Source organism: Glaciecola siphonariae (assembly GCF_042652645.1).
Lineage (GTDB): Bacteria > Pseudomonadota > Gammaproteobacteria > Enterobacterales > Alteromonadaceae > Glaciecola > Glaciecola siphonariae.
On sequence record NZ_JBHSGU010000005.1, the window covers coordinates 230072 to 287742 of the forward strand.

A 57671-nucleotide genomic window follows, 5' to 3' on the forward strand; every position below is an offset into this window, starting at 1 on the left:
CGGCGTCTTTACTTGGCCTGAAACCCCTCATGCACAGTGCACTACTCGACCTTGAAAAAATGCCCATAATAAACGCGGTAAGCGGTGTAAGCGGTGCCGGGCGCAAAGCATCAATGACATCAAGCTTTTATGAGGTGAGCTTGCAAGCTTATGGCGTGCTCGGTCATCGCCATACGCCTGAAATTGAGGAGTTTGCCAACAGTGATGTCATTTTCACCCCTCATTTAGGTGCCTTCAAGCGCGGCATTTTAGCAACCATTACGGCCTTTACGTCAGAGCATGTCACCGAGCAGGATATAGACCAAGCCTTTGTCGATGCATACGCCAATAAGCCTTTAGTTCGTCTTTGTTCACAGTGGCCAAAGGTTGATCAGGTTGCGCATACACCGTTTTGCGATATTCATTGGGCCTTTGATAAAGACAAACGCTGCGTTGTGGTAACAAGTGCCATCGATAATTTATTGAAAGGCGCTGCCAGCCAGGCTGTTCAGTGTGCAAATATTATGTGCAAACTAGATGAAACAACAGGTTTAATACACGCATGAAAAACAAACAGCCAACTCTCGTTATAAAGGTAGGAGGTCGTTTTTTTGATGAACTGCTTGAGCAGAGCGAACACAAACATCCACTTTTGCACGCTATAAAGCAATTACAAACGAGCGGCGCCCGTGTCGTACTAGTGCATGGCGGCGGCGACCAAGTGCAGGCCCAGCTTAAAGCCCTAAACTTACAAAGTGACAAAATAAACGGACTACGCGTGACCCCTTTACACCACATGCCGGTAGTGGCGGGTGTTTTGTCTGGATATTTAAACAAAACCCTTGTTGCTCAAGCGGGCGGACTTGGCTTGTCGGGTGTTGGCTTAAGCTTAGCTGACGGCGATATGACCCGATGCACACCAATAAGCGAAGCCCTAGGTGCAGTTGGCGAACCTCATCCGAATAGCGCTGTGCTGCTCAATGCGCTTTTAGCCCAGGGGATGCTACCGATTGTCGCGTCTATCGGTGCAGACGATAGCGGCCAGCTTTATAATGTTAACGCCGACCATGGTGCAATATGCGTAGCACAGCTGCTTGATGCGCAATTGTATTTATTGTCTGACGTAAGCGGCGTTCTCGATGCGTCGCGCCAGAAATTACCGCATTTAAGTGCGCAAACAGCCCAGCAACTCATTGTGGATGGTGTCATTACCGATGGCATGATGGTTAAAGTGCGCGCCGCCCAAGAAGCAGCCGACGCGCTGCAACAAGCGGTTACCATCGGCAGTTGGAACGATGTCGCAGCCTTGAGCACTGGCAATAATAGCTTTGGCACACAAATACTTCCCGCAACCACCACATGAATAGAACAGGATTGACTATGCATCAAGATTTATTGAGCTTTGCTGACTGGTCCACCGAAGATGCCGGTAAATTGCTCGCATTCGCTTTGGACTTAAAACAGCAGCCACAAAAATACGGCAAATTGCTAGACGGAAAATCGGTGGTTGCCATATTTGAGAAGCCCTCCTTACGCACTCGCGTAAGCTTTGACATTGGCATCCACAAATTAGGTGGACACATGGTGTACGTGGACAGTCAGGGCTCAGAGCTTAAAAAGCGAGAAGACCCGGTCGATGTGGGCGCAAACCTTACTCAATGGGCCGACGCCATTGTGGCCCGCGTATACGCACATGAGACCTTAGAGGGTTTAGCAAGCGGTGCCGATATCCCAGTCGTGAACGCGTTATGCGACCGCTACCACCCCTGCCAAGCTCTAGCCGATTACATAAGTATGCATGAACATCTCGGCAGCGTGGCGGGTAAAACGCTCGCGTACGTGGGTGACGGTAACAATGTTACCCATTCGTTGCTCACCCTAGGTGTATTGCTTGGCTGTCATCAGTATGTGATTACGCCCGAGGGCCATGAAATCGACCCGAGTATTCGCGAGGCTGTCAGCAAGCTTGCTTTGGCAAATGACGTAGGCGTGAGTTTTGCGCACTCTACCGATGCCTTAAAACGCTGTGATGTGATATACACCGACACGTGGCTGTCGATGGGCGACGATACTCCGCTAAGTAAAATAAAAGAAGCCTTTATGCCATTTCAAGTCAATGCGGCATTAATGGAAGCTACCCAAGCTCGCTTTGTAATGCACTGCCAACCGGCCCACAGAGATTTAGAAATTACCGGCGAGCTCATGGATTCTGATAAGTCTTTACTGATGGCGCAGGCCAATAACAGAATGCACGCACAAAATGCCATACTTGCCTATTTAATGACCGATATGGAACTGTAAATGGCGTAATAGCCACGTTTAAATATCTACATATATCAATGTTAAGGGGACTATATGTCTGACATCAAAAAAGTAGTTTTGGCCTATTCAGGCGGTTTGGACACCTCGGCCATTGTGCCTTGGCTCATAGAAAATTATGGTTGTGAAGTAGTCGCGTTTGCCGCGGATGTAGGACAGGGCGAAGAAGAGCTAGAAGGCTTAGAGGCTAAAGCGATTGCCAGTGGCGCCAGTGAATGTCATATCGTAGATTTAAAAGAAGAATTTGTTAGCGACTTTATTTATCCCACCATTACAACCGGTGCGGTTTATGAGGGTGAGTACTTACTCGGTACATCTATGGCGCGTCCTGTTATTGCAAAAGCACAAGTTGAGGTGGCTCGTAAGGTAGGTGCAGACGCACTAAGCCATGGCTGTACTGGAAAAGGTAATGACCAAGTGAGATTTGAAGGTGCCTTTGCAGCCCTCGCACCGGAGCTTAGAGTGATTGCACCTTGGCGCGAATGGGACATGGTCTCGCGTGAAGATTTGCTTAACTACTTAGCCAGCCGAAACATAAAAAGCTCGGCCAGCGCCACAAAAATTTACAGCCGAGACGCCAACGCTTGGCATATCTCACATGAAGGCGGTGAACTAGAGGATCCGTGGTGCGAACCAAGTAAACAAGTTTGGACGATGACGGTAGACCCTCTAGATGCGCCAAATACACCCGAAACGCTAAGCCTTACATTCAACAAGGGTAAGCTCACCCATGTCAACGGTGACGCGCTCTCTCCTTACCAAGCGCTAGTGCGTTTAAATACCTTGGCAGCGGCCCACGGCGTTGGTCGCATAGACATTGTTGAAAACCGTTTAGTGGGCATGAAATCGCGTGGTTGCTATGAAACTCCGGGAGGCACGGTGTTAGTAAAAGCCTACAAAGCGCTCGAAACGCTCGTGCTAGATAAGTCGGCATTGAAGTATCGCGAACAAATAGGCCTAGAGTTTGCCCACGTGATGTATGACGGACGCTGGTTTACCGCCCTCAATGATGCACTTTTAGCCGGTGCCGCGAGCTTTGCCGAATTGGTAACTGGTGAAATTGTTGTAAAAATGTACAAGGGCAATGCAACGGTGATTCAGCGCAAGTCTCCCAACAGCCTCTATTCTGAAGATTTTGCGACCTTTGGAGCAGACGACGTGTATGACCAATCTCATGCTGAGGGCTTCATTCGTTTGTTCAGTTTGTCGAGCCGAATTAAAGCGCTTAAAGCGCAGGGCGGCGCAAACTAGCCTAACATGCATTAAGCGGTGTATTTATGCGATGTATGTGCCCGGTGTATGAAAGCAGCACATTTTTGCAAGATAGGGAGCGACACGTGCATGTAAGCTAAGCTGCATGCCAAGAGCCGCTAGCGTATGCAATAACACAGGCACCACATAAACAGGACAAAAAGAGGGATAAGATGGCACTTTGGGGCGGAAGATTTGCTGGCGATGCCAGCGCAATGTTTAAACAAGTTAATGATTCATTGCCATTCGACTACGTTATGGCCGCAGAAGACATCACCGGCTCAATTGCATGGTCGAAGGGACTTGTGCGCGCGGGTGTGTTAAATGACCAAGAGCAGCAAGACTTAGAGGCGTGTTTGCGGGCCTTACTCGAGCAAGTCGAAGCTGGCAGCGTTGACTTTAGTGCGTCTGGTGAAGAGGACATTCATAGTTTTGTTGAGGCCTATTTAACCGACAAGCTTGGCGATTTAGGGCGCAAACTGCATACTGGTCGAAGCCGGAACGATCAAGTCGCCACTGATTTTCGACTGTGGTGTAAGCGCCATCTTGCGGGTTTAAAACATGACTTAATTAACTTAATGGATGCCCTATTAAAATGTGCCTCGCGCCACGACGGCGTGATCATGCCAGGATATACCCATCTGCAGCGCGCCCAGCCAGTGCTCTTTACGCATTGGTGCTTGGCCTACAATGAAATGCTTAAACGCGACATAACGCGTATTGACGACTGCGTGAATCGTTTGAATCAGTCCCCTTTAGGGTGCGGCGCTCTGGCCGGCACTACCTTTGCCGTAGACCGAGAGCAGCTCGCCGCAGAATTAGGTTTTGCCGGTCCTTGCTTAAACAGTTTAGATGCGGTGTCCGACCGGGACTTTGTGCTTGAGCTTTTGTTTTGTGCCAGCACTGGCATGATGCATCTGTCGCGAATGGCCGAAGATTTGATATTTTATAATTCAGGAGAAGCGGGCTTTCTGCAGCTAAGCGATGCCGTTACTTCAGGCTCGTCTTTGATGCCACAAAAGAAAAACCCAGACGCCCTTGAACTGATGCGCGGTAAATGCGGGCGTGTATTTGGTCATTTGCAAGGCCTTTTGGTCACCATGAAAGGCCTGCCTTTGGCCTACAATAAAGACATGCAAGAAGATAAAGAAGGTGCGATAGATGCGGTCAACCAATATCATATTTGCTTGTGCATTGGCAGTGAAGTGCTCGATGGTTTAAGTGTAAATCAAGATGCCACACGCAAGGCAGCGCAGCAGGGCTATGCAAACGCCACTGAACTAGCCGATTATTTAGTCGGCAAAGGCGTCCCGTTTAGAACCGCTCACGATATATCCGGTCAGGCCGTCGTTAGAGCCCTAGCAAAAGGCGTCGCCCTTGAGGAGCTCAGCGTTGACGAGTTCCAAAGCCTGCACCCACAAATACAAGACGACGTCTATCCATGGCTTGAACTTGAAGCAGTGGTTAGTAAACGCAATCAGCCTGGGGGCACAAGTCATGCCATGGTAACCCAAGCACTCTATGTAGAGCATGAATACCTAGACAAACTAAAAGCCAGTGTGAGCAGCTAGTTATGACCTTATCTCACGAAGACAGCGTTCGTTTATTTAGAAGCTCAGCGCCCTACATCAATGCTCACCGGGGTAAGACCTTTGTGATCATGTTTGGCGGCGAAGCTGTGCTTGACGCAAATTTTGGTCGTCTTATTCAAGATATTGCCTTACTTCACAGTTTGGGCATGCGCATAATTATTACACATGGCGCTCGCCCTCAAATTGATGAGCGTTTACAGCTTAGAGGTCTGCAGGGGCGTTTTGTTGATGGTTTGAGAGTAACAAACAAGGCAACACTTGAATGCGTAAAAGATGCTGCGGGTTCGTTGCGCAGTCAAATTGAAGCCCTACTTACCTTAGGGCTGCCTAATTCCCCCATGCATGGCGCTCGCATTCGAGTATGTTCAGGCAACCTCGTGATTGCAAAACCTATAGGCGTGCGCAACGGCATTGACTTTGAGCATACCGGCCTTGTTCGCAGAATTGATGTAGAGGGCATTCAAGACCAACTTGAGGACGGTTCAATAGTATTGCTCTCGCCCATGGGGTATTCGCCCACCGGTGAGGTTTTTAACCTATCGCATGAAGACGTTGCTACTCAGGCAGCAATTGCTCTGGGCGCAGATAAACTGATCACGCTGTCGGAATTTGATGGACTATATAAAGTCGATGACCAACGCAATGAAAAATTCATACGCACCATTGAACTAAATGCATTGAGAAGTTTAGTCGATTCTGGGCAGGTCCTTGCTGAAAGTACCTGTTTAACCGCGATGATGGCGACTGTTGATGCCGGCATTGAACGCGCTCACTGTGTTAGCTATAAAGACAATGGCACCCTGCTCAAAGAGCTATTTACGCGAGACGGTGACGGCACGTTGGTCATGCAAAATCACTATGAGCAACTGCGCGGCGCGTCAATAGATGACGTGGGCGGCATCCTCAATCTCATTCGGCCGCTGGAAGAAAGTGGTGCCTTAGTAAAGCGCTCGAGAGAGCTTTTAGAAAGTGAAATTGAGCAATTTACCGTCATCGAACGAGACGGCATGATCATAGCCTGCGCGGCGCTATATATCTTTCCGGAAGATGCTAGCGGTGAAATTGCGTGTGTCGCTACTCATCGCGACTATCGCGGACAAAATCGAGGAGAACGACTTCTCGCTGCCCTTAAAAACAAGGCGATATTGTATCAGCTCAAACGCATTTTTGTGTTGACCACCGTGACAGGGCATTGGTTTTTGGAGCAAGGTTTTGATGAACAGAGCGTTGATATGCTGCCTTCGAGTAAAAAGCAGATGTATAATTACACCCGTAACTCAAAAGTATATATGTTAAATCTCGATAGCTAGCCATGCTTGCTGCTCGCGCTAGTTAAATGCGCCAGCGAATTCATTGGTGCGAGACTTTTTCTTAAGTTGATACATAGATTGGTCTGCAAGGTTTAGCATGTGTTTAACGTCTTTTGCGGGTTCATCAAAAACTACATGTCCGATACTAGCGCTTATATTTATACTCAAATCTTCGTTAATTTGAAGGTCGAGCTGATGTAAGCGCTCCCGAAGGCGAGTCGCTATGCCCTCACATTCATGCTGATTGTCGAAGTGACCAGCTATTACAAATTCATCACCCCCTACTCTCCCCACTACATCGACATCTCTAGACTGATTTTTGAGAATTTTAGCCACAATATCGAGGACTCGATCGCCACATTCATGGCCGTAGCTGTCGTTGATTTGTTTGAAGTCGTCTAAGTCTATATAGAGTAGGCTTAGCAGGCCGCCTTTGTTAGCTTGAGCGTCTAACAGCATGCCTGCTTGAGCAATCCAGCCTCGTCGATTTAAAACATTACAGAGCGAATCGGTATTGGCGTCACTCTCAGCCTGTTGCTTATCTATTTTAATTCGCTGAATGCGTGAAGACACCACAATAGCAAATACAAAGGCCTCAAGCGCAAACGCTATAATCAGGCCATATTGCTCCAAAAATTCTCCGCCATGCGCAATCACCACTCGGTAGGCCATCGCCGCCACCATCGAAAGTAAACTGAGGCAAACCAACCATGCCATGGGCACTCGCCGATACGTTTGGATCATAACTAATAAAAGTACTGCCACCATGATTGCAAGGGTAAGCAGTGCCATAAAACGACCAAGAAATGATGCAAGGGGTGAGTGCTCAGCAAAAAGCATATATATCGCAATCAACAAAACAACAAAAGCTGCCGGTATTAAACCAAAGTAGCTAAACTTAGGAAAGGTCGTATCTATATCTGTGATTTTACTGATAAATACGGTGGCCGCCATGACGGTAAGGCCGGCAAAGAGCACATACATTTGATGGCTCAACAGAAAGCTCTGATCAGGCAAAAATATGTGTAGTTGACCCTCTTGCAAAAGAAAAAAGGTTGCGGCACAGAACACATAGAGGCTGTAAAGCTGAAATGATCTATCGCCCAAAATACGGCCCATAAAAAACACATACAGCATTAACACCACGCATAAACCATAAAACGCCGCCATGGTGATATTGCTCACTAGACTTTTATACAAAAATGCATCGAGGCTTTGCCAATCTATCTTTTTACTCTCAAGTGCGTGGGTGTTCAAAACAAAATCTACGCTAAACGTGCCAACCGGCAGTAGATAGGAGGGTGATGTCGCCGCTAGGCGTTTAATATCGGCATTGCGATACTCAATTGAAAGGAGTTCGTTTCGGTCAAAGCTGATAACGCTAGGCTGATTTAAGCTGCACTGTACACTAATTTTGTTAATGCCTCGCGGCAGTGTAAGTGTAATCGCTTGTCCTTTGTTTAGCTCACGCATCGATGCTCGGTTTTGGTTCTTGTCGACGCCATGACTGTTGTCGATGCGGGGCCCGACCTCGCTAAATGATTGAATAGCGCATTTATCTATTTTGGCGGCTTGTTCGGCGCGAGCACTACTTAAGTCTGCGGAGGAGTCTGCAAATAGATAGAAATTGGAGATTAATACATCTAAATTTGGAGAATCTGAGCTCGATGCTTCTGGACTTGCTGCTTCACTTGGTGCTGTGCTTGGTATAGAAGAGTTTAGCGCATCAGAGCTTGACGCATCAAAACATGCGAAAACCAATACGCACAAACATGCTGTCGAAAGTCGTTTAAGAACGCTTTGGCTTTTATTGAAGAATAGAGTCATGTTGCCTCGCCAAAACAGTGTTTTGCACTTAATTATTTTTTGCGGATGTGCTCAAAAAAATAAGGGGCTAGACATACGCTAACATGCATCTTAAGCGTTTAAGTAAGCCAAGCAAAAAACCGTCAGCATCTTACGTGCCGTTTATTTTTATCTCAGACTACACGCGTATTTGACCAAATGCCATACTATTGTATAGAAAACATCCTATTAATAAGCACAAACAGACGTTCATTATTTCGGCACTTTTTCAGTACTTTGCGATAGTGTCTTTGTTGCTGTCTTTATGACTGTCTTCATCACTTTCATCACCAATGCGGGGCGACGAATATCGGCTGGGGGGCAACCTTCAGGGAAGGCATAGCGGCTTGCCTCATGGCTAAGCCGTCGCATTGTCTTTGTCTTTGTTTACAAACTTACTCGCTTAAACGCTCGATACTCAGCTTTCCAGTAGTTTCGCTCGATTTTGTCCAGCAGTGCTTCGTCACTAAGAGTGAGCGCGAGGTCTTGCTCCATAGCCACTTTCGCAACAGCGAAAGCAATCGCTTTGCTCAGCTCTGCAATTTTAGTTAGAGGCGGCAGCAAGTCCTGTGATTCGCCGCTCGCAAGCGGTGAGGCATCGGCTAATGCATTACTGGCAGCCATTAACATCTCGTCTGATATCAGCCGAGCTTTTGATGCAATTACCCCCAAACCGATCCCTGGGAAGATATAGCTATTGTTGCATTGGGCGATAGGATAGGTGCGCCCCTGATACTGCACCGGCGCAAACGGAGAGCCGGTTGCAATCACAACTTTGCCGTCGGTCCACTCAATCACCTGCTCGGGCCGCGCTTCCACTTGCCTCGACGGGTTGCTCAACGGAAAAATAATCGGTATTTCACAATGCTGCTGCATCGCTCGAATTACCTGTTCGGTAAATAATCCAGGCTGACCCGATACCCCTATGAGTAAGTCGGGTTTGGCGCAATTGACCACATCGAGTAATGAGGGGTACTCACCGCTGTATTGCCATTCCCTTAGGTTTTCTAAAGGCTGCTGCAATATTTGTTGAAAGTCTCGCAAACCTTGCATGCCTTGTGTTAACAAGCCGAAGCGGTCCACCATAAATACCTGTGAACGCGCTTGTTGTTCGCTTAAGCCTTCAAACTTCATTTGCTGAACCAGCATTTCAGCAATACCGCAGCCCGCCGAGCCCGCGCCAACAAACACAATGCGTTTTTCTGATAACTTTGCCCCGCGTGCTTTGCAGGCGGCAAGTATGGTGCCTAAGGCCACAGCGGCCGTGCCCTGTACGTCATCGTTAAAACAGCATACTTTATTGCGATAGCGTTTTAACAACGGCATCGCATTAGGTTGCGCAAAATCCTCAAATTGAATCATGGCTTCAGGCCATCGTCGCTGCACCTCATTTATAAAAATATCTAAAAATTCGTCATATTGGTCTTGAGATATTCTTGGGTGACGCGCTCCCATATACATTGGGTCGTCTAACAACTTTTGATTATTAGTGCCCACATCGAGCATGACGGGCAAGGTATAAGCTGGACTAATGCCGCCGCAGGCGGTGTAAAGCGATAGCTTACCAATGGGAATACCCATACCGCCAATGCCTTGGTCGCCGAGGCCAAGTATGCGTTCGCCATCAGTAACCACAATTACCTTTACTTTACGCTTGGTAGCGTTGCGCAAAATATCTTGCATCATGTGGCGTTCTTCATACGAAATGAATAGCCCGCGAGAAGAGCGGTAAATATCCGAGAATTGTTCACACGCCTCGCCCACCGTGGGCGTATAAATAATTGGCATCATTTCTTCGATATGCTGCTGTACCAATCGATAAAACAATGTCTCGTTATTATCTTGGATCGCGCGCAAATAAATATGTTTGTTCAATGGCTCCGAAAAACTGCTGTATTGCTTATACGCTCGGTCTACTTGTTCTTCAATTGACTCATAGCGAGGCGGCAGTAAACCCAATAAATTAAATGACTTGCGCTCGCGCTCGGTAAACGCGCTTCCTTTGTTGAGTAGCGGTGTTTCAAGAAGCGCAGGGCCAGCATACGGAATATAAAGAAAATCGTTATTGTCTGGTGTCGACATTGTCAAATTCACCTAGTCTTAGTTGTGTGTAAGTTTTGCGCCATCTGCTAGAAAATATCGTCGAGGATGGTTTCATCTTCTTGCTCCACTTCATTTTCAACTGGCAGCGATAAATCAGTATCTTGTGCATAGCTTGTAGGCTCAGTGCCCTTTGCAAAATACTCAAACATTGAAGATGCATCTGTTTTGTCGGTTAGTTTACCTGTGGCGCGATCAATTCGCACGCGTACTATGCCCTCGGGGATCATTTTTGTGCGCTCTGGGGTGTCTTCAAGCACCGCTTGCATAAACCTGATCCACGCAGGTTGCGCCGCTTTTGCACCATCTTCGGTGCCAATCAGCGCATTTCCAATCCAGTTGAAGCGTTCTGGGTTTTTATTAATTAAATTCTGGTTGCGGGTGGCGCGGCCGAGTTCACGAGCAGGATTATCGAAGCCCATCCAAGATGTTGCCACCAAATCGCCTGCAAAACCTGTAAACCATGTGTCTCTAGAATCATTTGTGGTCCCGGTTTTTCCGCCGATATCGTCTCGCTGTAGTAAGTTTCTTGCCCGCCATCCTGTTCCCATCCAATAGCTCGGAGTATTCCAGCTACCGTTAGTTCGCACAGCGGTCCGCAGCATTTCTTGGACTAAAAACGCGGTTTGCTCACTGACCACACGAGGCGCGGAGCGTGAGGCAAGGTTGTTTTGCGCCGTCATATCTTGAGCATCACCTGCCTCGTCGGCCGCAGAGTCTGATGAAGGGTCCTGATTTAAAGACGGCTGATTACCAATACTAAACTCTTGTGCCAATTGTGCTTCGAGTTCGTCAATATCCGATAAGGCATTGCTATCGGCTGCATCACTAGGTGCTTGTTTTGCCAGTTGCTCGTTTTCTAATTGCGTACCATCGTCTGTACAAGGGTCACAGGCAAGTAAGGGCTCGGCCTGCCAAATTATCTGTGAATCTGCACTTTCTATGCGTTCAATAAAATACGGCTGCACGCCAAAACCACCGTTGGCTATTATGGCCATGGCTCTGGCTACTTCAAGAGGCGTGTGCGATCCAGAGCCTAATGACATGGTTTCATCTCGCGGCACCTCATCGCGTAAAAAACCGAAACGCGTGAGATATTCTCGCGTGTTGTCCAGCCCAACGCCGCGAAGTAATCTAACCGACACCACGTTTTTAGATTTCCCAAGTGCTTTTCGCATGCGAATGGGGCCGTCGTAAACGGCGGGAGAATTTTGAGGACGCCACGCAATTCCTGATGATGCATCCCATTGATTAATGGGTGCGTCGTTAATGACCGATGCGAGGGTGTAGCCATTATCAAGGGCTGAGGCATAAATAAACGGTTTGATATTCGAACCGACTTGTCTTTTTGCTTGCGTGGCTCGGTTAAACTGACTGTCGTAAAAGTCATAACCACCAACAACCGCTTCGACGGCGCCGTCATATGGGTTTATTGCGACAAATGCGCCAGAGGCGTCAGGCATCTGGCCCAACTGCCACTGTTTATCATCAAGACGCTGGCGAACATACACCACCATACCTTCATGCAGAATGTCGCTTGCTTGCTCAGGTTCATTCCCTTGCGCGCTGTCGCTAATGTACTCCCGAGCCCAATCAAGACCGTCCCAATCCAAAACGAGCCTGCCATGGTCTTTGGTTAGCACCTCTGCGCTTTTCTGAGCAACCGAAGTCACCACCGCGGGCGTTAATATGCCAATACTTTTGTAATTATTGAGTGCGGCGAGCATTTGCTCTTGGTTAAGCGGCTCAAATTGACCATACCTCTGCTGAATTTGTGCCGCCTCGTCAGGACTAAGGGGGGCTTCAAAACCAAACTCTTCAAGCATTTTTTCAGTGAGCGGCTTGTACAACACATCGAGCGGCCCTCGATATCCGTGGCGCTCATCATAGTCATGAAGGTTTTGCACTACTGCGTTTTGCGCCGCCTCTTGATAATCTGAGTGCGCAGCTGCATAAACGTTAAAGCCGCTCGTCTCAGCAATTTCTTTACCGTATATTTCTACAAGCTCGTTATAAATGATGTCGGCAAGATAAGGAGCATCCAGCTCTATCTCTGCACCATGCTTACGCGCAGTTACCGGAGCGTTTGATGCTTCATCAAACTGTGCTTGCGTAATATAGCCCTCATCTAGCATGCGCAACAATACAATGCGCCGGCGTTCTTTTGAACGCTCTGGCTGACTAATCGGATTGAGCGCAGAAGGTGCCTGTGGCAAACCGGCCAGCGTCGCAACTTGCGCTAAACTCAGGTCTTTTAATTCCTTGCCATAATACACCTGAGCCGCCGCACCTACACCAAACGATCGATGACCAAGCTCGACTTTATTCAAGTAAAGTTCTAATATTTCATCCTTTGTTAATTCTTGCTCCATATGATACGCAATGAAGACTTCTTTGATTTTTCTAGAGTACTCTTTGCGTCGATTTAAGAAAAAACCTCTTGCTAATTGCATAGTTAAGGTACTTGCACCTTGTTTTTTTTCTCCAGTCACGGCAAGATTAAGGGCGGCTCTCATTACGCCAATAGGATCGACGCCCATATGTTCGTAAAATCGGCTGTCTTCGGTTGCAATGATAGCCTGTATTAAGGTCTCGGGGACATCGTCTAAGGAAACGGGTATTCTGCGCTTAACGCCATATTGAGAAATTAGCTTACCGTCTTGTGTGAAAATACGCATCGGGGTTTGTAGTTCAACATCTTTAAGTACCTCCACGCTCGGAAGGTCGTCTTTGAGATAGAAATACATCCCTAAAACGGACGCGACGCTCAAAAAGAACCCAAGTAAAATAAGGATTAAAATGACTTTTATATACTTCACAATAGCTTAGCTGCTCAATTAAATTAGAATTAACACTCAAATTTTATACGTATGTGCCGTTATCAACTACATACATTTTTATAAAAATCAGTATTATGCCAACGTATGATACTGCAACTAACTACAGGCCGCCATTGAATGAAATCGCTTTTTCAAAAAAAAGCTAAGACAATTATCGGTTTAGACATAGGCACAAAGTTCGTTAAAGCGATCAGCCTAGATGTGTCTAGCTCACAATGCAAAGTACTTGCTTTTGCGTGTGAGCCGATTGTTGGTGCTGCTTTTGCCGAGCGTGAAATAAAAGACTTCGACGCCATTAGCAAAGCCCTAAAAAAGGTACAAATGTCTGTTCGGTCAAAGAGCAAAGAGTGCGCCATTGCAGTAGCAGGCTCTTCAGTGATCAGTAAAATGGTTTACATGGAGCCAGACCAGAGCGACTTTGAACTCGAAACCCAGATTGAATTAGAAGCCGACAGCCTTATTCCGTATCCGCTTGACGAAGTTTATTTGGATTTTCAGGAAATCGCGCCGTCTAAGTCACACATCGGGAAAGTTGAAGTATTACTCAGCGCTGCCCATCGCGACTTAATTGACAGCCGCATCACCCTGGTTCGCGAGGCGCCATTTGAACCAGTAATCGTAGACATTGAGTCTAACGTGCTAGGTGATAGCTTTATGCGATTCGGCAACAGCGGCGATAGTGACATTGGTGTATGCATTAACTTAGGCGCATCGTTAATGCAAATATGCGTGACCGAAGGAAAACGCGTTATTTACAATAAAGAGCACAGTTTTGGTGTGAATAGCTTTATCCAAGACTTGGCAATGTTATATAACATTGATGGTCAAGAGGTAGAGTCACAACTTGCCAGCGGCACTGCGCCCGACACATGGTTTTCAGACAACCTTCCCGCGTTTATATCTTCCTTACAACAACAGATTCAACGAGCACTTCAAATGTTTGTTGCTACTACTCACAAACCCATGCCCTCGTCATTTACGCTCAGTGGCGGCGGCGCGAATCTTCCCAATATTTGCGAAGACCTCAGTAGAGACATGGCCATGAAAGTTCGCCGGTTTAATGCGTTTGAAAAAATGGAATTTGATTCACGAGTTAACAAAGAAAAGCTCTTGTCGGTGGCGCCGCAGTTGACCATTGCGACAGGCTTAGCAACGAGGAGCTTACACGCATGGCGCAAATAAACCTTCTGCCGTGGCGAGAGTCGCTTCGGCAAACTCAAAAGCAACAATATCTCATGTCGCTCGGCCTTGTGGCCGTGGCGGTTTTTGCAATATTTTGGCTTGCGGGAGAGTTTATTGAACAGCAAATCCGCAACCAAAGTGCTCGCAACGACTATTTAAGACAAGAAATCCAAGTGCTTGACGCCCAGATAGACGAAATCAAGCGGATTAAAGAAGCAAAAGAAGAGATCGTCGTGCGCATGGCGCTCATCGAACAACTGCAGGTTAGTCGAAACGTCACGCCAATTGTGTTTGAAGAACTCACAAAGCTAGTACCGGCAGGAGTATCGTTTAATAGTCTTAACCGCACCGGCAATGACCTCAAGTTAATTGGTATTAGCGAATCAAACAACCGCTTATCGGCCTTTATGCGCGGCCTTGAGGAGTCTGAGGTTTTTGTGAATCCGGTGCTTTCATCAATAGTCGCAGACGCGTCTACCTCAAACGCTATCAGTGATTTTGAATTAACGATGTCGTTAAGCGAAAAATACGCTCCTGAAGAACGTCAGGCTGACGCTAATGCAGGAGGACGATAATCATGGCTTTCGATTTTAATAAGTTAAAAGAGGTTAATGATTTAGACTTTGAACAGGTCGCAATATGGCCCAAAGAAGTCAAGATATTGGTCGCTTTAGTTTGCGCAATCATGGTAGGCGCAGGTTGTTACTACATGATTATTTCAGGCAAGCTACCGCAACTTGAGGCGGTTGAAAATCAAGAGCAGGACCTTCGTAGCGAATTTGAAGCGAAATATCGTATCGCAGTGAATCTTGAAGCGTACAAAGAACAGCTAGCGCGCATTGAGAAAGACTTTTCATCGATGCTTAAATCTCTACCTACCTCTAATGAAACACCGGGTTTGTTAGATGACGTTACTTTTGTAGGCACCGATGCTGGTTTGTCGTTTAAGTTACTCAACTGGCAACGCGAAATTCCAAAAGAGTTTTATACTGAGTTACCCATACAAATCGAAGTTGTTGGCGGTTATCACGAGTTCGGTCAATTTACATCAAATGTGGCCAACTTACCGCGTATTGTAACCTTGCACGACTTTGATATTACTCGCACAAACGGCGAACTAGCGCTGCGTATGCAGGCAAAAACTTACCGCTCAGAACAAACGGAGGGGATGCAATGAAGCGCATTTTAGTTGGTTTGAGCAGCGCTTTAATTTTGACAGGTTGTGGCGCAAGCATTGATGACTTAGTAACCTACACTCAACAAGTTAAAGCAAACACACAAGTAAACATTGAACCTTATCCAGCGTTTACAGAGTTCGAAAGCGTAGACTATGCTGCTCAAGGCACGCGTAGCCCATTTCAAAGGGCTACCAGTGAGCAACCCGTGGCGCAAATTGAAACAACACCCAATTGCACACAGCCAGATCGTAACCGAACTAAAGAAAAATTAGAGCGTTTTGGCCTAGATGCATTGCAAATGGCTGGTGTACTCGCTATAAACGGCAAGCGTTTTGCATTGATTAAGGCGAACGACCAAAGCTTACATAGAGTAGCAATCGGTAACTATGTTGGTCTTTTTCATGGTAGAGTTACGCAAATATCTGATAATGAAGTAAAAATACAGGAGATGCTCCCAGATGGAGCTGGATGTTGGCAGCCAAAAACTGCCACTATTAGCATGTCGTCTGCGGCAGGGGAAGAAATCTAATGTCTGAGCAATACATTTTTAATAAGAAGTTAAACCGTCGCAAACCGATATGGCTCTGGGCATGTGCCATCATTTTAGGCCTTGCTACCTTTAGTGTATTTTCACAAGACACACTTGGCATATTTGCTCAAGATGAAGAACCTGTGGCGTTAATCGACCCAGTAGGTGAAGCATTAGCAGCGCAAGAAGTTACGCTAAGCGATATTGCGTTTACACGCACTGGCGACACCGCAAAAGTTACCATTACTTTTGATAACGGCGTACCCGACGTGTCAATGGTAGAAGCGCGTGGCAACATCACCTTGAGCTTTGAGGACAGTGAATTAGCCGAAGAGCAATACGTTGAAATTGACGTTAGTCAATTCGGAACCGTTGTATCGGCAATTGAAACCTTCCAGCGCGATCTTACATCACGAGTTGAACTACGCTACGACGGTAAAGTGCGCGTGACCAAAGAACAAACCGACACCGGCTACGTATTCTCAATCGATGAAATTACCGCCGAGCAAATCGCCACAAGCGACAAGCAAGCGTATACCGGCGCACCTATCTCACTAGATTTTCAAGACGTTCCTGTTCGTCAGGTATTGCAAATCATTGCGCAAGTTAACGGGTTTAACCTAGTTACCACCGATACCGTAAATGGTAATGTCACAATCAGCTTAACAGCGGTTCCGTGGGACCAAGCGCTTGACATGATTTTGCGAATTCGCGGCCTCGATAAGCGCCTTGAAGGCAACATTTTGTTAATTGCTCCACGCGAAGAGCTTACCGCTCGCGAAACCCAAGAGCTACAGTCAAAACAACAAGTGCAAAGCCTAGCTGAATTAAAATCTGCTAACATCGCGGTAAATTATGCAACCGCCTCTGCCCTTGCTGAAATATTAAAAACGCAAGAAGGTGGCATTTTATCTGAACGCGGCACCGTAAGCGTTGATGAACGTACGAACACCTTGCTTATTCGCGATACTCAAGAATCAATAGACGAAGCACGCTTGGTAATTGAAACTCTCGACATTCCTGTTAAACAGGTGTTGATTGAGTCTCGCATGGTTACTGTGAGAGAAAATGCCGACGAGCAGCTTGGCGTTCGTTGGGGCTTTACCGGAACCGGCAGCGATAGCAGTGTATCGGGCTCAATAGAGGGCGCTGACGCAGCAGGCGGCGGTTTACTTCCTTCGATTACTGACCGTTTGAACGTGAATTTACCGGTATCAAATCCGGCCGGCCGCATTGGTTTTCAGATTGCTAATTTGGTCGACGGCAACATTCTAGACCTAGAATTAAGCGCGCTTGAATCAGAAAATAAGGGTGAAATTATCGCCAGCCCGCGTATTACCGTTGCCAATCAGCAAGAGGCGTATATTGAGCAGGGTACAGAAATCCCCTTCGTTCAAGCAACGTCTTCGGGTGCTACATCGGTAGAGTTCAAAAAAGCGGTGCTTAGTTTACGAGTCACTCCACAAATTACGCCAGACAATCGCATTATTCTGAATTTGGTTGTTACCCAAGATACTCGAGGTGAAACTGTATCCACATCAACCGGTCCTGCTGTCGCTATCGACACGCAAGAAATTAGCACGCAAGTGTTGGTGGAAAACGGCGAAACCATCGTGCTCGGCGGAATATTTCAACAGACCAGCACTAACGACGTATCAAAGGTTCCTTTGTTCGGCGATTTGCCGGTTGTTGGAAATTTATTTAAAACGTCACAAAAGATTGAAGAGAAGCGCGAATTATTAATTTTTGTTACACCAAAAATTATTATTGAAGGCTACTGATTTCAAAGACTTAGACTGAGAATGCCGGTGATTGAGCGATTAATCACCGGCATTTTTGCATCTGGGCTTGCAAAGTCTGGTCAATCATTGAGATAATCCGGCATCTCGATTTTCCCCGAGGACAAAACTCGTTCATAACAAGGCCACTTGTTATGGTCATAGTTGGCTACAAATAGCGTAATACAGGCCAACATTAACCACTTTATAAGATGTGAATTAGCAAAATATGGCTGAAAAACGTAACGTATTCTTAGTCGGACCGATGGGTGCTGGTAAAAGCACGATTGGCCGTCATCTTGCAGATGAACTTCACCTTGATTTTTTTGACTCAGACCAAGAGATTGAGCGCCGAACTGGAGCCGACATTGCTTGGATTTTTGACCTAGAAGGTGAAGAAGGATTTAGAAAGCGCGAAGAAACGGTCATTCATGACCTTACCGATAAGCAAGGTATTGTGCTTGCTACTGGCGGTGGCTCAATTGTATCGAAAGCCGTTCGCAATCGACTGTCTGCCCGCGGTATCGTTGTATATTTGCAAACAACTATCGACAAGCAGGTTGCCCGCACGCAACGAGATAAGCGCCGTCCATTACTACAAAACGACGATCCTGAAACCGTATTGCGCAACTTAGCCGAAGAACGTAATCCTCTTTATGAAGAAGTGGCCGATTATGTTGTAGAAACCGACGAGCAAAGTGCACGCGCGGTAGCTAATCAAATTATTAATAAAATAGGGCTGTAAAGCTTAAGGGATTAAAAGGACGCGACCGATGCCTACACTACATGTTGATTTAGGCGAGCGCAGTTATCCGATATACATTCAAGCCGGCATTCTTTCAGATGCCGGCTTTTTGTTTTCTGAAATTCGCGCAAAACATATTATTATTATCAGCAACACCGTAGTTTCTCCACTTTATTTAGACACGCTTGCTGGACGTGTTCAGGCTTTAGGAAAACGTGTCGACCGGATTGTTATAGCCGATGGTGAACAAGAAAAGACCTTAGCCAATTTCGAATACATTATGTCTAAATTACTCGCTATGCCTGCCTCTCGCGACGCCTGCATCGTTGCACTTGGCGGTGGCGTAATTGGTGATTTAGCCGGCTTTGTTAGCGCATGCTATCAGCGCGGTATCGATTTTGTGCAAGTTCCGACTACTCTGCTGTCTCAGGTCGACTCATCAGTAGGCGGTAAAACGGCGGTCAATCACCCCTTGGGTAAGAATATGATTGGCGCGTTTTATCAACCAAAAGCGGTCTATATTGATACCGCGACCCTATCGACTCTTGCGCCTCGGGAGTTTGCTGCCGGCATGGCAGAGGTCATTAAATATGGCATTATTTACGACCTAGCCTTTTTTACTTGGCTCGAAAACAATATAGACAGCATTAAACGCAAAGACAGCGACACCCTAAACACCATGATCGCTCGATGCTGCGAGATAAAGGCAACAATTGTTGCCCAAGATGAGCGTGAACAAAATATCCGCGCATTGTTAAACCTAGGGCACACCTTTGGTCATGCTATTGAAGCAGAGCAAGGCTTTGGTAATTGGCTACATGGCGAGGCAGTAGCCGCTGGCATGGTAATTGCTGCAAGACTATCGGCCATGCGTGGCGACGTAGATTTGACTGAGGTGACACGTATAAGCCAATTAATTGCGGCCTTTGATTTACCCATTGCAGGTCCAGGCAATATGAACGCTGCGGCTTATATCAGCCATATGCAGCGCGACAAAAAAGCAGTAAACAACGCGATGCGATTTGTTCTGCCCATTGGCATTGGCAAGGCAAAGGTGGTTGGGGATGTAAGTAGCGAAGCACTTACTGAACTTTTAGATGTCTCATAATTAGGTTAGTTATATCAGGAAGGTCAGGTGTCACAACTGCATGAACGCTTAGAGCACTTGGTGAATTATTCATCGCAGCTAATTTTTGTTAGCAGTGACTCTTTGGCTAATCAACAGCGAACGCTTACTGATTTTTTAGCGAAGCAGCACGAAAGCACTGAGGTGTCATTTTTTACTGCCTCCGCCGACCAAGAGCCCTCAGACTATCGGCGTATCATTTGCCGTCAGTTAGCCGACCATACTGTTGGCAGTTTTGTCAGGCCCCTGTCTGAATTACTCAGTGATTTAAGCCCTGATAAAGGCCATTTTTTAGTCTGCATTTCGCAGGCGCAACATATCGATATGAACTTTCTCAATGAGCTGTGGGAATGGGTCACCAACTCACGTGTGCAAAACGAAAATATTCATATCAATATCATTCTGTTTGCTGAACAAACGTGGACTGAAAACGCGCAAACATGGCTCCCCACCCATCATACCAATAAACCCGTGCTGCTATCATCTCAGTCGGTCGACGCAGTTGGCTTTGATGTAAATGCACTAGAAAATTTAATGGCACAAAAACGCGCTTTTTTTGCCAACGATGACGCGCACTCTTTGGTTCGTAAAAACTGGTTTATTGGTGCCGTTATGCTTGTATTTTTACTTATCTTCGCCACTCTCATTAGCTTGCAATACCCAGAGCATGTAAAAGCATTTATTGCAGGCGAAACATTGCCTGCGGCACCCGACAAGAGCCAAACAGCGCCTACATCAAGCGAAAATAATGAGCTTGAGAATAGCAACACAGCCGATAATGCCTCACTTGAAAACGCAGATGATACGGTATCAGCGGATACCGAAAGCGCCGTCTTTGACAGCACCGACGAGGTCAATGCCTCAGGGTATGAGTCGCAACTGGAGCTCGTTGAGGATAAACAAGGGATTGCTGATGCAATGCTGGTAAGTAACTGGCCTGGTGAAGACGCGCAAGAATTACCACTTACGCCTCGAGTACCGGCATCAACAGCGCCTCAAGAGCAATCAACTACAGCTAATTCAGCACAAAGCGATGCACAAGACTTTGCTGTCCCTGATATTGTGAGCGTTGACCAACTCAATACGATTTTGAGCGAGCAGCTCAACGCGCCGCAGGCAGAAGGGCAACAGCAAGGCGAAGGCGATAATCTTAGCTCACCCAGCCAAACCTCAGGTGCGCAGGTAAACAACGCTCCTGCTTCCAATGCCGCGCCTGCTAACGAGACCGCTGCGCAAACCCCTTATCCATTTGATGAAGCAGCTTTATTAGCGCTTCCATCAAACCAAGTCGTGTTACAACTTTCTGGCATTCAAAACCGCAGCGTTTTAGACAGCTATATAGGCGATAATCAGCTTACGCAAAACACATGGATATATCAAACACAGCGCTATGGCGGGCCATGGTTTGTCGTATTGTACAGAGCGTCGTTTGATAGCATTGAACAAGCCACCGAGGTAGTGGCTAGTTTGCCGGAGAGTGTGCGAAATTCAGGCCCTTTTGCAAAGCGGGTATCGCAAGTACAACAAGAAATACGTCAACCCTAGTGCCCGCTCAGTGCGCTCAGGTTCGCTTAAGTACGGCACCAATGCGTCCGAAGGTTTTATTGAATTTTTGCGTCTTTTTCCCGAAATACAAAAACACCTGGCCTCGCGTATTGCCCGATACATGTTTACCATCTCGATTTTCAAAGGCGATACGTTTGTTAACAAGGCATATCGCTGTGGACTCAAGCAACAGTTGCTGAAACCACTTAGTTTCAGTGGCGTTGTTTACCAGCACTATAGCTTCACTGATTTTCCCGTTTTTCCAGTGCTCCACGAATATATCAATCGACGCATTAATAAGCTGCCGGCTATACGGCGGGTTCATAAAAACCCTACCTGAATCTTCAAACCAAACCTGCTTAAACGCGTCACTTTTTTCATCAAAAAAGCGCTTTGCTTGAATAAGCTCATTGGCTTGTTTACTTGAAAAGGGGTCGAGGTCAATGTCGCCCAAAGTTTGCTTGACCAAATCTATGTACTTGCGAGGCGTAAACCATGAATCTGAGTCTCTGCCGAGGTCTTCATTACTGCCCGGCACAGCTCCAATGTATCCTAATTTTCGGCTATCGGCTTTGTTAAGCGAAGGCTTAAGATCCATGCTGCTCTCTTGTAGACGTTATGCAGCAAAGTCTGCATTAACCTAAATTTACATGCTAATTAGTGTAGTACATTCTATGATACAGGTTTTCAGGCGTATATACCCTGTTGATTTTTAGTTTGTAAATTTATACCTGCTTAAGTTGTTGTGTCTAAGTGCCGATAGTTTAAACAGATATGCGCTTTATGTACGTGGTTTTGTATGTAAGTTGCGATACACTTGATAATATTAGGTACGTAGACGTCTCGTTTACAGCCAAAGCAGCATATTAAGGAAGCTTAAACACAAGATTTATGAATATTTTGCACGGACTTTTATCAAAGATGTTGCTGTTGGTAGTTATCGTGGCTGTTATGTCACTCGCTGCCTCATATACTTTTGTGTCTATTCAGCAAAATAAAAATCTTGAAAGCAATTTAGATGAGCTAAAGCGGGCGCATTTAGAGACAAGCTACCTATTGTTCAACAATCAAATGAACGAACAAATATTGTCTGGCGAAGAAGTTATCCTGTTAAGCGCCCTAACCGATAAATCCCCCGAGCAGGTTAATGCTTTTTTCAAAGACATTTGGCCGCGTATTCAACTGAGCTTTTCGCTGTCTTCTATGTCGTTTTCAAATGGCAAACAACGTTTTTCGTTTGGTCAATTTCCAGAAAGCGAAATGAGCAATATGCAGATGATGGCCCGCAACAACCTGCGAGCACAGTCTGGCATTTTGTGTCATTTTATGTGTGAGTTGGCCGCTTCTGTGCCGGTGAAATTTCAGGGCGAAACGTGGTCTTTATCTTTGCTGTCGAGTCTCGACCCAACCATCATTTTACTTAATCAGGTAGTAGGAAGCGATATCGGAATCCTATCGCCTTTTGATAAGCCATCGCGCGATAATAATACCCTTACCCGCTATATATCTGAGGTAATGACCGGTGTTGAGAAAAACAGCAAAATTCGCGAGGCGGTGCTCAGTGAAGATGAAATAAAACGTTTGGAGAGTGACGGCTTGCTCATCCGTGCAGAAGAAATGGAATACTACGTTTGGTTTCAAAAATTTAGCGGCGTTGGCCAAGATATGACATTGATGTTTATGCGTGATATCTCTGGGAATCTCCTTGCTCAGCAAAGAGCACAAACCGAACAGGTTATCGTAATTTTTGTGACCCTTACCTTTGGCATTCTGCTGTTTTTGATTTTATTCTCCATCATTCCCATCTCAAAAATAAATCAATTAAAGCGCGCTATAAAACTCATTGGCGCGAAAGAGTATAATATTGCTCGCTATCGCCTCGGCAAGCGAGGACGCGCGCTTCTGCCCGATGAATTAGATGATTTGGAAGATGAATTTCGCCACGCAATTGACGTACTCGAATCTTACGAGCAAGAGCTGAGCAATTCACAAAAACGCCTAGTTCGACAAGCCACTATAGACTCCATCACCGGTTTGTTTACACGTAACGTGCTCATTGAAGACCTTGCTAATATGAATCGCGAGGAGCACATCACCAATGTTGCGATTTTCTTTTTAGACTTAGACGGCTTTAAACCGGTGAATGATAACCTAGGGCATGAGGCCGGCGATATCATGCTTAAGAAGATTGGCTATCGGCTCAAGGGCGTGGTCAATAAGTTTATTCGGGTTTATCGCATCGGTGGCGACGAGTTTGTTATTTGTTATTCAAACTACAGCTCTGAAAAAGCTTTAGAGAGCATGGCCGATGCTGTGGTTGAGTTATTTTCTGCACCTTTTCACATCTACGACACTAGCATCGCAATCAGTGCAAGTATCGGTATTGCATTTCAAGAGGCCAGAGCCATTGAGCCCGACCGGCTTCTGCGTTATGCAGACATTGCGATGTATCAGGCCAAAGAAGATGGCAAAAACTGCTACACCTTCTTTAATGAGCAAATGCGTAAAAGTGTTCAGCGACGCTTTACCATTAAAAATGATTTTGTAACTGCCTTGGCCGACGACCAACTATCGGTTGTTTTTCAGCCAGTAGTCAGTGCAAACACGCGTGAAGTGATAAAGCTTGAAGCCCTGTGCCGCTGGCATCACCCTGATCTTGGGCATATCCCGCCGCCAATCTTTATTGATGTGATTGAAGAAAGTGAGAACATGAACACTCTGTTTGAGTGGATAGTGGGTAATGTCTTAAACGAGCTCGAGTACTTAGACAGCGTTGGACTCGATAATGTAATCATTTCAGTCAACCTAAGCCCATCGCAATTGGTTAACGACACTGCCTTATCTATTTTAAGCTCTATGTGCAAAGAGCGCGGCATCGAAGCAAGCCGCATTGAACTAGAGCTTACCGAAACATCTTTAATTACAAGCTTTGAACAGGCAAAAACATGGATTGAACAGGCCACTGGCAATGGATTTAAAATTGCAATTGATGACTTTGGTGCTGGCTACTCATCTTTGTCTTATTTAACCGCCTTTCCTTACGATACCGTGAAGCTCGACCGCTCATTGCTCAATAATATCGACATCGACAAACGCCAGCAGCGGATCGTCGGCTCTCTCACACAGATGCTTCATGGCTTGTCGGTACCCATTGTTGCAGAGGGTGCAGAAACAGAAGAGCACTTTGAACAGTTAAGGATCCTTGGCTGTGACTATATTCAAGGATATTTGATTTCGCGTCCCATCGGGCATGATGACTTGGTTGTGTTTCTTAATAATCAAACGACAAAATAGCCGAGCAAGTTTGTTTGATTGCCTTATCCACTTTTGTAGAGACCACTCTTGTAGAGACCACTTTTGTAGAGACCACTCTTTCAAAGACTGCCCTTTTAAGATTCTTAGTATTAAATGCTTAGTTTCAAATTCTCAGATACAGCGAGACTTAGGTAACTAAAAGGGCAATCCCGAGAATAGACAATACCAACAACACCACCATCACCACACCCACAACAATAAAGGGCACTATGCTAGTGGATTGGGTAAAATCGTGTTCATAATTCTGATGCGTTTGTACGCCTAAAAAACTCGCTAAGACGCTTTTGATAATCTGCCATAAAGATGGAGAACCAAACAGAGGGTTTGGGCGCCTCATTCAGATGCGCTCCTAGGGGTTGCGATTGAGTAACTCTAATAAATCTACGAAATGAAACTGCGCTGATTCAGGTGGCTTAAACAGCCATGATACCCAAGAGATGGTTTGGTTGTTGCGATTACACATAACATCTACATCGGCATTACCGCGCTTGAGCGCATGGGTCGACAACGCTTCTGTGGACGCAAAAGAACTGGTGGTGTTATGACATGGCGCGTTAGCCGATGCCAACATTAAATACACAGAAACTACCACCGCCACGCTTGAAACCGCTAAGGTCCCAACCATTCGCTTTAAATAGCTTTTTGATTTATGCATATCACTTTCTCCGTGTAGTCGTTTTAGTGTAATCCAAAACATTAAAAAACGCCAACTCGAAGGTTGACGTTTTGACAGTGTTTATAACTGAAGGTTTATAACTGACGCGCTTCGTTTTAAAACGAGGCTGTAAGTCGTGTCAGATTAAAGGCTGAATGCACGCGAGATTGAAAAGTAAACTGACTCGTCGTTATCTAAGTCACTGTCACTTTTTATGAAAGCAACACCTACATCAAAGCCTTCAAAGGTAGTGCTGTAGCCAAGCTCCGCATAATTACCTTCGTAGTCGCCGCCAAACATACCCACGGTCGCTGAAAACCCTTCATGAGAAGCGGTTACACCGGTAAAGGTATATGAATCATCTGGGTCGCCTTCTCCGTCACGTTCACCTAAGGTGTATTCAACGCTCAAAAAGCCATAACCCGCCGACAAGTTAATTTCGTTATATTCAGTGTCGAAATCGCCTGTGTACTGATAAGTGGTTAGGCCTGCGCCTAAAGAAAGACCGTTATCAAACTCAAAACCATATCCGCCATAGAGGTCAATTTCTAGGCCGTCTTCAACGTCTGCTGCCCAAACGCCAGCGTAAAAACCGCCTGCTGACAAGTCAACGCCGCCATTAGCGGTCGCTGTAGAGTTTTGCACGATGCCGCGAAAGTGATATTCACTTAGCAAGCCAACGTTAGCTGACCATTCAGCCTCCGCCATTGCTTGAGTGCTGACAAGGGTAGATGCCAATAAAGACGCCGCGATGGCTGTTTTTTTCATGTTTAACATGTGAATTCTCCGAATTAAAAGTGTGTTGTGACCCGTTAACGTCGTTTTATTGTTATTATCATGTCGCTAGTTGGTGTGAATTTAGCAAAAGTAGTGCCTACAATATTATTTAAAGCACATTTTTGGCATAAAACATTGTTTATATTAAAATTAATTAAACAGTAACAATGTTAGATATCGACCTGACTAAGCAAAACATGAAGCTTTAAAGTGCTCACATGCACTTTTTTGTTACACAATCCCCAAATAGGGGCAATGTTTACCCTTTGCCTTGTGCCATTAGTTCGCTACACTTTTGTAGAATGTTTATCACCGGAGAACGCATGTTTAAGCCTCTAATTGCCCCTTCTATTTTATCAGCTGATTTTGCTCGCCTTGGGCAAGACGTAGACGATGTGCTAGCCGCCGGAGCAGACCTTATCCATTTTGACGTAATGGACAATCATTACGTTCCCAATCTAAGCTTTGGCCCGATGATCTGCAGTGCATTGCGCAAATATGGGATTAGCGCAGATATTGATGTCCACCTTATGGTTACCCCGGTGGATGACCTTATTGAGCGCTTTGCTGAAGCAGGCGCTTCTATGATTAGCTTTCATCCAGAAGCCGCTATGCACCTCGACCGCAGTATTGAATTAGTCAAAAGCCATGGTTGCAAAGTTGGCTTAGCGCTTAACCCTGGAACCGGACTGCACGAGCTTGACCATGTATTGCATAAGCTTGATCACGTCCTCATTATGTCGGTAAATCCCGGTTTTGGCGGACAGGCGTTTATTGAGCATAGTATTGAAAAAATTAAGACGCTAAAATCGCGCATCGACGAAGCGGGGCTTTCTGTTCGCATCGAGGTAGACGGAGGCATTAATGCAAGTAATATCGCGCAGGTTCGTAAGGCCGGGGCCGATATGTTTGTAGCCGGCTCTGCCATTTTCAACACCGAAAATTACGCACACACCATCGGTAAACTAAAACAACTTATTAGTTAGGAAACACTTGTGACAACACCAGCAAGACCAGTAGTTCTCAGCGGATGCCAGCCCTCTGGACAATTGACTATGGGCAATTATATGGGCGCGCTACGCCAATGGGTAAACATGCAAAGTACGCATGATTGCCTGTATATGATTGTTGATTTGCACGCCATTACTGTGCGTCAAGAACCTAAAATACTGCAACAAGCCTGCTTAGACGGACTTGCGCTTTACCTAGCCTGCGGCATCGACCCACAAAAGAGCACTATTTTCATGCAGTCGCATGTGCCAGAGCATGCTCAGCTTGGCTGGGTGTTAAATTGCTTTACCCAAATGGGTGAGCTCAACCGGATGACGCAGTTCAAAGACAAATCACAAAAAAATGTGAACAACATCAATGTTGGGCTCTATGCCTATCCAGTCCTACAAGCTGCTGATATTTTGCTCTATCAGGCCAATGAGGTGCCTATTGGTGAGGACCAAAAACAGCATTTGGAGCTTACGCGCGACATCGCGACACGCTTTAACAATATTTATGGTGAGGTATTCACCATGCCCGAACCTTTTATTCCAGAGTCGGGCGCGCGCGTAATGAGCCTTCAAGACCCTGTAAAGAAGATGTCTAAGTCTGACGACAATCCGAACAACGTCATAGGATTACTCGAAGACCCTAAAAAACTGACCAAAAAAGTTAAACGAGCGGTTACCGACTCTGACGAACAGGCGCGCATCTATTTTGATGTAAAAGAAAAGCCTGGGGTTTCTAATCTGCTGTCGTTGCTATCTTGTGCAACGGGCCGCAGCGTTGAGGCCTTAGTACCCGAGTACGAAGATAAAATGTACGGGCATCTAAAATCCGACGTCGCCGCTGCCGTTGTTAGCATGCTTGAACCTATTCAAAGTGAATATCATCGAATCCGCGCCGACCAGACCTACCTTACGCATGTTATGCAGCAAGGCAGTGCTAAAGCTCAAGCCATTGCGTCCGATACATTAAATAAGGTGTACCAAACTCTTGGGTTTGTGCAAAGGTAAACGCATTGGTTCTGATAATCGATAACTACGATTCTTTCACCTTTAACCTAGCGCGTTACTTTGAAGAACTTGAGCAAACGGTCACTGTTATTAAAAATGATGCTAAAACCTTACCAGAGCTTCAGCACATTGAATTTGAACATCTTGTTGTATCGCCAGGACCGTGTACACCCAACGAATCAGGGGTATCGCTAGCGGCCATCAAAGCCTTTAGCGGTAACAAACCGATTTTAGGGGTATGTTTAGGCCATCAAGCCATCGCGCAATGCGCAGGTGCAAATGTGGTGAGGGCAAAGCATATCAGGCATGGCAAAACTTCAAATATTCAGTGTGACAGCGCGTCGGTTTTGTTTCGCAACTGTAAGCCTGAATTTAAAGCAACGCGCTATCATTCGTTGCTTGTTGAGCGGGCGACTTTACCTAAACAGTTTACTGTGAGTGCTTGGTGTCACGATTTTTCTGAGAGCGAAATCATGGCAATTGAAGATAAACAGCAGCGATTATACGGTGTGCAGTTTCACCCAGAGTCTCTGCTTACCGAATGTGGTCATCAAGTACTTCAGAATTTTTTAACACTTGGATAGTGAATGAAAAAGAGCGTTTCGCAATTGGCCGGTGTATATAACAGCCGTTTTGAACAAATGCTGCTGTCGTTAGATGACGCTATTATTTTGGCTGGGCAAAAAACTGAAGCCATGAAGATGATGGAGGACTCAGAGCAGGCTGAGTCGCGTCGTAAGCTGCTTATGGTAGAAGAACTCGCCAATAAACAGCGCGAAATTGCAGCCACCGCAGAAAACAATTTCATGCACGAGATTGAAGCGGACTTTCACCGCACGCTAGTACCTGACTTAGAAAAACGCTTTAACGACATCGAAGACCTTTTTTACAACGTCTTAGACTTTGACCTTGCCATAGGCAAACTGCTTGATATTTTATATACCGAGTCTTGCTCTATCTCTCGCTTAGTGTCTTGCATAGAGCAAGTGCCATGGCTAGAGAAGAATTTGATCAAATTTGTACGCCAGCCTAAGTACCGTAGAGTGGATTCTCAGGGGCATCCGATTATTCTAAAAACCCTGCACAGCGCACTTAGCTTTATTGGGGTAGAGAGTTTACGCTCACTTATTCCAGTGCTCATTGCCAAAAACTGCATGCCCATACACTCAGACTTTACGCCTGACTTACAAAAACATTTGTGGCTGTACACCATTGGCACTGGCAATATTGCCAAAGCACTGGCCGAAAAACGCGGCATTCGCCCACACTTTGGGTTTAACCTTGGTCTGTTGTCGACTATAGGTCGGTCAATTATTGCTAACGTATATCTGCGGTCATTCGATGACAAATTACGCGAGCGTATTATAGACGCGCGTAAACGCAACAACCCAAACCAAGCTAAAGCACTAGCTTCATTAAAGCCTTCTCACAAATACATACTGTCGCTGTGGAGCAAACATGCGGCGGATATTAATGCCGGTATTTTCAACTTTTTAAAATGCAAATGGCTGCTCATTGGTATGGGCTTTGAGGACTACACATCGATTCAATCAATAAGCTATAAGTTTTTGGAAGAACACAACCTACACCCACTCACCAAACTCTTGTTCAACGCCCAAGGCTATATGCAGTTTAAGATGATGCAAACCCATAAGCTCATGAGTAAAGAAGCGTCGATGCTTTATTTGCGAAACTTTGGCATTAAATCAGATGATGTTGCTGTTGTGACAAAAATCAATCTGACGGGGATTGAGCTTAAAATCACCGAATCTCTGCCAGAAGAGAGCTAAAACTTAAGAATAAATGCGCTAATTTCTCTGTTTTAAACGATTTTTTGTATTATTTTTCACATAATTTTTTGCATGATTATGCGTTTATATGCACTCTTAATTTGTTAATGGCCTCTTCATACAATCGTGACACAGACTCTCTGTAATAGAGCAAAGTCGGCCTGAATGCTCAACTGACCCAATATTTTATTCACAGGGCATTTTTATCAATTTGCGCAAAACATTGCTAAATATAATTATTCATTTACCCTGCACAATTTATGCATAGCGCAGTAAAAACAAGCGCTTCACGCATTTTATAGTAGCGACTAGCGCGTTTATTTCTGGCATACTTAGCGACCAAATTGTAAGCGATGTGGCGATATCACTTGCCCATCGAACAAGACATATTAGCAGAGGTGTTTACATGCAAGTTACCCGAGAAACGTTTAATCAAGTAATGGTGCCTAACTATAACCCAGCGGCCATGGTGCCGGTGCGCGGAGAAGGCTCTCGCGTGTGGGACCAAGAAGGTGTTGAATACATTGATTTTGCCGGCGGTATTGCAGTAAACGTGCTCGGGCACTGCCACCCTGCCCTTGTTAAAACACTAGCGGAACAAGGCAATAAACTATGGCACTTAAGCAATGTGTTTACTAATGAACCAGCCCTGCGCCTTGCTAAAAAGCTAACCAACGCGACCTTTGCCGATAAAGTTTATTTTGCAAACTCAGGCGCAGAGGCAAACGAGGCAGCGCTGAAACTTGCTCGTCGCTTTGCGCTTGACCACTACGGCGAAGATAAAGACCAAATTATTGCCTTTACTAAAGGCTTTCACGGGCGAACCTTTTTTACCGTGACCGTTGGTGGTCAACCGGCCTACTCAGACGGTTTTGGACCAAAACCTGGTGCGATTGTGCACTGCGAATATAACAATATTGAAGCGGTAAAAGCGCTGTTTTCTGAACGAACCTGCGCGGTAATGATGGAGCCTATGCAGGGTGAAGGCGGCATCATTGTACCCGACCCGGAGTTTGTAAAAGGTGTAAGAGCCCTGTGTGATGAACACAACGCGCTGCTGATTTTCGATGAAGTGCAGTCTGGCATGGGCCGAACCGGCAAGCTGTTTGAATATATGAACCTAGACGTAAAGCCCGACATTCTGACCTCAGCGAAGTCGCTTGGCGGCGGGTTTCCGGTGGGCGCGATGCTTACTACTGATAAAATTTCGCAAAGCTTAAAACCCGGTACTCATGGCAGTACCTATGGCGGTAATCCGCTAGCCTGCGCCATTGCAGAGGCGGTGTTTGACGTAGTGAACCAACCGGAAATCTTAGATGCGGTTAATCACAAAGAAGCCCTGTTCAGAGCCAAGCTTGAAGAGATAAACAACAAGTACCACGTGTTTGCAGAAATTCGCGGTAAAGGCATGCTCTTAGGCTGTGCCCTTAACGACAAGTACAAGGGGAGAGCGAAAGACTTCATGACCGCAGCTAACGAGCAAGGACTCATGTGCTTAGTCGCGGGCATGGACGTAGTGCGATTTGCCCCCTCATTGATTATTCCTGACGAAGATATTGCCGAAGGACTCGCACGCTTTGAGCGCGGCATAGCTCACGTTATTGCTAACGATTAATTAGGCGGACAACCTATGTTGATTATTCGCCCAATTGAAGAGCGCGACTACCCTGCGCTCTACGAGATTGCACAAGAGTCGGGTATTGGCTTCACCTCTTTACCTGTGAACGAAGCGCTACTGCGTAAAAAAATCAGTGCCGCACAACTAGCGTTCGCCACCACTCCTACTCAACCAGGCCCGCAAAGCTACTTGTTTGTGATGGAAGATACCAGCACTGGCGAAGTTGTGGGCACCTCGGGCATTGAAGCCACCGTTGGCCTAAATGACGCATTTTATCACTATCATGTAAGCAAAGTCGTGCACGCATCAAGAGAGCTTGGCGTTCATAATACCGTAGACATATTGACCTTTTGTAACGACTACACCGGTGTAAGTGAAATATGCACCTTGTTTTTGCGAGAAAAGGCGCGCAAAGGCTTGGCGGGTCGGTTGCTTTCTAAGTTTCGATTTCTATTTATGGCTCAACATCCGCATCGTTTTTCAGAGACGGTATTTGCAGAGATGCGCGGTATTTCTGATGAAAACGGCAAGAGCCCTTTTTGGGAATGGCTCGAGAAGCACTTTTTCTCGGTAGACTTTCCTACCGCTGACTATTTAACCGGCATCGGCAACAAAGTATTTATTGCTGAATTAATGCCCAAGTACCCTATTTATGTGAACTTGCTCTCCAAAGAAGCGCAGGCCTGCATTGGTAAGGTTCACGAAAAAACAAAACCTGCGCTTCGCCTGCTGCAGCAAGAAGGTTTTAAGAATCGTGGCTATGTTGACATTTTTGATGCCGGCCCAACCATTGAAGCCGACGTAAGAAACATCACCACTGTGCGCAGAAGTAAAGCCGTGAAAGTAAGTGTATCTCAAGACTTTTCTGAGCAAGATTGCGAGATGCATTTTATCATTAACGACAAGATTAGCGACTTCAGAGCCTGTATTGCTCCAGTTAAGATACTAGAGGGCGGTGAGGCCCTTATTAGTCAAGACACCGCAGATGCTCTGCTTATTGACACAAACAGCACCGTGCGACTAGCACCGTGCGCGCCGCCAGCCTAACACCTATTATCGGGAGCCTACACATGCTACAGACTACCCAAGATCAGACCCATTTTATTGACGGACAATGGCACAAAGGCGAAGGAATGCTGTTTCATTCTATCGACCCTGCTAAGAATAAGAGCGTTTGGCAAGGCAATGGGGCAAGCGCAGCACAAGTTGAGCTTGCGCTTGAAGCTGCACGCAAGGCATTTATAGACTGGTCGTTGAGTAGCTTCGATTCTCGCTTAGCGATAGTGAAAAATTTTGCTGCGCTGCTTGAGGAAAACAAGGTCGAATTGTCTCACGCTATTGCCAAAGAAACGGGCAAGCCTCAATGGGAAACCGCCACCGAAGTGGCAGCAATGATTGGTAAAGCGGGTATTTCTGAACGTGCTTATCTTGAGCGCACCGGCACCGTTGAAAATCCGATGCCCGCAGGTAAGGCTGTATTGCGTCATCGACCGCATGGTGTTGTGGCGGTATTTGGGCCGTATAATTTTCCTGGGCACTTACCAAATGGGCATATAATTCCTGCCTTGCTTGCAGGCAACACCATTGTATTTAAGCCAAGTGATTTAACCCCACTAGTAGCAGAGATGATGGTAAAGCTATGGCATAAAGCGGGTTTGCCTGACGGCGTGTTAAACCTTGTGCAAGGCCAAGTAGACACTGGCAAGGCCTTAGCTAGCCACCCGCAAATTGACGGTCTCTTTTTTACCGGCAGCTCTAACACCGGCAAACTTCTGCATGAACAATTTGCGGGCAGCCCTGGCAAAATACTGGCCCTTGAAATGGGCGGCAATAACCCTCTTATTGTTACTGAGGTGGCCGACACTAAAGCAGCCATCCACGACGTTATTCAGTCGGCCTATGTTACATCGGGTCAGCGCTGCACCTGCGCACGAAAGTTGTTTGTTCCCAGCGGACCGGCAGGCGACAAGCTTATTGAAGACCTCATAAAAGCGATAAAACTCATTCGCGTTGGGCACTACGACGCCGATGAACAACCATTTATGGGAGCAATGATTTCAGCAAAGGCCGCCTCACTTATGGTCAGCGCACAGCGCCAGTTACTTGATTTAGGCGCGACATCGCTTGTTACTCTCGAGCAGCAAGACACCGACACCGGCTTTGTAACGCCTGGACTTATAGACGTTACGGCGATTACCGCTACCCTTCCCGACGAAGAGCATTTTGGCCCGCTTCTTAAGCTCATTCGCTACACCGACATTGACGATGCCATTGCACTTGCTAACGATACTAAATTTGGCTTATCGGCAGGCCTGCTGGCTGATGCGCAGTCAGATTATGATTACTTTTTGCCGCGTATTCGTGCGGGTATTGTTAACTGGAATCGCCCGATTACCGGCGCATCGAGCGCAGCGCCTTTTGGTGGAATTGGCGAGAGCGGAAACCACCGAGCCAGTGCTTACTATGCGGCAGATTACTGTGCCTACCCTGTGGCCTCAGTAGAGCTAGAGAAAGTGACCCTGCCCGGCACCTTGAGTCCTGGCTTGAGTTTAGATATTGAATAAGAGGCAATTATGCACACTAACGTAAACGCGCTGTTTAACGGCCTATGGCAAGATTACTTACAAATTACACCATCAGCAAAACGCATTCATGCCTTATTGGGCGACAAGAGCGGTAAAGCCGATATTGTGAACGACCATATTGCGCTGCGCACCTTTAATATCGAGAAGGTCAACCTAGACAAACTCGCAGCGCATTTCAAAGCTGTTGGCTACACCCAAGGCGGTGAATATGATTTTGCTGCCAAAAAGCTCAGCGCGCTGCATTTTCAGCACCCTGACCCAGAGCAGCCTAAGGTGTTTATCAGCGAGCTTAGAGTTGAAGAGTTTAGTGAGCAAACGCAGGCGATTATTCATAAACTGGTGGATCAGATAGAGCCAAGCGCCGTTGAAGCAGATGACTTTTTATATTCAGGCACGCATTGGCAGGTAAGTAGCGAAGAGTATCGCAAATTGCTCGAAGAATCGGAGTATGCCGCTTGGATGGCAGCGTGGGGTTATAGAGCAAATCACTTTACGGTAAGCGTAAACCACTTGCTAAACATTGATGAACTAAGTGAAGTAAATCAAATATTAAAAGACGCTGGCTTTGCTCTTAATACCTCTGGCGGCGAAATAAAGGGCGGCGAAGATGTCTGCCTTGCGCAGTCTTCAACAATGGCCGACAAAAGCGATGTTGCGTTTAGCGATACAACACTTAGCATACCCAGTTGCTTTTATGAATTTGCCCAGCGCTACCCAATGGCAGACGGTTCACTTTATCAAGGTTTTGTAGCAGCATCGGCTGATAAAATTTTCGAAAGCACTAACGCGAGTTAGTGCTAGAAGGTGTGTACAGATTTGAGCAATAGCGATTTTTAGGATTTCATTTGTAAAGAGTTAGCTAGCGCTCGCAGCCGAGGTGGCTAGGTCCGCTGACTGCTCTCGCTAGCCTCTTCCCGATGAGCAACATAATAATCCAATAGTTGTCGAATCAATTTCTGATATTGCATGTCGTTGTTAAGCGCCGCTTTTTTAAAATACTCAACACTTCTTTTACTTAGTGATATTGTGATTTTTGTATTTTCGTTTCGTTCTTTTAGTTCAGCTGGTGATGGCAAGAAATCTGTAATGAACTTAACATCACCAATATCTTCGTCACTGTAAATTATTTCTTTGGTCATAAAGTTTCTTTCCTTTTCGCCAATATCCTGCACCGTAGACACGTATTTTATTTTCGCGATATGTAAATCTTACCGTTAGAACGCCTGCTTTATTCTGATCCATGCCAAAGCAAAAATACCTTTGCTCAAACTCTGTACTATTTTTTCGTCCAAAGCAATAAGTAGAGATTCATCATAAAAAGCATCTTCAAAAGACACGCCATGTTTTAATAGATTTTCCTTATTTTTCGCTTCGTGCCATTCAAAGTCCGTTTTATTCATGGCTCTGGTATAGGCGAGATATTGCTAAATAGCCATATCAAGTTATTGGAAAGGCTAACGCTAGCCTATGCGTTGATTAACCCCAAACGACGCGAGATATGGCGGCGTTGACGTTTCTAAATCACCTGTGCGGTGATTAACAGATTAACTTCAAGTCTAAAATCTACGGTGAATTTCTAAATCACCTGTGCGGTGATTAACTTTTGACCTGCTTGTCGATGGTCGCGTATATCTTTCTTAATCACCTGTGCGGTGATTAACGCGAACCCCAAAGTATGACCGTTAATTCTTCTTTTCTAAATCACCTGTGCGGTGATTAACAATATCTACCCGACTCTGGACTAGGTGCGTATTTTCTAAATCACCTCTGCGGTGATTAACACTGGCAAGGCGAAAGCGCTGCCAACACCGACTTTCTAAATCACCTGTGCGGTGATTAACCCGCGTGGTGTAGCTGATAGTGATTTATACATTTTCTAAATCACCTGTGCGGTGATTAACGAGTATATTGCCGAGCAATGGCTATCTAATAATTTCTAAATCACCTGTGCGGTGATTAACAATACTCACTCACAATTGGCCTGACGTTAAACTTTCTAAATCACCTGTGCGGTGATTAACTCAACTCAAAGCGAAAACTACTGGCACTATTGTTTCTAAATCACCTGTGCGGTGATTAACAAAGCGGTTGCGCAAACTTACATAAATCGATTTTTCTAAATCACCTGTGCGGTGATTAACTGTACGGAGGAATTTTGATTCTTGATTCGGTATTTCTAAATCACCTGTGCGGTGATTAACCAGATATTCGAGCGTTTCCTTCTTAGCGGACTTTTCTAAATCACCTGTGCGGTGATTAACATTACTTCGACTAGTTTGATAAACGTTGTCTTTTTCTAAATCACCTGTGCGGTGATTAACCTTCGGTCATGCCCGTGACAGTTGAATTATCTTTTCTAAATCACCTGTGCGGTGATTAACTCTTGTTTTTGTCAGTCTTCAGGCTTTCGTCATTTCTAAATCACCTGTGCGGTGATTAACATCATTTCACCCTTTGCCACACCTATTTTAAATTTCTAAATCACCTGTGCGGTGATTAACTATATCGCCATGTTGGTGAGCATCACGGCGGCTTTCTAAATCACCTGTGCGGTGATTAACTGCCGATACGGTATTGAGCGCGTCAGCCATGCTTTCTAAATCACCTGTGCGGTGATTAACACACTTGGGTCTGATACAGGTCTTCGAGCTTTTTTCTAAATCACCTGTGCGGTGATTAACCAAATCCGATGCGTATGGTGTCCAAATCATAGTTTCTAAATCACCTGTGCGGTGATTAACGCTGACCTTTGTATTGCGTCCACACACAAGCGTTTCTAAATCACCTGTGCGGTGATTAACCTATTACCCGAACGGTAACGCACGCATCGTAATTTCTAAATCACCTGTGCGGTGATTAACCTATTACCCGAACGGTAACGCACGCATCGTAATTTCTAAATCACCTGTGCGGTGATTAACCATCAATCGTTGCGATGGGCTTGCTTATTGTTTTTCTAAATCACCTGTGCGGTGATTAACTTGAGCGTAACATCTGCCCCCGCTGCGACATTTTTCTAAATCACCTGTGCGGTGATTAACAGCATATCGCCCTAAACCCTAGGCTTACTATATTTCTAAATCACCTGTGCGGTGATTAACGAAATTCCAGACCGCGATGGTCTGGTAGCATCTTTCTAAATCACCTGTGCGGTGATTAACACAAGGCATCTCTAACTTAGCTCGGCAAGAGTTTTCTAAATCACCTGTGCGGTGATTAACTATAAATACTGTCTTTTCGAGTAAATAAGGCGTTTCTAAATCACCTGTGCGGTGATTAACTCGCTAACGGTTTCAATCTCCACGCTTGATAATTTCTAAATCACCTGTGCGGTGATTAACTGGCTACCAAAATCAACCGTCGCATCACCTTCTTTCTAAATCACCTGTGCGGTGATTAACACAAACCAGCAAACTCAAGAGTGTATACGTTGTTTCTAAATCACCTGTGCGGTGATTAACGTCGATGCTTTTCGCAAAGCCTGTCAAGCGGTTTTCTAAATCACCTGTGCGGTGATTAACGTTGTATGCGTTTTCGCTTTCTTTCGGCACAATTTCTAAATCACCTGTGCGGTGATTAACGTATACTGGCCGGTGACTTCTTTGAGATAAAATTTCTAAATCACCTGTGCGGTGATTAACACCCCGTAAAGAAAGTAGCAGCAACATCTACATTTCTAAATCACCTGTGCGGTGATTAACTAAAGAATCGACGCACTTTAGTGAGATAATTGTTTCTAAATCACCTGTGCGGTGATTAACACGGTATTACCGGCCGCAACATTCGCAATAGTTTTCTAAATCACCTGTGCGGTGATTAACCCTGCATTGTTCAAAGCGCACTTTAGACAGGTTTTCTAAATCACCTGTGCGGTGATTAACAGAAAACCCTGCTGTTTGCGTCTACTTTGAATTTTCTAAATCACCTGTGCGGTGATTAACCGATTTGCACGCCCGCGCCGTTTTCTAAATCCTTTCTAAATCACCTGTGCGGTGATTAACCTTTGTGTCTTGGGGGATAGCGGCAAAGTATTTTTCTAAATCACCTGTGCGGTGATTAACATTAAAAATAAATTCTAAATTGTTAAAGAGCAAGTGTTTTTCAAAAAAAGAAAACAAATAGAATGATTTTTTCTATTTATCTAAGTTGCTGATTTAATGAGGTATTTCGCAAGGGCTAGAAATATTGTAATTTTAACTTAAAACAATCGATTTAATTTCTGTAAACAAATAATCGAGGGCTCTTGTGTCTTTAATGTTTTTTACACAACTTTTACGCATATCACTTTGGAATAGGCCCTCGGAAGCCGACTTCATAGCGCTAGGCATAATAACTGCATCTTTTATAATGTCGGCCACATCAAATACTAGGGCTCCTCTGCGTGTAAAGCCATGGTTTACTGCCATTTGATAGGGGATACCGTAAGTCCACAAAACAACCGAAGCCAAACCGTATGCAAGGTAGTTTCCATTGTCTAAAAATGAGTTAAAGTCGTCACTCCTATCCTTTTTCCCAGGTTCTCGCTTAAATTTAATACCAAGATGCTTAGCATTTAACGCATAAAGCTTTTTTGCAAAATTGGCTTCTGCCGCCATAACACGCTTATTGTCTGTAGCAGCCTCAACACGATTTGCAAAGTCATTACAATAAAAGATTAACTCATCATTATCGTACCCAAACTTTTCCCATGCGGTTTTCACAAAGTTCGCGCGCGCATACTGAAATTGCTTTGACAATTCCAATCGAGATTGATCATCTTGCCACTTTGCTAAAAATGCATAAAAAAACTCATTTGGACGATACTCTGACTGACTGGCCATAAACAGGGGTGTTCCGTCACCCCCAGTAAATCCAACCATCACTCCTGCATCCCCAAGCATTCGCGCCGCTGCCTGAGAAATGCTCGTACCACTTCCTAGCAAAATACAACTCGTGTTCTGAACAGGAATGGAGTAAAACTGCGTTAAGTTTTGATTCCGCTGCATGCTATATGTCACGCGCTCATCACTTTGGCTGACTTTACAGTGTTCTAGAAAATAGAGTCCACTGCGTTTTGATGGCAAAACGTCAATGTCCATTCGGCGTATCTCTTTTTGCTAATCCATAGGAATTAGGGCTTGTCTGCTTTGGATTTCCTAATTTTCTTTCAGCGAAAATTGAAACATTTTGACCGTCTTTCTTAGCGATAAAATAGACAGTGCTCTTTGTAAGTCTAGTGCTCTCCTTTAAGCGGGCTTCATAGTGGGTCACGAAATCTCCGAGGCTGACTTTTCCATCAGATTTTTCCTCATCGATATGTTCAAACCTTTTGTTAAGATGAGCGAGTTTTTTTACTGCTTTTTTACGCGGTGAAAAATAATTTACTCTCAATAAAATTTGTTCGCAGTCGCTACACTCTGAAATTTCATCGCTATAGATGTTTCTAGCAATCATTTGTTGTATGTCTGCCTGAGCCAGAAAGTTAATTAGTTGTTCCTCGGGCGCGTAAAAAAACAGCTCATCCCTTGCCTCACTGATCCCGAGCTGCATCTTTGTTTGAGTTTTTCGCAAAAAACCATGCATACAACGAAACACTTTATTGTGAAAAAACATTCCGTCTTCATCAGGAAACTTTGACTTCAAGCTTAGCTTCTTCATCCTAAACTCCTGTTATCCGTTTTTACCTTTTCCTGAATATACACCGCCTCTGATGATGCTTGCTGTTAAATAGCAATGTTCATGTTGGGTGAGTTCCTTTTCAGAAAGCATTTTTTCAAAATGAGAAAAAACGTTATTTGAACGACGGTTTAAGCGCCCAAATTTTTTATCGGGCCCAAATGGGTCTACGGGTATGGGATGTGAAGTGTTTTCTTCATACCAAGTGTCTATTGTTCTTAAGGCATTACCTACTTTCTGTGTATGCAAGCCTGCCTGCTCTTTTTGAACTCGAAACAAAATTTTGCCATCTTCGCCTTCTGCAAACTCCTCTGATGGGTAAACTTCTTGGCCTGCACCAACTTCAACAATGTATTCGTAAGTTAAGGTTAATAAGTCTTTTATATTGCCCTTTAGCGCTTTTGAAATTCTGTTTGCGAGCGATTGAGCATAATTCGGTAAATCATCATCAAAACTTAAATCATGATCAACATCGTGAGTAAATGTATCGCCATCGTAATTGACGATAAGTTTAATATTAATTGCTCGTGCGTTTCTAAATAATGGACTACCATTCAAAAACCTAACAACGGTTCTTTTAGCAATCTCATCAATTGAATCTTGAGCCGCTTGTGAAGCGTAATACGCTTTTGTTTTTTCGATGACTTCTGGGTTGTTGCTATTAATCGAGTCGATAGTATTTACGAACTTTAAGCCACCGCATACATGCAAAAACTCGTGTTCAATGGGTAAAAAACAGCCGTCTACTCGCTGTATATTTGAGTCTGGAGTTGTATCTGGCGTTAGTTTGGCAATTTCAGAATAAGACCCTTTGGTGCCCACGAGCGATCTTGGTTTCACGTCGAGCGCAATTTTGCTTTCAGGTGCGCCAGATTCAGAACTGAAAAAACATGCATGGGTAGGATCGATTCCACCCGTTATTGAAAATAACGAAGGTAATTTAATTGTAGCCATTCTCGTATTCCTTTATTTTAAGTCACCTGTGCGGTGAAAAAATTAGAGTTAATAAAAAATTATATATTTCTAAATCACTTATGCAGTGAGATTTAAAGCTATCCATGCTGCACAAATATTCCATAGTCTTATTGAGTCAATTCAATACAATTTTCATGTTCCTCCCAATACCAAAACAATTCTTTGGTATTTTCAGCTCTGAAATAAACAAACTCATTCAAATTAATAACAGGCTCAGCGAATACATGTGGATGGCCGTTTCGTGAACCGTCTTTTTCAGTTGGTGCTCCTATGAACTGATAGCCCTGAAGATTAAAGAACAACCACCCCTTGTGCTTTTTGTAATATCGAGCACTTCCTTCTGCTTCTTTATCAATGTAAGTAAATGAAAATTCTTGCATAGCTTGGTCTATACCAAGCTCACCGCTTAGCTCTTCAAATCGCTCATAAGCTTGTTTTAAGACCCAGCCTTTTTCCTTTGAAAGACCTTCTTCTAAGTTGCCTCTGCTATCAAAAGCCTCTACAACTGGACTAGAAGTAATTTTCCCACCTGCGAATCGTGCTTGTTGTAAGAACAGACGGAATGCTTCGATTACTCCTTCGAGACTATCAAGCTCGTCTGTGAGTTTTAGTTCAAACACCAAGCTTGCTTGGATATTGGCAGTTGTTTCATTTAGTTGAAGTTCCGAAGGAGATATACTTTTGTGAGCGCTACCACCTTGGCTCGCAAAAGCAGGGAATGCTTTTTTACCCAAGTTGGTCGAAAATGATTTTACAATAGCGAATGCTTTTGACTTTTGACTGTCATGCATTTCTTCAGTAAACCCAATATCAAGGCCATGTTTAGAGGCTGAATTATCTAACCAAAAGCGAAACGCATCTATCAACCCAATAACTGCGCTCGTGGGGAATGCGTTGGTCATGTAACTTGTAGACACATTGCATGAATCTACCGTGACGTCCTTTGCTACCAAAAATAAACTAGCCATGTGATATAACCTCATTTCGAATAGCAATATTCATTTCTTGTGTTAACAAGCTTTGCGCATCTACTTGTCGATAACTTTTTAGATTCGAGATGATGAGGTCAAAAAGTCTCTCGTGATATTCGGCTAAATTCATTTGCTCTTGCTTAGGGGATTTTTGCCATGCCACTAAGCACGCTACAAGGTCATTTTGAATATCCTGCTCAAAATGCGCCAGCGATGACAGTTGTGATTTCGCGAAACGTACAAGCTGTCTTGCTATTTTGCTGCGTAGGGAATTAACGACTTTGTTTATACCTTCTTTCGTTTGCAAATCTACGCACGTTGTTATTTGCTGCTTCAATCCTCTTAAATCCATGAGTCCTTTTGTAGCAAATAAATACTCCATTCGTTGATTAAGCGAAGATTTGTTTGGGAAGGACATATTAAAACTTGTCAAGGAGCCTCCCTCTAGAAGAGCCGTATATGAGATATTCCCTGGCTTCGTGCCGCCTAAGTTTTTACTCGTTAAATGTGCACGCTTTTGCTTTACATATTTCAGGCGATTTAAGCGCGGCAGGACATTGTGATTAAACACGGGGGATAGAGAAATATAGCCGCCATTGTAAGGAATATTGATTTGTTTTGATAAGCCGTCTACATATGTAATTTCACTTGGCTTGGTGAAGTATTTACTTAGGTCTTGGCAGTACTCTTTCCCAAACAACTTGATGAAGGAATCACTTATATACCTACTTAACTCACTCTTTTCTTTTAAATGCAAAAATAGTGAGACGTCATTTATGAACAGGTTAAAGTGTCGATATTTTTTTGAATTTGAGCCATCTACTGCACTGAACGTTTTAGTTTGCAAACCTAGCGTAGAACTTGAAATGCCTTTTAGGCTAGATTCGATAGGTTCAGCCAAAAAGCTACTATCGCCAGTGTTAATAAAACCGCGATTTGAAAAATTTGAAGGTATTGCAAAATTGTTTGGGAAGCTTTTCCCGTTGTAACTAGCAAAACTCAGTAAGACAGCGCTTTCTTCTAACACCAATTCCGGTTTCTCTAGTGCATCTACACAGGAAAGGTGCAACCAAAAATTAAGGTCTTGCTGAACACTTGAACTTCTCACGTCAACAGCAACACCGTTTCGATAGAGTGTCTTAACATAATCGTCAATTTTTGACTCACCGGTTTCAACAAGGCTTGAGTTCTTTGCTAAAGCTTTTTCGAGAGCATCACTTTTCTTTTTTAAAAGCGTGTCGTTCATTCGCAGATGCTCAAGAAATTTAGTCCTAGGAATATTTATTTGTATCTGCATTTTTTCTTCCTATATTATTTTATATTAATATCGAGCTATAATAAAAAAATGTCAAGCGTGGATTTCGACCTTTATGAATGTGATCATCATTAATGAAAGTGCTAAAAAAGCGAAAAAACTAGCCAGCCGAGTTTTAGCTAACTATTTGCCTAACATCGGACGTAATGTTTTTAGTGGTGCTATCACAAGTGAAGCTCTCAATATCTTGCAAGCAAAGCTTAACGACGTATCGTCTAAAAATACTTGTATAGCTTGTTTTAAGGTATCTACTCGCCAAAGGCTCGAGTTGGTTTGGATTGTTGGTAGCAAGTTATATCATGATGAAGAGGGAAATTTTGCATTTAAATATACCCATCAACTAAGACCCAAAGAGCCAATGACAGATCACATAAAGTTAATCAGACAGTTTTTTATCACTCAAACCGAACTTGCTGCTTTGTTGCACGATTTAGGTAAAAACTTCATTCACTTTCAAGAAAAAATCAAACGAGCTGTTGACGGTAAAGCGGGTCCTATCGCAGACCCAGTCAGACATGAATATTTGTCATACCAAATCAGCAAAAGCATATTTAATCTTGCTGATGTAAGTTCAGCAACGATAGCAGAAGGGGAGATTCTGGAGTACTTAAGCAATTTGCGCATAAAACTAGCAGAAATTAAAGACAATAGCGCAAGCATTGATCTATTACATATGCATTTATATACAGCTGAAATCCCTGAGCTCTGGCATAAAAAAACGCTGCATGTATTTAGCCCTTCGCTCTACCTCATCTTAAGCCATCATAAAATGCCATTTAAAAAGCGGTCACTCAAAGACACTTACCAAAACCAGAGCGACCTTGAATCTGAGGACTACGGCAGCTTATATCAACTTTTTTCTAAACAAGAATATATTCTGCAAAATAAAGGAATTTTAGAAAAGCTAGACGCTTTGATTGAGAGAATACAAGGGTATTTCGAAGAGAGTGAAAAGCTTGACTCAAAGCCTTTGCAGAACCTATTGGCTTCACCAAATCTGTTTATGATGTTAAGTCACTTCATATGTCGCCCATCATTAGTGTTAGCGGATCAACACTTTTCAAAACAAGTGGTAAATGAGCCCGACATTAGTATTTATCGGAATCCGGTTGCAAATACTTATCGGGTTAAAGAATCAACAAATGCCTTTAATCAATCATTAGTTTCGCATTTACAAGGTGTCGCCAAACTTAGCCGAACAACAGCTCGGTTTTTATTTCATTCCAGTTTTCAGAATGATTTTTCAAGTTTGCCTTTCATTGAAACATCTCCCAAAAAGCTCGTAAAAAAAGTACCGGCGAGGCTAGCAAAATTTCAGTGGCAAAACTCTGCTCAGCAGGCCGTGCTTGAAAAAATCGATTACATTGAAAAAGGCGGCTTTCTTGGCTTTGTTGTTGCTAAAACCGGCGCAGGTAAAACGGTAGCAAATTTAAAAATCATGAGTCAGGCTAATAATCATCGCAACTTCCGCATAAGTTATCTTCTTGGAATGCGCTCATTAACCCTTCAGACATTCGATGAATATAAAGCAATGTTCAACTTTGACGATAGTGCGATGCTTGGAATAATTGGAAGTGCACTTACCAAACAAATTCACGAAAAAAATAAAACTAATGAGTTACAGAATGTCCCTAAAGGCGATGAGTTGAATGATCACGCTAATGATGATTTAAGTAATGCTGAAGCTTTAGAGCTTGAAGAGTCTGAAACAGAACTGTCTCATAAACTTGCTAACATCGACAACAAAATTCCAGATTTTTTGAAATCCGAAGGCAGGTTCAAAAAAACTCAAGACATCATAAGCTCGCCAATCTTAATCAGCACTATTGATTATCTTATTAGTGGCATGAACTCACCTAAAAGCACGGCCTCAAAGTATCTTATTCGCCTAATGAGTAGCGACATCATATTGGATGAAATAGACAATTATTCTGAAATTCAGTTACTGTCCATCGTTAGAATGATAACCGTCAGCGCGATGTTTGGAAACAAAGTACTAATAAGTTCGGCAACGCTATCGCCGGAGCATGTATCATTGATTAAAAAGGCGTATCAATACGGCTATGAGCAGTATTTGAAAATAAAAGGTCTGAGCCCTCAAAATAACAAGGTATTTATCGGTTTATTTACTCACTTTGAACAACTAAACCGAGTTGAAGCATCAGACACTTGTGATATAGATGCATTTTTCGCGGACTTTTCGCGAGACACTAAAAACGCTGAGCAAAAACATTACATCGCGCAGCTTTGCTTACCAAGCGATCATATAGCGGGTGCATATCAATGTATTTTGGATAAAGCACTTGAACTCGCAGATGTGCACAGCACCAAAATATTGTGCGCAGACGGCGAAGCAATAGAGTTCAGTACTGGGCTGATCAAACTATGCAACGTTAAACACATAATTCCGATGGCATTGGCGTTATTAAATAATGAACTAACAATCACTAAAAATGAGGATACCTTAATTAAATTTGCTTGCTACCACTCCAAACATTTTGATGCGCATAAATCTTATCAAGAATTTGTATTTTCGCAGTTATTAAAGCGCAAAGATGACAAGGATTTGGTCAATACCGAGACTTGGAAAACGATAGAGAAGCAAGCAAAAGCCAAAGGCGCCAAAAAGATAGTGTTTATTTTGCTCGCCTCGCCAATTGTAGATACTGGAAGAGACTTTGATTTTGATTTTGCCATTTCAGAGTTTAGGGACCATCGCGGCTTAGTTCAAACATGCGGTCGTGTGTTAAGGCATAGAGCGATAAGGGATGTTAAACATCGTCAACTAGGGGCTTTTAACCCAAATATATGGATGTTAGATAGAAGTCTACGATCTTACGAGCCAAACTCAAACATGCCGCCTTACTCCGGCCCAGGATTTCAAAACAGTATTGAATATAGTGGCGGCTCAATAAAACAAACAACGTTATCATTGGCTGATGAATATAAAGACGCAAGTGCGTTAGAGTTAAGTGAGTTTGAGTCGGGTAAAGCTGTTAATGCCAGCATATTTATGGATACTTCTCACAGTTCCGAAGCTCGTCGTTTAGAGTTAGAGAAAATTGCGTGTATTAGCCGAAATGAAGACTTAAAACCTGAAAAATTATTTGCCCCCCAAAATGTGATATCTTCTGAGTTTGCGGACGGTTTAAGCTTTCGAGATTCCTTAAAGAGGGAAGATACTTGTCTTTTTTCCTTGCACGAAGATGAGATAAAGCAGGTAAATATAAAACCTAAAAGCGGTGAATACAGCTACTTAACTGATGAAGCTAGTTTACTGAAATTCGATTTTACCCCTTTTAAAAATAAAGATTTATTGCTAGTTCAAAAATCGCTAATCGATGTTATGCGTCACTATAAGCTAGACGATGGTCGACTCCAAAAATTGAATGTTCCCCACCAAAGCAATAAAGTAGGGATAAACCGACTTATTTTTCATGAGTATTTGGGTTGTATGTAGCGAACATATCTAATATTTGAACAAGTTAAATAAGGTTAACAGTCAATATTATCGGCCAAAAGGCAACCACATTATCTCTACTCGAAACAGACGACCATTATTAAGCACTCTTGACTAATCAAGGAGATTACTGCCTGCGCAGTAATGACGGAAGTAATTTGCAATTGAATGTATTTGATAATTCTTGTGATAAGTTCAGGTAATACGTTTTGATGCTAAATTTTGTTATAAATTTTGGTGATAAGTTCTGGTGATAAATTTTGGGAAAAGACTAGGCCTTTTTATGCACATCGGGTCGATGGGTTTTTACCATTCCTTGCAAAAAGTTTCGCAGTAGTTGGTCTTGGCATACCCGATAGCTCCTATGGTCAGGCTTTCTGAATAAGGCGGTGAGTTCGCTTTTACCTGCAGGAAAGCCGCCGTTTCGGAGTATTTTAAGCATATCGTCTTGCTGATAACTCATGGCAATCTTAATCTTGCGCAAAATATCGTTATTGCTTAAGCGTTGTGAGCCTTTCAAAACCTGTGGCTCGCGCCCTTCCTGCTTTCCGCGTTTTTGAATAATAAGGCCATCTAAAAACAGCGACAAGGTTTTGTCTCGACAGGGCAAAAAGCCTTCTTCATCTTCTTTTTTCATCATGCTGCTTAAATAGCTTTCTTCTAACTCATAACCGGCCAGCTTAAAAATGCTAATGGTGGCTTTGTTATCTAGTGAAAGGGCAAAGCGCAGTCGGCGCAACACGTCATTTAATAGCATAAAAAGGTCTTTTGAAGTGGTAAATGTGGCTACTATACATCAAAGTGCCCGACATATCTTGAGCGAAAAGTCTGCGCTGCATTGCCTCAACTGTTCACTTAAGCGTAATTTATTGTCTTCAGATATTCGCCAGTAATAAGGCGTCATTTTAAGCAGATTAAGACGACTCTGTGCATCGCCGAGCATAAAAGAAAAGCTAAGGGTATGCGAAGCTTCAATAACAAAATGCTCCGGCGCTTCGGCGTTTGACTCGTGCACTTGCACATCCTTATACACAAATGCTTTGAGTTCGTGTAAATGCTGAGGGGCGGGCTCCACGCATATCCAAAGCGCATTAGGTTTAAGCACCCTTGCAAGCTCCTGTGAACTCGATGGTGCAAACACTTGAAGTGCGATGTCTACTGAGTCGTCTGGCAGCGGAATGTCAAAGCTACTTCCCACACAATAGTGATTGCCGGGGTGAGCACGTGCGGCTTTTTGTATCGCAGGTTTTGCAATATCCAAGCCTGCAACGTCCATATTTATCGATTGCTTGTTAACGAGCGCTTGAATGTATGAGGAGTAATAACCCTCAGAACAACCAAGGTCCAATAATAAGGGTACTTGTTGGTCGGCGGTCTTCTCATAAGACGCAGCTTCTAAATGCGACAGCACCAAACGTGCGAGCTCATCGGCCAACGGCGCATAGGCGCCACTGGCTAAAAAAGCCTGTCGCGCTACAACCATCTCTTTACTATCACCAGGAGCCTTGCTTTTTTTATGCTGTGCCAACAGCAAATTCACATACCCTTCTTTGGCAATATCAAACGCATGATGGCCGTCGCATTTTAGCGTCCTCCCAGATAATGTTAGCAACTGCTTACATACCGGACATATCCAATTGAAATAGCTCATTAGATACTAAAACGCTTTTAATAAGGACTTAATTATCGTCATTGCCGGCATTTTTATCGGCAATATCGCTGTCTACATCAAATTTTGGACCGCTTTTCGATGCATCTTGTGCCACATTTTCAGAATCACTATTTTTAATGACCTCTTGCGGTAAGCTAGCGCTTACATCAGCAGCATTATCAACACTTGCCGGCTCTGGTGCCTTGCTAACAACTTCAACCTCATCGACTCTCTGCAATCCACGCGGAAGTTTATTACCTCGCCGGCCACGTTCTCCGTGATAGTGCTGCAAATCGGCTTGCGACAATGTCATGATGCGCTTGCCAGCCACCACTTTCACACTCGCACCTTCCGGCACCACGGCTAAATGCGTGAGGTATTCTTCGCGCGTTTTCGCTTTTGCAGACGGAATATTCATAAGCTTATTGCCCTTGCCTTTTCCTAAAACGGGTAAGTCTTTTAATGGGAATAAGAGCATTCTGCCTTGATTCGAAATACACAAACACCAGTCGGTCTCTAGATTGATAAGACGTTGCGGACACAGAATTTTAGCGCCCACTGGTAGCGATACGAAGGCTTTGCCGGCTTTGTTTTTAGTCAACATGTCTTCAAAATGTCCAACAAAGCCATAACCGGCATCAGAGCCCACTAGGTAGGCTTGCTTCTCGTTGGCCATAATCACATATTCGGCGCGCTCGCCGCCGACAATGCTAAATCGACCGGTAAGTGGCTCACCTTGGCTTCTTGCGGAGGGTAAGGCATGCGCATCGCACGAGAAGGTGCGCCCTGATGAGTCTAAAAACACCGCCGGTTGGTTACTTCTTCCCTTGGCGCTGTGCAAATAGGTATCGCCCGATTTATAACTTAAACTTGCGCCATCAATATCGTGGCCTTTAGCGCACCTCGCCCAGCCTTTTTCAGACAAGACAACAGTTACCGCTTCTGATGGAACGAGCTCTTTTTCAGTTAAGGCTTTGGCTTCTGAACGCTGAATAATTGGAGAGCGTCTGTCGTCACCGTAAATCTCGGCGGCTTCCAATATTTCTTTTTTCATCAATGTTTTTAAACGTCGGTCTGAGCCTAACAATAGCTCTAAAGAATCACGCTCTTTGCTGAGCTCTTCTTGCTCACCGGTTATTTTAACTTCTTCAAGCTTGGCCAAATGACGTAGTTTAAGCTCTAAAATGGCTTCGGCCTGGGTATCAGAAATTCCGAAGCGTTCCATCAATACAGGCTTAGGTTTATCTTCGTTTCTAATAATCGCGATGACTTCATCGATATTTAAAAAGGCAATCAATAAGCCTTCTAAAATATGTAAGCGCGCCAATACTTTATCTAGGCGATACTGTAAGCGGCGAGTAACGGTTTCTTTTCTGAAGGTGAGCCATTCGCTCAAAATGGTTTTTAAATCTTTTACCTGTGGGCGACCGTCTAAACCAATCATATTGATGTTGACGCGATATGATTTTTCTAAATCGGTTGTCGCAAACAAATGCTGCATTACCTGCTCAATGTCTACTCTATTTGAGCGCGGCGTGACCACCAAGCGCGTTGGGTTTTCATGATCAGACTCATCGCGTAAGTCACTTACAAACGGCAACTTTTTAGCCTGCATCTGCCCAGCAATTTGCTCTAGAATTTTTGCACCAGACGCTTGATGCGGCAAAGCAGTGATCACCACCTCACCGTTGTCCTCATGATAGACCGCTCGCATTTTGATACTGCCGCGTCCGGTTTCATAGATTTTTTGGATATCAGTGCGAGGGGTAATAATTTCGGCGTCGGTGGGATAATCAGGCCCCTGAACGTGGGCCAATAAATCTGACAGTTCGGCTTTGTTATTGTCGAGCAGTTCAGCGCATGCATGCGCTAGCTCTCTTGCATTGTGCGGCGGAATGTCAGTTGCCATACCCACTGCAATACCGGTGACCCCATTAAGCAAAATATGCGGCAAACGCGCCGGCAGTACTTTAGGCTCTTGCAGGGTGCCGTCAAAATTGGGCGACCAATCAGTAGTGCCTTGCCCTAGCTCGGTCAGCAAGACTTCTGAAAATTTAGATAAACGCGCCTCGGTATAACGCATCGCGGCGAAAGACTTTGGATCATCGGGTGCGCCCCAGTTACCTTGCCCATCTACCAGCGGATAACGGTACGAAAATGGCTGCGCCATTAACACCATCGCTTCATAACATGCTGAATCGCCATGGGGGTGAAATTTACCCAGTACATCACCCACCGTGCGCGCAGACTTTTTGTATTTTGCGTTGTTACTCAGGCCCAAGTCAGACATGGCGTAGATGATGCGGCGCTGAACTGGCTTTAAGCCGTCACCAATGTGGGGGAGCGCTCGGTCCATAATGACGTACATCGAGTAATTGAGATAGGCGTCTTCGGTAAAGCGTCCGAGTGACAGCTGCTCGATGCCGTCACTGTTTATTATTATGTCATTGTTCATAAGTTAACGGTCATATATCAAAAGTCATAGGGTAAAAAGTGTTTGAACAAGCCATGTATACTTATTCAACAGGAATCTTTATATTAGGCTCATGGTATCGCATTTTTCATAAAAGCATAACTTCTCATTGAATAAACTCATGTCGAATGTCGCGTTTTGTATGTTTCTCTGTTTGAGCCTGCTTGTGCTGCATGTTCCGCAGGCGCTCGCCGACAATAAAATTGTGCTTACGCAGACCGAAGATGCCGAATTAGTCACGCCTAAATTTGCGGTGTATTGGCAAGATGGAGAACCGTTGAGCTTCGACAGTTTTCGCGCCAATAAAGACACGATGCCGTACCAGTTTTCACAACAGTCTAACTTTGGATTTGTCCGCGACGGACTTTGGTTTCATGCTCGCGTGACCAATCAGACCGAGCTGAATGACTGGGTCCTATCAGTCAGATTCGCGCAGTTACAAGATGCACAACTTTATTTGATGTATCGCGGTGATGTGATTTACCAAGGCACCGACGGCATCAAAAATAAAACCTCCCGCTATGCAAATCCCACGTTCGAGTTTTCGCTGCCCAAAGATGAAACCATCGACATTTTTCTCTATGCCTCCTCATCGAGCATGTCACTGCTTGCGCCTATCTATATTCAGCCAGAGGCCGTGCACGATTTAACCAATCAAATTGACTTTTTATTGTGGGGAGGATTTTACGGCGCAATCCTGATCTTGGCTATGTATGCCATCACCTTTTCGTTTAATTATCCGAGTATTAACAATCTCTTGTTTTTCAGTCATATTGCCATTGTGCTTTTATGGCAACTGAACTGGAGTGGGCACAGCCATTTGCTTGGTGGCCAGTTTTCTGCACTATTTAACATTTTAAAGCCCGAAGAACTGCTCATATTGCTGGGCATTTCGAGCTCTGCCTTTACGCTCAATTTACTGCCAAAAACACTCTATTCCAAACAGCTCAGACTCAGTTTAATCATGTTTGTGGGCATTGCCGCGCTTGGACTGCTACTTTTACAAGTGCCCTCTTTATCCATTGAATGGCGCTTTATTGTGACGTATTCAGTTGGGTTTAGCGGTTTGGGCATCAACTTTTTAAGCGCCTTACAGGCTTTTAAACATCAATATGTGCCCGCCAGACCTATTATGATTGGTTGGGCCATAATGTCGCTTGGTGCAATCCTCAGCACCCTTTATATTTTTGGATATTTATCAACTAACACCTTTAACGCCCAACTATTTCAACTGGCGCTTAACATTCAGGCCGGCGCTTTTTTACTGGCAATTGTGAGTCGTACTCAAAGCGAACTTGAAACAGAGCTCGTCCAAGCAAGAGCAGATGCTGAAAACAACTTCATTTTAGTTGAAGAACAAAACGTACACCTCGAAATGGCCCGACGTGATGCGGTGAAGGCGAGTGAAGTAAAATCGCAGTTCCTTGCCAATATGTCTCACGAAATCCGAACTCCTCTTAACGCCATTATTGGCTTTAGCAAGGAGCTCGAGTCGAAGGTAAACGTGGCTGAGCGCGAAGAGCATATTAAAATTGTAAATTCAGCAGCATCCGACCTCTTAACCTTAGTTAACGACATTCTGGACTTCTCAAAAATGGAGGCCGGGCACCTAAGTCTTAACGCCAAACCGTTTCGCCCTAAAGACTTGTTTGAAGATATTGCTGCGACGATGTCAAAAACTGCGCATCTCAAACAGCTAGAATTTATTTACGACGTAGACGACATGCCCAAGTATTTGATCGGGGATGTGTTTAGGCTTAAACAACTGCTTACCAATCTAATCAGTAATGCATTGAAGTTTACAAATTACGGGCACGTTGCACTCAGAGCAAAAGTACTCTCGTTAACCAGTGTGGAATGCCTGCTCTCTATTAAGATTGAAGACTCAGGCATAGGCATTAGCGAAAACGATGTAAACAGTATTTTCACCGCATTTCATCAGCTCGATGACGAACTCAATCGCTCTTATCAAGGCACCGGACTTGGGCTAGTTATTTGTCAGGAGCTTGTATACTTAATGCATGGCGAGCTCACAGTGCAGTCAGCCCCATCTCAGGGCAGCACATTTGAAGCGCAAATTCCGTTTAAAGTGCAGCCTCTCACCTCAAACAAAAATGAAGTATTGCCGTTCATGGGCCGCAAAGCCTTTGTATTCGATAAATGGGAGGCCTCACGGCGCACGCTGGCAAGTCAGCTTAAGTTGAGCGGATTTGAGGTCAGTAGTTTTGAATCTTTACCGATATTACGTGAGCATCTAGTTGAAGACGCTTATTTATTTGTGACCTTAGCTCTGAAAGACGCCGCACAGCGTCATCTGATATTTGACCAACTCAAAGACTTTGCGCCAGCCAATACGGTACTGCTGTTCTCCGGCCCTTCGCCCCCTAACCCACTGATGAGCATTCTGCCGGTATCAACCAAAGTAGTTCGCCTACCGCTGACCGCTCGTAAAATTGCTGCACTCGAATCCACGGTGCAGCTTGCTAAACCGTCGGTGAATGAGCGTCAGATCATGCAATTGCCCAGCGTGAGGATGCTTGCAGTAGACGATATGGAGCTCAATTTACGGCTGCTTGAGACTTGGCTTAAAAAATCGCCAATCACCCTCGACTTAGCCTACGACGGCGCCAGCGCAATTAAAAAGTGTGAGCAAGTTGAATACGACCTCATATTGATGGACATTCAAATGCCCTCTATGGACGGTATTGAAACCACTAAACATATTCGCAAAACCACACGCAATATGGGCACGCCTATCATCGCAGTAACCGCCCACGCGTTAGAGGCAGAAAAACAGCACTTTTTTGAATCGGGCTTAGAAGACTTTTTGTCAAAGCCTATACAGCTCGACAACCTCATCGAACTCATTAATGAATGGTGCGACATGCCCGAGCAGAGTGTCGACAAGCTACCAGAGAGCATTGATTGGGAACTCGCTATGTTTCGTTCAAATCAAAACCCCGAGGTGGCAATGTCATTTATGGATGATTTTATTACTCACCTCAGCGAACATAAAAAAGACATTGCTCATTATGGCGATCATCATCAAATCGAAAACGTATTAGCGAGTATTCACAAACTACATGGCGCTTGCTGTTACACCGGAGTACCGCGTTTACAGGCAATGTGTTTTGAGATTGAAGCGGCGCTTAAAAAAGACCCCCATTACCATTACGAAGACAAGATTGAAGAGCTAGTCGCAGAAATGAGCTTGTTGGAAAGCGATTGGTCAAGGCGTCGCCAGCGTTTCGTGTAAGCGGCATTCATCGGCCAGAGCATTTAGTCTTGTATGGGAGCGGCGCTGTTGTGCGTATCGTCTGCCCGCACGGCAGATGCCTTTACACTGTCATGGCACTGACGAATCAAGGCTACAAATTCGTGGGCACTGCGGTCTAGCTCATTAACAGATATAAACACGTCATAACCGAGTCCGCTTTGTAATTTTCGCATGCGGTTGGCAAACATCGCCGTCACGCCTTTTATCAGCTCGCCACTTCGCATTTTGTATTTTGCGTCTTCAATTAGGTCATCCCCATAGCAACGACCTGATTCGCAATTAGACAGTTCAATTTGAGCAACTAATGGGCGCTGCTCCATTAGCAGATGCGTAATAAGGCGCGGCGAAATATTGGCCAGCATGGCCTCGGGGTCTTTCAGCCTAAAACCCACCATCTCTAAATCGATGTGCTCTAGGCCTTTGTGCACACGTGGTACGTCAACACGCTGCAGATTGTCCCACTCAATGCGCCATTTACCTAAACGATGGTGATACACAAGATGTTGTTTGGTGATTTCGAGGCTGTATTTGGGCTCGCGGATTTTAAAGAACCCCATAGTAAGGGCGATGATACCGGCGGCGATAACTAAAATACCTGCTAAAAAGAATAGCTCAGGCAATAAGGTAATGGTGAGATTCCCAATCATCAGCGCAACACCGCCGACAATAAGGGTGGTTATGCCGTTATGAGATGAGACTCCTCGAATATAGATTGTGTCGCTTGTTTCATTGCCAGACATAAAGGTATAGCACCATCATCAAAATTGCCCATATGATGATATACCGTGTTTGTCGGCAAAAAGCACAATCGGTATCCCACCACGCGGCTAATTTTTTAAGGCTTTGCGCATAAAGGCTCTGCGTTTTTCGCGAAGACGACATAGAGCGGCCACCAAAGTTGGGGTGAATATGAGCGATAGTATAACAGAAAAGCCGACGCCGCCTGCAATGACTACGGCCAGAGGAGGCCAAAAGCTTCCATCGGAGAACAGCAACAAAGGAATTAATCCGCCCACTGTTGTAAAGGTGGTCGATAGAATGTGCCGAGAGCAGCTCATGGTCTCATCTACAATTGCACCTATGTCGCCAAGCATGGCCTTTTCATTTGCAGCAATAGAAGCGATGACTACAATGGAGCCATTAATTGCTACGCCGATAAGCCCAGCACTGCCCAGAAGCGGGTTAAAGCCAATGGGTAATCCCGACAACCATAAACTTAAAAAACCCAAACCAACGGACAAGATGGCCACCGTAGCAATAACGCCGGCAAAGCGCACACTTGAAAAGCTCAATATCAACGAGGTGATCATCAATACCAATAACACCGGCGCATAGGTTGCCAGTTGCCCTAGGGCCTGTTGCTGTTCATCGGCGTCTCCAGCCATTTTAATTCGATAGCCCTCAGGCAGTGTTAGGCCCTTATTTTCAAGCGCCTCTCTTAGCGCATTGCTCGCGGTCACTGCCGGCACTCCGGGTAGCAAGTATGCCTGCACTTTGTTCACTCGCTCGCCGTTTTCTCGGGTAATAGAGCTGATACTAGGCTCAAGTTCAAAGCGGCCAAGACTGGCTACGCCAAGTGGTCCGGTTTGTCGGATGTTTTGATTAATTAACGGAAGTGCTTCAAGGGCGCTCAAACTGCTGCGCTGCGCATTGTCGATGCGTACTCGTACCGGCATTTCTTCTGTGCCCTCCAGTACAGAGCCTCCCGTTGCGCCAGACAGCGCAGTTTGCAGCTGCGCCGCGATTTCGTTAAGTGAAAGCTGAGCCAAATAAGTTTGGTTTTCTGACACCTGATAGCGCAGTTGCGCTTCGTTCATTTTTACCGACGCGGTAGATTGGGTCAGCCCCTCAATATTTGTCATGGCGAGCCGCACTTTCTGGCCTAGCTGGTCGAGCACCTCTAAATCAGGTCCATAAATATCCACTTCAATAGGTGATGCAATGGGCGGACCTTGTCCAAACTTGCGCACCACAATTTTTGCTTCGGGAAACCGGTCTTGTATCTCAAAATGCAGACGAGAGACTAAATTTTCGGCTGCCGCAACGCTTTGCATAGTAAACACTGCATTGGCAAACTCTGAACTATTATCTCGCGTCATCACTTGGTTGTAATACACCGACGGTGTAGACGCACCGATTAACCATGTGAGCTGTTCAATACTGTCTTTCTCACGCAAATATTCGTCAATCTCAAGGGTGAGCGCGTATGTTTGGTCAATCGAGCTTCCGCTGGGCAAAAACACGTACATTTCAAACTGGTCTCTATCAGCGCTAGGGAAAAACACGTTATCTAAAGTGGTCGACAGCACAAAACCGCTCAAACAAAATACGACAATGACCGGCAAAACCAATATTGGCTTAACGATAAATTTGGTCAACAAGGCCGAGAAAGCGCCAGAAATAGAGGGAGCTTGAAAGCCGCGTAAAAACCAAGGATGCTCAACACTATTGTCGCGTGGTAAATAACGCGCGGCCAGCGCTGCAATCACGGTAAGAGAAATTGCCAACGAACCCACTAAAGCCATTACCACACTGATGGCAATGCCCCCAATAAAATCACCGATATTGCCGTTCAACAAAAATACCGGCATAAAACCTAAAATGGTGGTCAATGTTGAGGCAAGTAGCGGCGCAAACAAATGTTTAATACTTTTTTGCAGCACCGCTAAGCGGCTCATGCTGGTGTTTTGAAGGTTTAAGCGTATTTCGTCGGTAATAACAATGGCGTTATCGATTAAAAGGCCAATGGCGATGATAATGCCGAATATCGACATTTGATGAATCTGCTGATTGAAAAAACTCAAGCTAAAAATAGCAAATGCGGCACAAAGCGGCAGCGCTAGTCCTACAATCCAAGCAGCTTTTGCGCCCATAAAAAAGAGCACCACAAACATCACTACCACCGAGCCAAGTAAGAGATTATTGCTCAGTTCAGAAAGTCGCTGCTCTGTGTATTTGTTTTGCTCAAAAATAATATCGGCCCGAACGCTTCCGGCAAACTCATTATTAAACTGCTGCGCCTTGCTAACAATCGATTCGGTCCATTGATCAACACGGACAGTGGTCTGCATGCGCAAGGCAACAAATATGGTTCGCTCGCCGTTTAGCAACGCGATATTTTGCGCGGGTTGGCGCTCAGTACGTTTGATATGGGCGATATCGTCTAATCTGAGAAAGTCGCCGTTATCAGTCACAATAGGCGTATTTGCTACGATAGACACCGACTCAAGCGGCTCTGCTACCTGCACTCGTATGTCGCGCTGAGCGTTGTATAAAACACCTGCGGGCAGTTTCGCATCGGCAGAGCGAATGCGTTCGCTTACCTGCTGCAGACTCATGCCTGTAAGCGCCAACTGCTGAGCATCTAAAGTAACCGTGATTTCTTCTTGTGGCTCGCCGTACACTCGCACTAATTCAGTGCCGGGCACATTACGCAAGCGGTCGGCGAGTTCTTGCGCCATTCTGCCGGTGAGAGTCAGTTCGGTGTTGTCTGCGATTTCTGGCGATACCGCAAAAATAAGTGTAAATGCCGTTGCGCCCCGCTTATCTTCTAAAACCGGCGGCATAGCACCCTCAGGAAAGCGCACCGACGCATCGTTAATAGCATCGCGTATTTTTGAAAATATTTGCTGATTATTACTATTGTCAACGCTGTCTTGTAGCTCAACAGAAATCGACGAGAACCCAGCCTTTGAGGTAGATTTAAGTTCTTTTACTTCAAACAGTTGCCTGAGCTCGTCCTCGAGCACGTCGGTCACTAGCGCTTCAACGCGCTCTGCCGATGCACCGGGGTAACTGGTTAGAACAATGACGTTGCGTAGGTCGATCC

General features: G+C 44.8%; 45 protein-coding genes and 1 CRISPR repeat array (2 of these 46 running past the window's edge). Of the genes, 25 read left to right on the top strand and 20 right to left on the bottom strand.

Features of this window, described 5'->3' with window-relative positions; all coding sequences use genetic code 11:
- The 6 genes from argC to argA all read left to right on the top strand — a co-directional run.
- Positions 1-545: the 3' portion of an N-acetyl-gamma-glutamyl-phosphate reductase gene (argC, locus tag ACFO4O_RS12235; protein ID WP_382408921.1), read on the top strand. The gene continues 499 nt to the left of window position 1, outside the view; the window shows 545 of its 1044 coding nt (coding positions 500-1044); its start codon lies off the left edge, out of view; its stop codon occupies positions 543-545.
- Positions 542-1342 (top strand): acetylglutamate kinase, encoded by an 801-nt coding sequence (gene argB, locus ACFO4O_RS12240; protein ID WP_382408923.1) that lies wholly within the window; start codon positions 542-544, stop codon positions 1340-1342. The genes argC and argB overlap by 4 nt, the downstream gene beginning before the upstream one ends.
- A gap of 17 nt (positions 1343-1359) precedes the next feature.
- A complete protein-coding gene (locus ACFO4O_RS12245) occupies positions 1360-2280 on the top strand; it encodes an ornithine carbamoyltransferase (protein ID WP_382408925.1) in 921 nt (306 codons plus the stop codon).
- A gap of 54 nt (positions 2281-2334) precedes the next feature.
- Entirely contained in the window at positions 2335-3549 is a 1215-nt protein-coding gene (locus tag ACFO4O_RS12250; protein WP_382408927.1) for an argininosuccinate synthase, read from the top strand.
- A 173-nt stretch (positions 3550-3722) separates the two neighbouring features.
- The gene (argH, locus tag ACFO4O_RS12255) at positions 3723-5120 is read left to right on the top strand and encodes an argininosuccinate lyase (protein WP_382408929.1); all 1398 of its coding nucleotides are present in this window, start codon (positions 3723-3725) and stop codon (positions 5118-5120) included.
- A gap of 2 nt (positions 5121-5122) precedes the next feature.
- A complete protein-coding gene (argA, locus tag ACFO4O_RS12260; RefSeq protein WP_382408931.1) occupies positions 5123-6451 on the top strand; it encodes an amino-acid N-acetyltransferase in 1329 nt (442 codons plus the stop codon).
- Positions 6452-6469: 18 nt separating this feature from the next.
- Here the strand turns inward: argA and ACFO4O_RS12265 are convergent, their stop codons facing one another.
- From ACFO4O_RS12265 to ACFO4O_RS12280, 4 genes are all read right to left on the bottom strand, one after another.
- Positions 6470-8278: a sensor domain-containing diguanylate cyclase gene (locus ACFO4O_RS12265; protein WP_382408933.1), complete on the bottom strand. Its 1809-nt coding sequence runs from the start codon at positions 8276-8278 to the stop codon at positions 6470-6472.
- Positions 8279-8509: 231 nt separating this feature from the next.
- Positions 8510-8668: a hypothetical protein gene (locus ACFO4O_RS12270; RefSeq protein WP_382408935.1), complete on the bottom strand. Its 159-nt coding sequence runs from the start codon at positions 8666-8668 to the stop codon at positions 8510-8512.
- Positions 8669-8683: 15 nt separating this feature from the next.
- Positions 8684-10378, bottom strand: coding sequence for an NAD-dependent malic enzyme (locus tag ACFO4O_RS12275; RefSeq protein ID WP_382408937.1), 1695 nt, complete (start codon positions 10376-10378; stop codon positions 8684-8686).
- Between the two features lie 47 nt (positions 10379-10425).
- Positions 10426-13215 (bottom strand): penicillin-binding protein 1A, encoded by a 2790-nt coding sequence (locus ACFO4O_RS12280; protein WP_382408939.1) that lies wholly within the window; start codon positions 13213-13215, stop codon positions 10426-10428.
- A gap of 138 nt (positions 13216-13353) precedes the next feature.
- On the opposite strand from ACFO4O_RS12280, the gene pilM reads away from it, so the two are divergent.
- The 8 genes from pilM to ACFO4O_RS12320 all read left to right on the top strand — a co-directional run bounded on the left by pilM (position 13354) and on the right by ACFO4O_RS12320 (position 21319).
- Positions 13354-14418, top strand: a complete 1065-nt coding sequence (gene pilM, locus ACFO4O_RS12285) for a type IV pilus assembly protein PilM (RefSeq protein WP_382408941.1) — start codon at positions 13354-13356, stop codon at positions 14416-14418.
- Entirely contained in the window at positions 14406-14993 is a 588-nt protein-coding gene (locus ACFO4O_RS12290; RefSeq protein ID WP_382408943.1) for a PilN domain-containing protein, read from the top strand. Before pilM ends, ACFO4O_RS12290 begins: the two co-directional genes overlap by 13 nt.
- 2 nt (positions 14994-14995) lie before the next feature.
- Positions 14996-15595: a type IV pilus inner membrane component PilO gene (locus tag ACFO4O_RS12295; protein WP_382408945.1), complete on the top strand. Its 600-nt coding sequence runs from the start codon at positions 14996-14998 to the stop codon at positions 15593-15595.
- Positions 15592-16125, top strand: a complete 534-nt coding sequence (locus tag ACFO4O_RS12300; protein WP_382408947.1) for a pilus assembly protein PilP — start codon at positions 15592-15594, stop codon at positions 16123-16125. The genes ACFO4O_RS12295 and ACFO4O_RS12300 overlap by 4 nt, the downstream gene beginning before the upstream one ends.
- The gene (locus ACFO4O_RS12305) at positions 16125-17906 is read left to right on the top strand and encodes a type IV pilus secretin PilQ (RefSeq protein ID WP_382408949.1); all 1782 of its coding nucleotides are present in this window, start codon (positions 16125-16127) and stop codon (positions 17904-17906) included. The genes ACFO4O_RS12300 and ACFO4O_RS12305 overlap by 1 nt, the downstream gene beginning before the upstream one ends.
- Before the next feature lie 226 nt (positions 17907-18132).
- A complete protein-coding gene (gene aroK / locus ACFO4O_RS12310) occupies positions 18133-18648 on the top strand; it encodes a shikimate kinase AroK (protein ID WP_382408951.1) in 516 nt (171 codons plus the stop codon).
- A 28-nt stretch (positions 18649-18676) separates the two neighbouring features.
- Positions 18677-19756, top strand: a complete 1080-nt coding sequence (gene aroB / locus ACFO4O_RS12315) for a 3-dehydroquinate synthase (protein WP_382408953.1) — start codon at positions 18677-18679, stop codon at positions 19754-19756.
- A 27-nt stretch (positions 19757-19783) separates the two neighbouring features.
- Positions 19784-21319: an SPOR domain-containing protein gene (locus ACFO4O_RS12320; RefSeq protein WP_382408955.1), complete on the top strand. Its 1536-nt coding sequence runs from the start codon at positions 19784-19786 to the stop codon at positions 21317-21319.
- A gap of 16 nt (positions 21320-21335) precedes the next feature.
- Here the strand turns inward: ACFO4O_RS12320 and ACFO4O_RS12325 are convergent, their stop codons facing one another.
- Positions 21336-21917, bottom strand: coding sequence for a DNA N-6-adenine-methyltransferase (locus ACFO4O_RS12325; protein WP_382408957.1), 582 nt, complete (start codon positions 21915-21917; stop codon positions 21336-21338).
- Positions 21918-22210: 293 nt separating this feature from the next.
- Between ACFO4O_RS12325 and ACFO4O_RS12330 the strand changes: the two genes are divergently transcribed.
- Entirely contained in the window at positions 22211-24613 is a 2403-nt protein-coding gene (locus tag ACFO4O_RS12330; protein WP_382408959.1) for a putative bifunctional diguanylate cyclase/phosphodiesterase, read from the top strand.
- Positions 24614-24761: 148 nt separating this feature from the next.
- Here ACFO4O_RS12330 and ACFO4O_RS12335 read toward each other — a convergent pair whose 3' ends face one another.
- The 3 genes from ACFO4O_RS12335 to ACFO4O_RS12345 form a co-directional block, all read right to left on the bottom strand.
- The gene (locus ACFO4O_RS12335) at positions 24762-24971 is read right to left on the bottom strand and encodes a DUF2970 domain-containing protein (RefSeq protein ID WP_382408961.1); all 210 of its coding nucleotides are present in this window, start codon (positions 24969-24971) and stop codon (positions 24762-24764) included.
- Between the two features lie 12 nt (positions 24972-24983).
- Positions 24984-25289 carry a hypothetical protein gene (locus tag ACFO4O_RS12340; protein WP_382408963.1) on the bottom strand — a complete coding sequence of 102 codons (306 nt, stop codon included), beginning with the start codon at positions 25287-25289 and terminating at the stop codon, positions 24984-24986.
- Positions 25290-25433: 144 nt separating this feature from the next.
- Positions 25434-26066, bottom strand: a complete 633-nt coding sequence (locus tag ACFO4O_RS12345) for a TorF family putative porin (RefSeq protein WP_382408964.1) — start codon at positions 26064-26066, stop codon at positions 25434-25436.
- Positions 26067-26389: 323 nt separating this feature from the next.
- Between ACFO4O_RS12345 and rpe the strand changes: the two genes are divergently transcribed.
- The 8 genes from rpe (at position 26390) to ACFO4O_RS12385 (ending at position 34860) form a co-directional block, all read left to right on the top strand.
- On the top strand, positions 26390-27052 hold the full coding sequence (rpe, locus tag ACFO4O_RS12350) for a ribulose-phosphate 3-epimerase (RefSeq protein ID WP_382408966.1): 663 nt from the start codon (positions 26390-26392) through the stop codon (positions 27050-27052).
- A 9-nt stretch (positions 27053-27061) separates the two neighbouring features.
- Positions 27062-28072 carry a tryptophan--tRNA ligase gene (gene trpS / locus ACFO4O_RS12355; protein WP_382408968.1) on the top strand — a complete coding sequence of 337 codons (1011 nt, stop codon included), beginning with the start codon at positions 27062-27064 and terminating at the stop codon, positions 28070-28072.
- 5 nt (positions 28073-28077) lie between these two features.
- Entirely contained in the window at positions 28078-28656 is a 579-nt protein-coding gene (locus tag ACFO4O_RS12360) for an anthranilate synthase component II (protein ID WP_382408970.1), read from the top strand.
- A gap of 3 nt (positions 28657-28659) precedes the next feature.
- Positions 28660-29862 (top strand): HDOD domain-containing protein, encoded by a 1203-nt coding sequence (locus ACFO4O_RS12365; RefSeq protein ID WP_382408972.1) that lies wholly within the window; start codon positions 28660-28662, stop codon positions 29860-29862.
- 406 nt (positions 29863-30268) lie between these two features.
- Complete coding sequence (locus ACFO4O_RS12370) at positions 30269-31477, top strand: aspartate aminotransferase family protein (protein WP_382408974.1); 1209 nt, start codon at positions 30269-30271, stop codon at positions 31475-31477.
- 15 nt (positions 31478-31492) lie between these two features.
- Positions 31493-32527 (top strand): arginine N-succinyltransferase, encoded by a 1035-nt coding sequence (gene astA / locus ACFO4O_RS12375; RefSeq protein WP_382408976.1) that lies wholly within the window; start codon positions 31493-31495, stop codon positions 32525-32527.
- A gap of 23 nt (positions 32528-32550) precedes the next feature.
- The gene (astD, locus tag ACFO4O_RS12380) at positions 32551-34044 is read left to right on the top strand and encodes a succinylglutamate-semialdehyde dehydrogenase (protein ID WP_382408978.1); all 1494 of its coding nucleotides are present in this window, start codon (positions 32551-32553) and stop codon (positions 34042-34044) included.
- A 9-nt stretch (positions 34045-34053) separates the two neighbouring features.
- Positions 34054-34860, top strand: coding sequence for a DUF1338 domain-containing protein (locus ACFO4O_RS12385; RefSeq protein WP_382408980.1), 807 nt, complete (start codon positions 34054-34056; stop codon positions 34858-34860).
- Between the two features lie 86 nt (positions 34861-34946).
- On the opposite strand, the gene ACFO4O_RS12390 is transcribed toward ACFO4O_RS12385, so the two are convergent.
- The 7 genes from ACFO4O_RS12390 to ACFO4O_RS12420 all read right to left on the bottom strand — a co-directional run bounded on the left by ACFO4O_RS12390 (position 34947) and on the right by ACFO4O_RS12420 (position 42963).
- Positions 34947-35204 carry a hypothetical protein gene (locus tag ACFO4O_RS12390; RefSeq protein WP_382408981.1) on the bottom strand — a complete coding sequence of 86 codons (258 nt, stop codon included), beginning with the start codon at positions 35202-35204 and terminating at the stop codon, positions 34947-34949.
- Between the two features lie 75 nt (positions 35205-35279).
- On the bottom strand, positions 35280-35465 hold the full coding sequence (locus ACFO4O_RS12395; RefSeq protein WP_382408983.1) for a BrnT family toxin: 186 nt from the start codon (positions 35463-35465) through the stop codon (positions 35280-35282).
- A gap of 113 nt (positions 35466-35578) precedes the next feature.
- Positions 35579-38126: a CRISPR direct-repeat array (repeat unit 28 nt; unit sequence TTTCTAAATCACCTGTGCGGTGATTAAC).
- Positions 38127-38258: 132 nt separating this feature from the next.
- Positions 38259-39143, bottom strand: a complete 885-nt coding sequence (gene cas1f / locus ACFO4O_RS12400; RefSeq protein ID WP_382408985.1) for a type I-F CRISPR-associated endonuclease Cas1f — start codon at positions 39141-39143, stop codon at positions 38259-38261.
- On the bottom strand, positions 39133-39702 hold the full coding sequence (locus ACFO4O_RS12405; RefSeq protein WP_382408987.1) for a hypothetical protein: 570 nt from the start codon (positions 39700-39702) through the stop codon (positions 39133-39135). The genes cas1f and ACFO4O_RS12405 overlap by 11 nt, the downstream gene beginning before the upstream one ends.
- A gap of 12 nt (positions 39703-39714) precedes the next feature.
- Positions 39715-40674, bottom strand: coding sequence for a type I-F CRISPR-associated protein Cas7f/Csy3 (locus ACFO4O_RS12410; RefSeq protein WP_382408989.1), 960 nt, complete (start codon positions 40672-40674; stop codon positions 39715-39717).
- A 128-nt stretch (positions 40675-40802) separates the two neighbouring features.
- Positions 40803-41663 (bottom strand): type I-F CRISPR-associated protein Csy2, encoded by an 861-nt coding sequence (locus ACFO4O_RS12415; RefSeq protein ID WP_382408991.1) that lies wholly within the window; start codon positions 41661-41663, stop codon positions 40803-40805.
- A complete protein-coding gene (locus tag ACFO4O_RS12420) occupies positions 41656-42963 on the bottom strand; it encodes a hypothetical protein (protein ID WP_382408993.1) in 1308 nt (435 codons plus the stop codon). Before ACFO4O_RS12420 ends, ACFO4O_RS12415 begins: the two co-directional genes overlap by 8 nt.
- 73 nt (positions 42964-43036) lie before the next feature.
- Between ACFO4O_RS12420 and ACFO4O_RS12425 the strand changes: the two genes are divergently transcribed.
- A complete protein-coding gene (locus tag ACFO4O_RS12425; RefSeq protein WP_382408995.1) occupies positions 43037-46441 on the top strand; it encodes a DEAD/DEAH box helicase in 3405 nt (1134 codons plus the stop codon).
- A 271-nt stretch (positions 46442-46712) separates the two neighbouring features.
- On the opposite strand, the gene ACFO4O_RS12430 is transcribed toward ACFO4O_RS12425, so the two are convergent.
- From ACFO4O_RS12430 to parC, 3 genes are read right to left on the bottom strand one after another with little or no spacing between them, the layout of a single operon-like run.
- Positions 46713-47198, bottom strand: a complete 486-nt coding sequence (locus ACFO4O_RS12430; RefSeq protein ID WP_382408997.1) for a YehS family protein — start codon at positions 47196-47198, stop codon at positions 46713-46715.
- Positions 47199-47237: 39 nt separating this feature from the next.
- The gene (locus ACFO4O_RS12435) at positions 47238-48092 is read right to left on the bottom strand and encodes a putative RNA methyltransferase (protein ID WP_382408999.1); all 855 of its coding nucleotides are present in this window, start codon (positions 48090-48092) and stop codon (positions 47238-47240) included.
- Positions 48093-48120: 28 nt separating this feature from the next.
- Positions 48121-50547, bottom strand: coding sequence for a DNA topoisomerase IV subunit A (gene parC / locus ACFO4O_RS12440; protein ID WP_382409001.1), 2427 nt, complete (start codon positions 50545-50547; stop codon positions 48121-48123).
- Between the two features lie 127 nt (positions 50548-50674).
- Here parC and ACFO4O_RS12445 point away from each other — a divergent pair, with 127 nt between their 5' ends.
- The gene (locus ACFO4O_RS12445; RefSeq protein ID WP_382409003.1) at positions 50675-53821 is read left to right on the top strand and encodes a response regulator; all 3147 of its coding nucleotides are present in this window, start codon (positions 50675-50677) and stop codon (positions 53819-53821) included.
- Between the two features lie 23 nt (positions 53822-53844).
- Here ACFO4O_RS12445 and ACFO4O_RS12450 read toward each other — a convergent pair whose 3' ends face one another.
- Positions 53845-54582 carry a DUF2982 domain-containing protein gene (locus ACFO4O_RS12450; RefSeq protein WP_382409005.1) on the bottom strand — a complete coding sequence of 246 codons (738 nt, stop codon included), beginning with the start codon at positions 54580-54582 and terminating at the stop codon, positions 53845-53847.
- Between the two features lie 87 nt (positions 54583-54669).
- Positions 54670-57671, bottom strand: the 3' portion of a protein-coding gene (locus ACFO4O_RS12455) for an efflux RND transporter permease subunit (protein ID WP_382409007.1). Its footprint extends 136 nt past the window's final position; the window shows 3002 of its 3138 coding nt (coding positions 137-3138); its start codon lies beyond the right edge, outside the window — the gene reads right to left on this strand; it ends in the stop codon at positions 54670-54672.

Excerpts from the sequence above, each read along its gene's own strand:
- ACFO4O_RS12345 (WP_382408964.1), bottom strand. The coding sequence starts at position 26,066 with ATGTTAAACATGAAAAAAACAGCCATCGCGGCGTCTTTATTGGCATCT.
- rpe (WP_382408966.1), top strand. The coding sequence starts at position 26,390 with ATGTTTAAGCCTCTAATTGCCCCTTCTATTTTATCAGCTGATTTTGCT.
- ACFO4O_RS12290 (WP_382408943.1), top strand. The coding sequence starts at position 14,406 with ATGGCGCAAATAAACCTTCTGCCGTGGCGAGAGTCGCTTCGGCAAACT.
- ACFO4O_RS12435 (WP_382408999.1), bottom strand. The coding sequence starts at position 48,092 with ATGAGCTATTTCAATTGGATATGTCCGGTATGTAAGCAGTTGCTAACA.
- ACFO4O_RS12385 (WP_382408980.1), top strand. The coding sequence starts at position 34,054 with ATGCACACTAACGTAAACGCGCTGTTTAACGGCCTATGGCAAGATTAC.
- ACFO4O_RS12295 (WP_382408945.1), top strand. The coding sequence starts at position 14,996 with ATGGCTTTCGATTTTAATAAGTTAAAAGAGGTTAATGATTTAGACTTT.
- ACFO4O_RS12250 (WP_382408927.1), top strand. The coding sequence starts at position 2,335 with ATGTCTGACATCAAAAAAGTAGTTTTGGCCTATTCAGGCGGTTTGGAC.
- ACFO4O_RS12265 (WP_382408933.1), bottom strand. The coding sequence starts at position 8,278 with ATGACTCTATTCTTCAATAAAAGCCAAAGCGTTCTTAAACGACTTTCG.
- ACFO4O_RS12370 (WP_382408974.1), top strand. The coding sequence starts at position 30,269 with ATGCAAGTTACCCGAGAAACGTTTAATCAAGTAATGGTGCCTAACTAT.
- ACFO4O_RS12330 (WP_382408959.1), top strand. The coding sequence starts at position 22,211 with ATGAATATTTTGCACGGACTTTTATCAAAGATGTTGCTGTTGGTAGTT.
- argB (WP_382408923.1), top strand. The coding sequence starts at position 542 with ATGAAAAACAAACAGCCAACTCTCGTTATAAAGGTAGGAGGTCGTTTT.
- ACFO4O_RS12325 (WP_382408957.1), bottom strand. The coding sequence starts at position 21,917 with ATGGATCTTAAGCCTTCGCTTAACAAAGCCGATAGCCGAAAATTAGGA.
- ACFO4O_RS12245 (WP_382408925.1), top strand. The coding sequence starts at position 1,360 with ATGCATCAAGATTTATTGAGCTTTGCTGACTGGTCCACCGAAGATGCC.
- ACFO4O_RS12275 (WP_382408937.1), bottom strand. The coding sequence starts at position 10,378 with ATGTCGACACCAGACAATAACGATTTTCTTTATATTCCGTATGCTGGC.
- ACFO4O_RS12405 (WP_382408987.1), bottom strand. The coding sequence starts at position 39,702 with ATGAAGAAGCTAAGCTTGAAGTCAAAGTTTCCTGATGAAGACGGAATG.
- pilM (WP_382408941.1), top strand. The coding sequence starts at position 13,354 with ATGAAATCGCTTTTTCAAAAAAAAGCTAAGACAATTATCGGTTTAGAC.
- aroK (WP_382408951.1), top strand. The coding sequence starts at position 18,133 with ATGGCTGAAAAACGTAACGTATTCTTAGTCGGACCGATGGGTGCTGGT.
- ACFO4O_RS12425 (WP_382408995.1), top strand. The coding sequence starts at position 43,037 with ATGAATGTGATCATCATTAATGAAAGTGCTAAAAAAGCGAAAAAACTA.
- ACFO4O_RS12300 (WP_382408947.1), top strand. The coding sequence starts at position 15,592 with ATGAAGCGCATTTTAGTTGGTTTGAGCAGCGCTTTAATTTTGACAGGT.
- cas1f (WP_382408985.1), bottom strand. The coding sequence starts at position 39,143 with ATGGACATTGACGTTTTGCCATCAAAACGCAGTGGACTCTATTTTCTA.
- argA (WP_382408931.1), top strand. The coding sequence starts at position 5,123 with ATGACCTTATCTCACGAAGACAGCGTTCGTTTATTTAGAAGCTCAGCG.
- ACFO4O_RS12335 (WP_382408961.1), bottom strand. The coding sequence starts at position 24,971 with ATGAGGCGCCCAAACCCTCTGTTTGGTTCTCCATCTTTATGGCAGATT.
- ACFO4O_RS12415 (WP_382408991.1), bottom strand. The coding sequence starts at position 41,663 with ATGGCTAGTTTATTTTTGGTAGCAAAGGACGTCACGGTAGATTCATGC.
- ACFO4O_RS12305 (WP_382408949.1), top strand. The coding sequence starts at position 16,125 with ATGTCTGAGCAATACATTTTTAATAAGAAGTTAAACCGTCGCAAACCG.
- astA (WP_382408976.1), top strand. The coding sequence starts at position 31,493 with ATGTTGATTATTCGCCCAATTGAAGAGCGCGACTACCCTGCGCTCTAC.
- ACFO4O_RS12420 (WP_382408993.1), bottom strand. The coding sequence starts at position 42,963 with ATGCAGATACAAATAAATATTCCTAGGACTAAATTTCTTGAGCATCTG.
- ACFO4O_RS12450 (WP_382409005.1), bottom strand. The coding sequence starts at position 54,582 with ATGTCTGGCAATGAAACAAGCGACACAATCTATATTCGAGGAGTCTCA.
- ACFO4O_RS12270 (WP_382408935.1), bottom strand. The coding sequence starts at position 8,668 with ATGCGACGGCTTAGCCATGAGGCAAGCCGCTATGCCTTCCCTGAAGGT.
- astD (WP_382408978.1), top strand. The coding sequence starts at position 32,551 with ATGCTACAGACTACCCAAGATCAGACCCATTTTATTGACGGACAATGG.
- ACFO4O_RS12365 (WP_382408972.1), top strand. The coding sequence starts at position 28,660 with ATGAAAAAGAGCGTTTCGCAATTGGCCGGTGTATATAACAGCCGTTTT.
- ACFO4O_RS12430 (WP_382408997.1), bottom strand. The coding sequence starts at position 47,198 with ATGCTATTAAATGACGTGTTGCGCCGACTGCGCTTTGCCCTTTCACTA.
- ACFO4O_RS12340 (WP_382408963.1), bottom strand. The coding sequence starts at position 25,289 with ATGCATAAATCAAAAAGCTATTTAAAGCGAATGGTTGGGACCTTAGCG.
- aroB (WP_382408953.1), top strand. The coding sequence starts at position 18,677 with ATGCCTACACTACATGTTGATTTAGGCGAGCGCAGTTATCCGATATAC.
- argH (WP_382408929.1), top strand. The coding sequence starts at position 3,723 with ATGGCACTTTGGGGCGGAAGATTTGCTGGCGATGCCAGCGCAATGTTT.
- ACFO4O_RS12395 (WP_382408983.1), bottom strand. The coding sequence starts at position 35,465 with ATGAATAAAACGGACTTTGAATGGCACGAAGCGAAAAATAAGGAAAAT.
- parC (WP_382409001.1), bottom strand. The coding sequence starts at position 50,547 with ATGAACAATGACATAATAATAAACAGTGACGGCATCGAGCAGCTGTCA.
- ACFO4O_RS12410 (WP_382408989.1), bottom strand. The coding sequence starts at position 40,674 with ATGGCTACAATTAAATTACCTTCGTTATTTTCAATAACGGGTGGAATC.
- ACFO4O_RS12390 (WP_382408981.1), bottom strand. The coding sequence starts at position 35,204 with ATGACCAAAGAAATAATTTACAGTGACGAAGATATTGGTGATGTTAAG.